50 protein-coding genes, 1 tRNA gene and 1 pseudogene (1 of these 52 only partly in view) are annotated in these 56,898 nt (G+C 67.8%); 29 read left to right on the forward strand and 23 right to left on the reverse strand.

What is annotated here, in order from left to right; genetic code table 11:
* Positions 1 to 24: 24 nt before the first annotated feature.
* Positions 25 to 1,860 (reverse strand): acyl-CoA dehydrogenase, encoded by a 1,836-nt coding sequence (locus tag NS4_RS14455; RefSeq protein WP_063060054.1) that lies wholly within the window; start codon positions 1,858 to 1,860, stop codon positions 25 to 27.
* A gap of 320 nt (positions 1,861 to 2,180) precedes the next feature.
* Here NS4_RS14455 and NS4_RS14460 point away from each other — a divergent pair, with 320 nt between their 5' ends.
* Positions 2,181 to 2,780 (forward strand): alpha/beta hydrolase family protein, encoded by a 600-nt coding sequence (locus NS4_RS14460; RefSeq protein WP_063060055.1) that lies wholly within the window; start codon positions 2,181 to 2,183, stop codon positions 2,778 to 2,780.
* Between the two features lie 45 nt (positions 2,781 to 2,825).
* On the opposite strand, the gene NS4_RS14465 is transcribed toward NS4_RS14460, so the two are convergent.
* From NS4_RS14465 to NS4_RS14475, 3 genes are all read right to left on the reverse strand, one after another.
* A complete protein-coding gene (locus NS4_RS14465) occupies positions 2,826 to 3,491 on the reverse strand; it encodes a class I SAM-dependent methyltransferase (RefSeq protein ID WP_063060056.1) in 666 nt (221 codons plus the stop codon).
* Between the two features lie 40 nt (positions 3,492 to 3,531).
* Positions 3,532 to 4,785: an erythromycin esterase family protein gene (locus tag NS4_RS14470; RefSeq protein WP_063060057.1), complete on the reverse strand. Its 1,254-nt coding sequence runs from the start codon at positions 4,783 to 4,785 to the stop codon at positions 3,532 to 3,534.
* A 90-nt stretch (positions 4,786 to 4,875) separates the two neighbouring features.
* Complete coding sequence (locus tag NS4_RS14475; protein WP_439955790.1) at positions 4,876 to 5,946, reverse strand: glycoside hydrolase family 183 protein; 1,071 nt, start codon at positions 5,944 to 5,946, stop codon at positions 4,876 to 4,878.
* Between the two features lie 336 nt (positions 5,947 to 6,282).
* Here NS4_RS14475 and NS4_RS14480 point away from each other — a divergent pair, with 336 nt between their 5' ends.
* On the forward strand, positions 6,283 to 7,803 hold the full coding sequence (locus NS4_RS14480) for a TLP1 C-terminal extension domain-containing protein (RefSeq protein ID WP_063060059.1): 1,521 nt from the start codon (positions 6,283 to 6,285) through the stop codon (positions 7,801 to 7,803).
* On the forward strand, positions 7,803 to 8,567 hold the full coding sequence (locus NS4_RS14485; RefSeq protein ID WP_063060060.1) for a crotonase/enoyl-CoA hydratase family protein: 765 nt from the start codon (positions 7,803 to 7,805) through the stop codon (positions 8,565 to 8,567). The genes NS4_RS14480 and NS4_RS14485 overlap by 1 nt, the downstream gene beginning before the upstream one ends.
* A 246-nt stretch (positions 8,568 to 8,813) precedes the next feature.
* Here NS4_RS14485 and NS4_RS14490 read toward each other — a convergent pair whose 3' ends face one another.
* The gene (locus tag NS4_RS14490) at positions 8,814 to 9,614 is read right to left on the reverse strand and encodes an alpha/beta fold hydrolase (protein WP_063060061.1); all 801 of its coding nucleotides are present in this window, start codon (positions 9,612 to 9,614) and stop codon (positions 8,814 to 8,816) included.
* Between the two features lie 279 nt (positions 9,615 to 9,893).
* On the opposite strand from NS4_RS14490, the gene NS4_RS14495 reads away from it, so the two are divergent.
* From NS4_RS14495 to NS4_RS14515, 5 genes are all read left to right on the forward strand, one after another.
* Positions 9,894 to 10,229, forward strand: coding sequence for a hypothetical protein (locus NS4_RS14495; protein ID WP_063060062.1), 336 nt, complete (start codon positions 9,894 to 9,896; stop codon positions 10,227 to 10,229).
* Between the two features lie 71 nt (positions 10,230 to 10,300).
* Positions 10,301 to 10,879: a hypothetical protein gene (locus NS4_RS14500; RefSeq protein ID WP_063060063.1), complete on the forward strand. Its 579-nt coding sequence runs from the start codon at positions 10,301 to 10,303 to the stop codon at positions 10,877 to 10,879.
* 52 nt (positions 10,880 to 10,931) lie between these two features.
* A complete protein-coding gene (locus NS4_RS14505) occupies positions 10,932 to 11,441 on the forward strand; it encodes an NADPH-dependent FMN reductase (RefSeq protein ID WP_063060064.1) in 510 nt (169 codons plus the stop codon).
* Positions 11,442 to 11,451: 10 nt separating this feature from the next.
* On the forward strand, positions 11,452 to 11,949 hold the full coding sequence (locus tag NS4_RS14510) for a flavin reductase family protein (protein ID WP_063040833.1): 498 nt from the start codon (positions 11,452 to 11,454) through the stop codon (positions 11,947 to 11,949).
* A gap of 222 nt (positions 11,950 to 12,171) precedes the next feature.
* Entirely contained in the window at positions 12,172 to 12,975 is an 804-nt protein-coding gene (locus NS4_RS14515) for an alpha/beta fold hydrolase (protein WP_063060065.1), read from the forward strand.
* 200 nt (positions 12,976 to 13,175) lie between these two features.
* On the opposite strand, the gene NS4_RS14520 is transcribed toward NS4_RS14515, so the two are convergent.
* Positions 13,176 to 13,991, reverse strand: coding sequence for a class I SAM-dependent methyltransferase (locus NS4_RS14520; protein ID WP_063060066.1), 816 nt, complete (start codon positions 13,989 to 13,991; stop codon positions 13,176 to 13,178).
* An 84-nt stretch (positions 13,992 to 14,075) separates the two neighbouring features.
* On the opposite strand from NS4_RS14520, the gene NS4_RS14525 reads away from it, so the two are divergent.
* Positions 14,076 to 14,558, forward strand: coding sequence for a GbsR/MarR family transcriptional regulator (locus NS4_RS14525; protein WP_084487270.1), 483 nt, complete (start codon positions 14,076 to 14,078; stop codon positions 14,556 to 14,558).
* Between the two features lie 174 nt (positions 14,559 to 14,732).
* Here the strand turns inward: NS4_RS14525 and NS4_RS14530 are convergent.
* Positions 14,733 to 14,806: transfer RNA gene (locus tag NS4_RS14530), tRNA-Gly, on the reverse strand.
* 93 nt (positions 14,807 to 14,899) lie between these two features.
* A complete protein-coding gene (locus NS4_RS14535) occupies positions 14,900 to 15,274 on the reverse strand; it encodes a VOC family protein (protein WP_063060068.1) in 375 nt (124 codons plus the stop codon).
* 145 nt (positions 15,275 to 15,419) lie between these two features.
* Here NS4_RS14535 and dcd point away from each other — a divergent pair, with 145 nt between their 5' ends.
* Complete coding sequence (gene dcd / locus NS4_RS14540; RefSeq protein WP_030524835.1) at positions 15,420 to 15,995, forward strand: dCTP deaminase; 576 nt, start codon at positions 15,420 to 15,422, stop codon at positions 15,993 to 15,995.
* A 27-nt stretch (positions 15,996 to 16,022) separates the two neighbouring features.
* Here the strand turns inward: dcd and NS4_RS14545 are convergent, their stop codons facing one another.
* Complete coding sequence (locus tag NS4_RS14545) at positions 16,023 to 16,592, reverse strand: TetR/AcrR family transcriptional regulator (RefSeq protein ID WP_063060069.1); 570 nt, start codon at positions 16,590 to 16,592, stop codon at positions 16,023 to 16,025.
* A 95-nt stretch (positions 16,593 to 16,687) separates the two neighbouring features.
* Here NS4_RS14545 and NS4_RS14550 point away from each other — a divergent pair, with 95 nt between their 5' ends.
* A complete protein-coding gene (locus tag NS4_RS14550; RefSeq protein WP_063060070.1) occupies positions 16,688 to 17,191 on the forward strand; it encodes a hypothetical protein in 504 nt (167 codons plus the stop codon).
* 137 nt (positions 17,192 to 17,328) lie between these two features.
* Here NS4_RS14550 and NS4_RS14555 read toward each other — a convergent pair whose 3' ends face one another.
* Positions 17,329 to 17,775, reverse strand: a complete 447-nt coding sequence (locus NS4_RS14555) for a hypothetical protein (protein ID WP_063060071.1) — start codon at positions 17,773 to 17,775, stop codon at positions 17,329 to 17,331.
* Positions 17,776 to 18,012: 237 nt separating this feature from the next.
* On the opposite strand from NS4_RS14555, the gene NS4_RS14560 reads away from it, so the two are divergent.
* The 3 genes and pseudogenes from NS4_RS14560 to NS4_RS14570 form a co-directional block, all read left to right on the forward strand.
* Complete coding sequence (locus NS4_RS14560; protein WP_063060072.1) at positions 18,013 to 19,389, forward strand: helix-turn-helix domain-containing protein; 1,377 nt, start codon at positions 18,013 to 18,015, stop codon at positions 19,387 to 19,389.
* A 118-nt stretch (positions 19,390 to 19,507) separates the two neighbouring features.
* Complete coding sequence (locus tag NS4_RS14565) at positions 19,508 to 20,761, forward strand: pyridoxal phosphate-dependent aminotransferase (RefSeq protein ID WP_063060073.1); 1,254 nt, start codon at positions 19,508 to 19,510, stop codon at positions 20,759 to 20,761.
* A gap of 424 nt (positions 20,762 to 21,185) precedes the next feature.
* Positions 21,186 to 22,352: pseudogene (locus tag NS4_RS14570) on the forward strand (YibE/F family protein); the annotation flags it as partial.
* Between the two features lie 401 nt (positions 22,353 to 22,753).
* Here NS4_RS14570 and NS4_RS14575 read toward each other — a convergent pair.
* Both NS4_RS14575 and NS4_RS14580 read right to left on the reverse strand, forming a co-directional pair.
* The gene (locus NS4_RS14575; protein WP_157106052.1) at positions 22,754 to 24,451 is read right to left on the reverse strand and encodes a DUF7159 family protein; all 1,698 of its coding nucleotides are present in this window, start codon (positions 24,449 to 24,451) and stop codon (positions 22,754 to 22,756) included.
* Between the two features lie 156 nt (positions 24,452 to 24,607).
* Positions 24,608 to 25,930 (reverse strand): UDP-glucose dehydrogenase family protein, encoded by a 1,323-nt coding sequence (locus tag NS4_RS14580; RefSeq protein ID WP_063060075.1) that lies wholly within the window; start codon positions 25,928 to 25,930, stop codon positions 24,608 to 24,610.
* Between the two features lie 329 nt (positions 25,931 to 26,259).
* On the opposite strand from NS4_RS14580, the gene NS4_RS14585 reads away from it, so the two are divergent.
* From NS4_RS14585 to NS4_RS14595, 3 genes are all read left to right on the forward strand, one after another.
* Positions 26,260 to 26,793, forward strand: coding sequence for a YdcF family protein (locus NS4_RS14585; protein ID WP_063060076.1), 534 nt, complete (start codon positions 26,260 to 26,262; stop codon positions 26,791 to 26,793).
* Between the two features lie 134 nt (positions 26,794 to 26,927).
* Positions 26,928 to 28,160 carry an acyl-CoA dehydrogenase family protein gene (locus NS4_RS14590; RefSeq protein WP_063060077.1) on the forward strand — a complete coding sequence of 411 codons (1,233 nt, stop codon included), beginning with the start codon at positions 26,928 to 26,930 and terminating at the stop codon, positions 28,158 to 28,160.
* On the forward strand, positions 28,160 to 29,305 hold the full coding sequence (locus tag NS4_RS14595; RefSeq protein ID WP_063060078.1) for an acyl-CoA dehydrogenase family protein: 1,146 nt from the start codon (positions 28,160 to 28,162) through the stop codon (positions 29,303 to 29,305). The genes NS4_RS14590 and NS4_RS14595 overlap by 1 nt, the downstream gene beginning before the upstream one ends.
* Before the next feature lie 102 nt (positions 29,306 to 29,407).
* On the opposite strand, the gene NS4_RS14600 is transcribed toward NS4_RS14595, so the two are convergent.
* Together NS4_RS14600 and NS4_RS14605 are read right to left on the reverse strand one after the other, a co-directional pair.
* Entirely contained in the window at positions 29,408 to 30,061 is a 654-nt protein-coding gene (locus NS4_RS14600) for a Uma2 family endonuclease (RefSeq protein WP_063060079.1), read from the reverse strand.
* A 54-nt stretch (positions 30,062 to 30,115) separates the two neighbouring features.
* Positions 30,116 to 30,901 (reverse strand): phytanoyl-CoA dioxygenase family protein, encoded by a 786-nt coding sequence (locus NS4_RS14605; protein ID WP_063060080.1) that lies wholly within the window; start codon positions 30,899 to 30,901, stop codon positions 30,116 to 30,118.
* A gap of 176 nt (positions 30,902 to 31,077) precedes the next feature.
* Here NS4_RS14605 and NS4_RS14610 point away from each other — a divergent pair, with 176 nt between their 5' ends.
* Positions 31,078 to 31,509 carry a PPOX class F420-dependent oxidoreductase gene (locus tag NS4_RS14610; RefSeq protein ID WP_063060260.1) on the forward strand — a complete coding sequence of 144 codons (432 nt, stop codon included), beginning with the start codon at positions 31,078 to 31,080 and terminating at the stop codon, positions 31,507 to 31,509.
* A gap of 241 nt (positions 31,510 to 31,750) precedes the next feature.
* Here NS4_RS14610 and NS4_RS14615 read toward each other — a convergent pair whose 3' ends face one another.
* Positions 31,751 to 32,347 (reverse strand): TetR family transcriptional regulator, encoded by a 597-nt coding sequence (locus NS4_RS14615; RefSeq protein ID WP_063060081.1) that lies wholly within the window; start codon positions 32,345 to 32,347, stop codon positions 31,751 to 31,753.
* A 93-nt stretch (positions 32,348 to 32,440) separates the two neighbouring features.
* Here NS4_RS14615 and NS4_RS14620 point away from each other — a divergent pair, with 93 nt between their 5' ends.
* A complete protein-coding gene (locus NS4_RS14620; protein WP_063060082.1) occupies positions 32,441 to 33,376 on the forward strand; it encodes a zinc-binding dehydrogenase in 936 nt (311 codons plus the stop codon).
* Between the two features lie 278 nt (positions 33,377 to 33,654).
* Here NS4_RS14620 and NS4_RS14630 read toward each other — a convergent pair whose 3' ends face one another.
* A complete protein-coding gene (locus NS4_RS14630) occupies positions 33,655 to 34,056 on the reverse strand; it encodes a MerR family transcriptional regulator (RefSeq protein WP_063060084.1) in 402 nt (133 codons plus the stop codon).
* 53 nt (positions 34,057 to 34,109) lie between these two features.
* Here NS4_RS14630 and NS4_RS14635 point away from each other — a divergent pair, with 53 nt between their 5' ends.
* The gene (locus tag NS4_RS14635; RefSeq protein ID WP_063060085.1) at positions 34,110 to 34,958 is read left to right on the forward strand and encodes an LLM class F420-dependent oxidoreductase; all 849 of its coding nucleotides are present in this window, start codon (positions 34,110 to 34,112) and stop codon (positions 34,956 to 34,958) included.
* A gap of 132 nt (positions 34,959 to 35,090) precedes the next feature.
* On the opposite strand, the gene NS4_RS14640 is transcribed toward NS4_RS14635, so the two are convergent.
* Positions 35,091 to 38,465, reverse strand: a complete 3,375-nt coding sequence (locus NS4_RS14640; protein WP_063060086.1) for a heterodisulfide reductase-related iron-sulfur binding cluster — start codon at positions 38,463 to 38,465, stop codon at positions 35,091 to 35,093.
* 468 nt (positions 38,466 to 38,933) lie between these two features.
* Between NS4_RS14640 and NS4_RS14645 the strand changes: the two genes are divergently transcribed.
* Complete coding sequence (locus tag NS4_RS14645) at positions 38,934 to 39,665, forward strand: DUF8020 domain-containing protein (protein WP_245665413.1); 732 nt, start codon at positions 38,934 to 38,936, stop codon at positions 39,663 to 39,665.
* Positions 39,666 to 40,135: 470 nt separating this feature from the next.
* Here NS4_RS14645 and NS4_RS14650 read toward each other — a convergent pair whose 3' ends face one another.
* From NS4_RS14650 to NS4_RS14660, 3 genes are all read right to left on the reverse strand, one after another.
* Positions 40,136 to 41,401 carry a S1 family peptidase gene (locus tag NS4_RS14650; protein WP_063060087.1) on the reverse strand — a complete coding sequence of 422 codons (1,266 nt, stop codon included), beginning with the start codon at positions 41,399 to 41,401 and terminating at the stop codon, positions 40,136 to 40,138.
* Positions 41,402 to 41,470: 69 nt separating this feature from the next.
* Entirely contained in the window at positions 41,471 to 42,826 is a 1,356-nt protein-coding gene (locus NS4_RS14655; RefSeq protein ID WP_063060088.1) for a S1 family peptidase, read from the reverse strand.
* Between the two features lie 146 nt (positions 42,827 to 42,972).
* Positions 42,973 to 44,307: a hypothetical protein gene (locus tag NS4_RS14660; RefSeq protein WP_174552095.1), complete on the reverse strand. Its 1,335-nt coding sequence runs from the start codon at positions 44,305 to 44,307 to the stop codon at positions 42,973 to 42,975.
* Positions 44,308 to 44,795: 488 nt separating this feature from the next.
* On the opposite strand from NS4_RS14660, the gene dnaK reads away from it, so the two are divergent.
* The 4 genes from dnaK to NS4_RS14680 all read left to right on the forward strand — a co-directional run bounded on the left by dnaK (position 44,796) and on the right by NS4_RS14680 (position 49,173).
* The gene (dnaK, locus tag NS4_RS14665; RefSeq protein WP_063060090.1) at positions 44,796 to 46,646 is read left to right on the forward strand and encodes a molecular chaperone DnaK; all 1,851 of its coding nucleotides are present in this window, start codon (positions 44,796 to 44,798) and stop codon (positions 46,644 to 46,646) included.
* Complete coding sequence (gene grpE / locus NS4_RS14670) at positions 46,643 to 47,350, forward strand: nucleotide exchange factor GrpE (protein WP_063060091.1); 708 nt, start codon at positions 46,643 to 46,645, stop codon at positions 47,348 to 47,350. The genes dnaK and grpE overlap by 4 nt, the downstream gene beginning before the upstream one ends.
* A gap of 168 nt (positions 47,351 to 47,518) precedes the next feature.
* Positions 47,519 to 48,688 (forward strand): molecular chaperone DnaJ, encoded by a 1,170-nt coding sequence (gene dnaJ, locus NS4_RS14675; protein WP_063060092.1) that lies wholly within the window; start codon positions 47,519 to 47,521, stop codon positions 48,686 to 48,688.
* A gap of 53 nt (positions 48,689 to 48,741) precedes the next feature.
* Positions 48,742 to 49,173 carry a heat shock protein transcriptional repressor HspR gene (locus NS4_RS14680; RefSeq protein WP_063060093.1) on the forward strand — a complete coding sequence of 144 codons (432 nt, stop codon included), beginning with the start codon at positions 48,742 to 48,744 and terminating at the stop codon, positions 49,171 to 49,173.
* An 18-nt stretch (positions 49,174 to 49,191) separates the two neighbouring features.
* Here NS4_RS14680 and NS4_RS14685 read toward each other — a convergent pair whose 3' ends face one another.
* The gene (locus NS4_RS14685; RefSeq protein WP_218020349.1) at positions 49,192 to 49,869 is read right to left on the reverse strand and encodes a helix-turn-helix domain-containing protein; all 678 of its coding nucleotides are present in this window, start codon (positions 49,867 to 49,869) and stop codon (positions 49,192 to 49,194) included.
* Between the two features lie 81 nt (positions 49,870 to 49,950).
* Here NS4_RS14685 and NS4_RS14690 point away from each other — a divergent pair, with 81 nt between their 5' ends.
* Complete coding sequence (locus tag NS4_RS14690; RefSeq protein WP_063060095.1) at positions 49,951 to 50,487, forward strand: hypothetical protein; 537 nt, start codon at positions 49,951 to 49,953, stop codon at positions 50,485 to 50,487.
* Positions 50,488 to 50,546: 59 nt separating this feature from the next.
* On the opposite strand, the gene NS4_RS14695 is transcribed toward NS4_RS14690, so the two are convergent.
* Positions 50,547 to 51,329, reverse strand: coding sequence for an FAD-binding oxidoreductase (locus NS4_RS14695; protein WP_063060096.1), 783 nt, complete (start codon positions 51,327 to 51,329; stop codon positions 50,547 to 50,549).
* Positions 51,330 to 51,394: 65 nt separating this feature from the next.
* Positions 51,395 to 52,552, reverse strand: a complete 1,158-nt coding sequence (locus NS4_RS14700) for a globin domain-containing protein (protein ID WP_063060097.1) — start codon at positions 52,550 to 52,552, stop codon at positions 51,395 to 51,397.
* Positions 52,553 to 52,886: 334 nt separating this feature from the next.
* On the opposite strand from NS4_RS14700, the gene clpB reads away from it, so the two are divergent.
* The 3 genes from clpB to NS4_RS14715 all read left to right on the forward strand — a co-directional run.
* Entirely contained in the window at positions 52,887 to 55,478 is a 2,592-nt protein-coding gene (clpB, locus tag NS4_RS14705) for an ATP-dependent chaperone ClpB (protein ID WP_063060098.1), read from the forward strand.
* A 180-nt stretch (positions 55,479 to 55,658) separates the two neighbouring features.
* A complete protein-coding gene (locus tag NS4_RS14710; protein ID WP_063060099.1) occupies positions 55,659 to 56,435 on the forward strand; it encodes a DUF5666 domain-containing protein in 777 nt (258 codons plus the stop codon).
* 76 nt (positions 56,436 to 56,511) lie between these two features.
* A protein-coding gene (locus tag NS4_RS14715; RefSeq protein ID WP_063060100.1) for a TtfA family protein crosses the window boundary here: on the forward strand, positions 56,512 to 56,898 show its start. It continues 624 nt past the right edge of the window; only the first 387 of its 1,011 coding nucleotides appear in the window; it begins with the start codon at positions 56,512 to 56,514; its stop codon lies beyond the right edge, outside the window.

Here is a 56,898-nt window from a genome sequence, read left to right on the forward strand (position 1 = left end):
GACGCCAGAGGCGGCGCCAAAAACTCAGAACGCGGCTTCGTCGAGCTCCATGATGTCGTTGTCGAGGTTCGACAGGATGGTGCGGGTGGCGGTCAGTTCCGGCAGGATGTTGCGGGCGAAGAACTGTGCCACGGCGACCTTGCCCTGGTAGAAGCTCTTGTCCGCGCCTTCGGCGCCCGCGTCGAGGGCCGCGCCCGCGACCTCGGCGTGGCGTAGCAGCTGCCACCCGATGAGCAGGTCGCCGACCGAGAGCAGGAAGCGGACCGAGCCGAGGCCCACCTTGTACAGCTCTTCGGGCTGTTCCTGGGCGCCCATCAGGTGGCCGGTGAGAGTGGCGGCCATGGCCTGCACATCCTCGAGCGCGGTTGCGAGCAGTTTCCGCTCACCCTTGAGGCGGCCGTTGCCCGCCTCGGCGTCGATGAACTTCTGGATCTGGCCGGCCACGTGGGCCAGAGCCACACCGCGATCGCGGGCGATCTTGCGGAAGAAGAAGTCCTGGGCCTGGATGGCGGTGGTGCCCTCGTACAGCGAGTCGATCTTGGCGTCGCGGATGTACTGCTCGATCGGGTAGTCCTGCAGGAATCCGGAACCGCCCAGGGTCTGCAGGGATTCGGTGAGGTACTGGTAGGCGCGCTCGGAGCCGACGCCCTTGACGATCGGCAGCAGCAGATCGTTGACACGGGCGGCAGTGTCGGCGTCCGCGCCGGAGACGGCGGCCGCGACATCGGCGTCCTGGTGGGCGGCGGTGTAGAGGTACACCGCGCGCAGGCCTTCCGCGTAGGCCTTCTGGGTGGCCAGGCTGCGGCGCACATCCGGGTGGTGGGTGATGCTGACGCGCGGCGCGGTCTTGTCGGTCATCTGGGTGAGGTCGGCGCCCTGGACGCGCTGCTTGGCGTAGTCCAGTGCGTTCAGGTAACCGGTGGACAGAGTGGCGATCGCCTTGGTGCCGACCATCATTCGCGCGTGTTCGATGACCTCGAACATCTGCGCGATGCCCTGGTGGACCTCGCCGACGAGCCAGCCCTTGGCCGGCACACCGTGGCCGCCGAAGGTGACCTCACAGGTGGCCGATACCTTCAGGCCCATCTTGTGCTCGACATTGGTGACGAAGACACCGTTGCGCTCGCCCAGTTCGCCGGTCTCGTGGTCGAAGTGGAACTTCGGTACGAAGAACAGCGACAGTCCCTTGGTGCCCGGGCCGGCGCCTTCGGGGCGGGCCAGCACCAGGTGCATGATGTTCGGGAACAGGTCGTCGGAGTCGGCCGAGGTGATGAAGCGCTTCACGCCCTCGATATGCCAGGAGCCGTCCTCCTGCTGTACCGCCTTGGTGCGGCCGGCGCCGACATCGGAGCCGGCGTCGGGCTCGGTGAGCACCATGGTGGCGCCCCAGCCCTGCTCGACGGCGATCTTGGCCCACTTCTTCTGCTCTTCGGTGGCGTTGTTGTAGAAGATGTTGGCGAAGCCGGGGCCGGCGGCGTACATGAAGGCCGCGGGCTGGGCGCCCAGCACCAGTTCGGCGATGGCCCAGTAGGCGGCGCGGGGGAAGTCGATACCGCCGAGCTCGGGATCGACGGCGTAGGAGTCCCAGCCGCCTTCCTGCAGGGTGCGGTAGCTCTTCTTGAACGATTCGGGGATGGAGACGGTATGAGTTTCGGGGTCGAAGACCGGGGGGTTGCGGTCGGCGTCGGCGAAGGATTCGCCGAGTGGTCCCTCGGCCAGTCGGCGCACCTCGTTCAGCATCTCCTTGACGGTGTCGGCGTCGAGATCGCCGTAGGCGCCGGAGTCCAGGATGCTGCCCAGGCCGAGTACCTCGAAGAGGTTGAACGCCAGGTCGCGGACGTTGCTCTTGTAATGACCCATTGTGATACTCACTCTCCGTTGAGTCGGGTGCGGTCGGTGTTCATACCGTTCCCGCCCGTCGGTTGCCGTCGGGTAGCTGTCGCATAACGGCAGGCTACTCACGGGTAACTTATTCATTATATTACCGGCGAGTAAGGCGGTCGGCAACGGACTCGTGCCGCAATGTGACGCGCGGAACAGGCGCGACGTCCTCACCAGCGGTTTCGGTCCGATCTCGGGCGGTGGCCCGCCGGGTTCGCCAACATAACGGCCTGGTCGGCTTTACTTCCACCCGCGTGCGGTGCGCCGATCGCGGCGGGCTCCGCCCGTTAGGGTGGGGCGTGCGGATCGAAACGGACTCAGGGCCCGCCGAGGCCGAGATCGATTACCCGGATGTCCCCGCGTTTCTGCTGGTCTTCACCCACGGCGCCGGCGGCGGTGTGGACTCCGCGGATATCTCGGCAGTGCGTGATAGCGCGCTGGCCGCCGGTGGGGTGGTGGCCCGGGTGCTGCAGCCGTACCGGGTGGCCGGGCGCCGCGCGCCCGGCAAGCCCGAGCCCCAGGATCGGGCGTGGGTGGAACTCGTCGGCGCGCTGCGTGCGCAACTCGGGCCACAGTTGCCACTGGTACAGGGTGGGCGCAGCAACGGAGCCCGGGTGGCGTGCCGGACCGCGGTCGAAGTCGGCGCGCGCGGGGTGGTCGCCGTATCGTTTCCGCTGCACCCGCCCGGAAAGCCGGAGAAATCCCGCCGCGACGAACTACTGGCCGCCGGCGCCGCCGAGGTGGTGGTGATCAACGGCGGCAGCGACCCGTTCGGTATCCCGGATGCCGCCGATGCCGCCGAGGTGCGGGTGATACCGGGCCAGCCGCATTCCTTCCGGAAGGGTTTCGACACCATCGCCGAAACCCTTGTGCCGTGGTTCCGGCATTGGAGTTCTTGACGCCATAGTCCGCCGTAGACGCCGGGTAACCGGCTCGACCCCCGGCTACTGCTCGGGCAGGGGTTTGCGCGCCACGACCAAGGCGTCGATCGCGTCCCCGCCCTCGGTCGGGCGCAGAACCTCCCGGGCCGTGTCGATATCGAGCCCGGAATCGGCGCCCAGATCGGCCACGATGTCCTCCGGCGTGAACAGGATCGCCGGATCCTGCGGACCCCCGTATCCCCGGGCCGGGTTCTCGCTGTGGTGACCGAGCACCAGCAGCATTGCTCCGGGGGCGAGCGCGGCGGCGGCCCGCCGGAGCAGTCGCCGGCGTTCGGGAGCCGGGAGGTGCAGGAAGACCAGCAGGATCAACTCCCATGGGCCGCCGAGGTCGAGGCCGGGATCGGTGAGGTCGGCGCACTGCCAGGTGATCCGTTCCCGGATCGACCGGGCGAGCCGGGTCGCCACGGTTCGGCCCTTGTCGATGCCGACCTGTGAGAAGTCGATGCCGTGCACCCGCCAGCCGTGCGTGGCCAGCCACAGTGCGTTCCGACCCTCGCCGCAGGCCAGATCGAGCGCACGGGGAAGTTCCGGTATCTCCCCATCGGGACCGGGCAGACGTGGTACGCGCCGGTCCAGACCGTGGACGAACTCCACCACGGTGTTGTTCGGGGGCACGCCCCACACCAGTTCGCTCTGTACATAGCGCGCATCCCATTCGGCCGCCTTCATACGGCCAAGTGTATGGAGGCGGCCGGGGATCGCGGATCGGTCAGGCCGCACCGGTCTCGGGCAGCCATCGCACCGGGCTGGTTTCGCGGATATGGATCAGCGCGTCGAAGGCCTCGCGCAGTGATTCCACCCGGAATCGGGCTTCCTCGTCGCGAGCCGGGTCGTACACGCCGCTGATCACCCGCAACAGGGCGGGTGCGGCGGCCCAGGACCGGACCGCCGCGGGCGCGTCGCCGCCGAGATCGACGAACCAGGCGGGCAGATCCACGGTGCCGAGGGTGGTATCGAGCAGACCGGGCAGCGGATCCGGCGCCTGGACCAGGCCGAGGTCGCCGTGATGGAAACCGATCGCCACCGATCGGTAGGCGGTACCGAAATAGGCGCGCAGCCCGGCGCCCTCGGTGTACATCGGCTGCGCGGCCGTGGCATTCGGAGTGGTCGCCGCGATATGCGCTGTCCCGTCCCAGTACACGATCCGCGCGCCGGTGCGTACGTGATGATCGATCAACCTCCGGGCGGGGTCCGGGTCGCCACCGCCGAAGCCGCCCCGGCCGGCCACACTGCGCTCGTGGAAATCCATGATCGAGCGCAGGAGTTCGGTGACGGTGCCGAATTCGGCCGCCGCGTCGGTATCGGCCGGGCGGGGCAGCGATTGCACCAGGTCGAACGCGGCCCGGGCGTCTTCGGCGAACGGGCGCCCGGGGTGGATGCCCTGATGGCGTTGCACGTGCTCGTCGATTCGGTGCGCGGTGCGAATCGGCGCCAGATGCGATTCCAGTTCCGCCAGCCGGCCGGGCGCCCAGCGGCGCACCCAGGCGAGCACTTCGTCGTAGTCGGCCGGTTCGGCAGCCGGTGGCTGCACGCCGAGGATGCCGACCGGATCGCCGGGGTGTTCGGCGTTGTAGGCGCGGATCCATTCGAGGGTCGCGACGGATTCGCTCGTGCGCAGCGGTCGCCACGCGCCGGCGAGCGCCCGGTGGGGATCGCCCGCACCGGTGCGGACGTAGGCATCGAGCCGCGCGCCGGACCGGGCATTGTCCTGGATGGCCAGCGTCCGGAAACCGTGTTCGCTGACAAGCACGCGGAAGATCCGATCCCGCACACCGTAGGTCTGCCGGGAGAACCGGGTGGATTCGCCGATTCCGACCACTGTGGCCGCGGCCAGGCGGTCGGTCAATCCGCGCAGGTCCGATCCGGTGTCGGCGGCGTCGGTGCCGAGTATGGGCTGCGCTGCGCCGCGCAGCCACTCGTGCACCGCTTCGGTGGCGCCGGTCGGGTTCGAGGTGGTGGTCACGAGAGCTCCTGAGGTGTCGATGGAGTGTCGCGAACCAGCCTTGTACCTCAACTATTGTTCAGGTCAAATTGGTGAGTCGCACCGGGACTCTCACAGTTGGGTGCGCATCAGGACCACGTTGTACTGATTGTGCAAAGTGGTGAGGAAGTAGAGATCATCTCCGGTTTGGTAGGGAAAAATCGATGGCGCGTATGCCGTGGGCAATTCACGGGTATCGATCAATACCCGCGGTTCGCTCCACGGCCCGGCCGGTGACGGCGCGGAACGCATCACCACCGAGTTGAAGGGGTCGGTGGTAAGTGAGACGAATCGGCCGAGGTAGTCGTTCCACATCACCGACAGTTCCCCCACGCCGTGCATGATGGGCCGGGCGGCATTCACATCGCGTTTCCAGGCACCGCCGTCCCAGTATTCGTAGGCGGCCAGATTCTGTATATCCGGCTCCCGGACCCGGGATATATAGGCGGCGTTGTCGCGACCCGATGCCGTGCCGTAGACATAAACGAAGCCGCCGTCCTTCAGGAAGGCGTTCATCTGGAAATTCCGGTTCGCGCCCTCGTTGGGCCGTCGGGTGAAGGCGAGATCCGCCCAGGTTTCACCGTTGTCCGCCGAGGCCGCCAGTCCGGAGTAGTTGGTTGTCCATTCTCCGGGGGTGTCCCAGGTTTTCACCGACATCAGGCTCATGTACTGCACGCCCCCCACCGAGATTCCGGCGGTAGGAATGCGGCTGATCTCCAGCAGCGGGATCTTCGGGCTGGGGATGAGGTCTCTGGCCTGGCCGAACACATCTCGGACGACACTGTCGAAGAAGATTCCCTGACGTGGGTCCTGAGTATGACTGCGCACGAGCACATTGCTGCGCCAGGACCACATACTGCCCGCCAGCAGGTTGGGGAAACCGACCCCGGCGGTATCGCCGAAAGCGGTCAGCATTTCTCCCTGCCCGTTGTCCCACATGATGCCCAGGTCGGTCCCGATCATGTTGTAGTTGTGGGTATTGTTCGGGCTCGCCATACCGGTTACCTGGAAAACGGCCCGAGTGGCTCCGTGTAACTGGGGGAGACCGTTGGTGCCGTTGAGAACGGGAATCGGATTGATGGCGTTGGGATTCGCCGCGGCCGGTGCGGTGACTGCGATCAGGGCAGCCGATGCGCCCGCCAGCACAGAAATAAGTATCGAGCGGGTTCTCTTCAACTCCGTCGGACCTCCGGGTCATGTCAAAGACACCGCGGGGGTATTCGCGGCGCCTCGATGGATACACGGAACATTTCGACTGGCAGACAGAACGCGGCCATGTTATCAGCGCATCGAGCCTGATCAGACGCATTGTCGGCGGTTCTGTGCGGGTGTCATTCGCGGCCGCGACAGCGACGTTGCCCTGCTTCGGCGGTACGGTCGCGGGGCCTCGGCCCCCGGGCGACATAGATCACTCCATGGTCTAATCGGAAGTTAACCGCGTATTTCAGCGGGAGACTTCAGCGAGGAAGCGGAGGACGCATGCTGCCAGCCGGAATGGACCCGCGCACACCGGTGCTCGTCGGCGTCGGACAGGTTGTGCACCGATCCGGTGAACCGGGCCTGCCGGGACCTGTGGAGCTGGCGACCGAATCGCTGCGCCGGGCCGGCGCGGACAGCGGGACCGGGGACGCGCTGCTGCGCTCCGCGGATGCGATCGCCTCGGTGGCCCCGGTGAGCCGCCAGTACGCCGACCTGGGTGCCCTCGTCGCCGCCGACCTGGGGATCTCGCCGAAGCGGACACTGCAATCGGCACCTTATGGCGGGGATGCCCCGCAGCGGCTGCTCAACCTACTGGCCCGCGAAATCGCCGAGGGCCGATCGGATATCGCGTTGCTCTGCGGGGCGGAATCGGTCGCCTCGTGGAACGCGGCCAAGCGGTCCGGGACCGACCCGGCCTGGCCGGAGCAGGACCAGAGCGCCCGGCCCGACCAGATCGTCGGCTCCGACGCCGCCCCCAACACCGAGATGGAGCACGCGGCGGGACTGTGGGGCCCGATCTATGTGTACGCGCTGATGGAATCCGCCATGCGCAATCGGCTCGGCCTCGACGAACAGGCCCATCAGGCCCGGATCGGCGGGCTGTGGTCACGCTTCTCCGCCGTGGCGGCGCGCAACCCGTACGCGTGGTTGCCCCGGGAGCGCAGTGTGAGCGAGTTGATCACCCCCGGATCCGACAACCGGATGGTCTCCACCCCGTATCCGAAGCTGCTGATGGCCAATCTGACGGTCGACCAGGGCGCGGCGCTGATCCTGTGCAGCGCCGCGGCGGCGGACGCGGCCGGGGTGCCGCGGGAGCTGTGGGTCTTCCCGCACGGTGGCGCCACCGCCACCGATACCTGGTTCGTCTCCGAACGCACGGATATGGCCGCGTCCCCGGCCATCGCCGCGGCCGGGCGGGCGGCGCTGGGCGGGGCGGGTATCGGCATCGACGATATCGCCCATATCGATCTGTACTCGTGCTTCCCGGTGGCCGTACAGGTGGGCGCGGCGGCACTGGGGCTGTGCATCGACGATCCGGCGCGGCCCCTGACGGTGACCGGCGGCCTGACCTTCGGCGGCGGCCCGGGTAACAACTACAGCACCCACGGCATCGCCACCATGGCCGAGATCCTGCGGCGCAACCCGGGCGACTACGGCCTGACCACCGCGCTCGGCTGGTACATCACCAAACACGGGGTAGGGGTCTACTCGGCGAAACCCCCCGCCGAGCTGTTCCGGCCGGTGGAGGCCGAGGTGCCGGTCGCGCGGCGGGACACCGCCCCCGGCTACACCGGTCCGGCGGTCGTCGAGGCCTACACGGTTCCGTATCGCAAGGGCAGCGCGGGTGACGAACCCGAAGCCGTTGTGGTGAGTGCGCTCAACCCCGCCGGTGCCCGCATACTTGTCCGGGCGACGGACAGTGAGACGATCGCGGCGGTCACCGCGGGCGACCGATTGGGCGCCGCCATCGAGATCACCGCCGCCGACCGTTTCATGCTGCGTAGCGAGAGGACCGCCTGATGACCGAGACCGTGCTCCTGGACCGGTGCGATGCGATAACCGTGCTCACGGTGAACCGGCCCGCGGCGCGCAATGCCATCGATCTGGCCACCGCGAAGGCGATCGAGGCGGCGATCGACGAGTTCGAGGCCGACGATTCGGCCCGGGTCCTCGTGCTCACCGGCGCTGAGGGGACCTTCAGCGCCGGAATGGATCTGATCGCCATGACGCGCGGTGAGGTGCCGGTGACCGAGCGGCGCGGCCCGCTCGGCATCACCTCGAATCCGCCGGCCAAACCGATGATCGCCGCGGTCGAGGGGTTCGCTCTTGCCGGCGGTTTCGAACTGGCGCTCTCCGGCGACCTGATCGTGGCCGCCCGGGACGCGAAATTCGGCCTCCCCGAGGTGAAACGCGGTCTGGTCGCGGCGGCCGGCGGCGTGATGCGGCTGACCCAGCGGTTGCCGCGCAGTATCGCCGCCGAACTGGCGCTCACCGGCGGGCGGATCAGCGCCGAACGTCTCTACCAGCTGGGCCTGGTCAATCGGGTGACCGAACCGGGTGAGGCGCTCGAGGTCGCGCTGGAACTGGCCGGTGAGATCGCGGCCGCCGCCCCGCTGGCGGTGGCCGCCAGTAAACGGATCATCGACGAGACCCCCGACTGGACAGCGGCGGAGGGTTTCGCCAAACAGGGTGAAATCGCGCTGCCCGCGCTGGTTTCCAAGGATGCGGCCGAAGGCGCGCTGGCTTTCGCGGAGAAACGCGATCCGGTGTGGCAGGGCCGCTGAGGTCGGTGGCCGGAGTAGGCCGGGTCGCAGTCGGCGCCCGGCAACTCGCGTCTGCGGACCCGGGTTCTCTCAGGTGCCTGCCGGAGCGGTGATCCGGCTCCGCGAGGCCGGAAGTTCCACGAGAGCCGCTTACGCCGGCCCGGTGGGCGTGGTGTCCGGGGAGGTCGGCCGGGTGATCGGTGGTCGACCGCCGGCACCTGTCGGCCGAGCACCCCACAGCGATCCGGGCACGTCCTCGGACCCTGGTCAGGGGGCGTCGTCACGCAGGGTGGGCAGCCAGTCCAGGAGTACGCGGGCGCAGCCCTCGGGGTCGTCGTAGAAGGGTGTGTGGCCGCTACCCGCGAGTGTGACGTGCCGCGCTTGGGGGAGCACCTCCCGGGCCCGCCTGCTCTGGGTGGCGTAGGTGAGCAGGATGTCGCGGTTACCCCAGGCAATCGTCACCGGTACCTCGGCGAGTGCGGCGGGGTCGTGCAGCCGGGCGTCGGTGAACGAGTCCAGGGCCGGGGAGAAACCCAGAGAGTCGATGGCGCCGCGGGCGGTGTCCAACGCGACCTGGGCGTCGACGGCCCACGGTTTGCCGAAGACCAGGCCCAGGAAGGCGGTCCGGCCGGCCGGGGTGGCGAGCACCCTGGGCATGGCCGGACCGAGAATTCGGCCGAGTTTCTTCGACCGGCCCAGCGCCTGCTGGCACCACACCCGGCCGGCGGTGTCCCAGAAGAAGATCGGGGAGAAGGCGGTGACCGAGCGGGCCAGGCCGCGGGCGCCCAGGTTCAGCGAGATACCGCCGCCCATCGAATTGCCCGCCAGATGGGGTCGTTCGATGCCCTGGTCGGCCAGGAAATCGGCGAGCGCGTCGGTGAGCGTGTCCACGGTGGTGCGCGGTAGCGGAGCGGAGCCGCCGAAACCGGGAAGATCCACCGCGATCACCTCGTAGTGGGCGGCCAGTGCGCCGATGACCGGCTCCCAGACCTGCCACCTGCTGCCGACGCCGTGAACCAGCACCAGCGGTTCACCGCGGCCTTCGCGATGGTGCTCGAGGATCGTCATGTTCGCCGCTCTCCGATCGGGACGCGATTCCGGGGTTCCCACACTAACAGCAGGCAGCAGCCCTCAGTTTGCTTCGCGTGCGGCATCGGAGCCGGGCGGGCGTGCTCGGCGTCGGCCGTGCGGGGCGCGCCGGCTGTGAGCCACGTCGGAATTTCCGGCCCCGGGTTGCACGCCGTATGTGACTACGACTACACACATGCGTGGACGTCGGCGGGTGGCCGCGGGTGCTGTTCCCCGGTCGACGCGGCGTTCGTGCGATACATCTGAGAGAGGAACCCGGTGCGGAAGACACTGATTACCGCGACCTTCGTCATTCTGCCGCTGTTCGCGGCGGCCTGCGGTAGCGATACCGACTCCGCGCCGGCGCTGACCGAAGCGGACCTGTCCAAATCCCTGCAGGAAAAGGGACTCCAGGACCCCGCCTTCGCGGACTGCGCCGCGAAACTGTACATCGGCGAAGGTATTTCGCAAGACGGCCTGCGGACCATGGTCAGTGACGAATTCGATACCCGGATGGCGGATCCGGAAACCCTGGGTATGAGCCAGGAGGACGCCGACAAAGCCCGGGCGGCGACCAACAAGATCGTCACCGAATGTCTCGGTAAGTCGCAGTAGTCCTCATGCGGAAATGATTCTCGCTGAGCGCAATACTGCTTTCGGGAATCACCTCCTAGCAGCATGCCTGCATGACACCACAGAAGCCGCCCTTCGCCGCGGCCCGTACGGCCGCGGTGATAGGCGCCGACCCGGCGGGCGTCACCGCCGCGCTGGGGTTGCTCGACGCGGGGTTCGACGTCGCCCTCTACAGCGATCGTGACCAGAACGCGTTGCGCGATCGCACCCGGCCGGGTGTCCGGGCCGTCGCGGTGGCTCCGCGGCCGACGGGGCCGGCCGGGAGCGGCCGCCGCCCGGGTCGTACGCCGCGGCCGCCCGGCCGTATCGCCTTCGACGGGTATGTCGGTGTCACGGTCGACAGTTCGTTCGAGACCTCGGGACCGATCGCCGCTTTCGTGGAGCGCGGCGGTGCCTTCCTGGTGGAATCGGTGACGCCGGAATCGCTGGGCGCGATCGCCGCGTCCACCGATCTCACCCTGGTCGCCGCCGGTCGCGGCCGCCTGGCCGGATACTTTCCGGCCGTCGCGGGCCGGCCCGTGCACCGGGGCTCGCCCCGGTCCCTGCGGGGGCTCTACGTGCTCACCCGGACCACCGGTTCCGATCGCGTCGAGCCGAACCCTCCCGCCGCGGGGCCGAGAATGGTGCACTGAGAAGCACAGCACCAGTCGAGTCCGGCCCGCGCCGGAGACAGGAGGCGCCGGCGTGTCCGTGGCAGTTGTGGTCGGCAACCCGAAACCGGCATCTCGAACTCTCTCCGCGGCCGTCGCCCTCGCCACGGCGCTGCGGCCGGATGCCGAGCCGGTGGTCATCGATCTGGTCGAATTCGGGCCTGGTCTGCTGGGCTGGGGCGACCCCGCGGTCGCCGAGGCCGCCCGCACCGTCGCGGCCGCCGAGCTGGTCGTCTTCGCCAGCCCCACGTTCAAGGCCACCTACACCGGTCTGCTGAAACTTTTCCTGGAGCAGTTCGACGGCGGTACCGGCCTGGCCGGAGTACTGGCCGTGCCCCTGATGCTGGGTGCCGGTCCCGCGCACGCGCTCGCCCCCGATCTGCTGCTCAAACCGGTCCTGGTGGAACTGGGCGCGACCACCGCCCTGCCCGGGCTGTATCTGTCCGACCGGACCTTCGCCGAGGACGGCGTACTGGACGCCTACGCGCAGCGGTGGCGTCCGGTGGCGCAGGCGCTGGCGGCCACGGCAACCCATTCGAAGTGAAGGGCTGATCATGAACGATGTCTTCGAAACCCCCGCCGACGGAACCGGCCTGCGTCGCGCCTTCGCCAACTTCCCGAGCGGGGTCGTCGCGGTCTGCGCAGAGGTCGACGGGAAACCGGTCGGCCTGGCGGTCAGCACTTTCGTCCCGGTCTCCCTGGATCCCCCGCTGGTGTCGTTCTGTATCCAGAACAGCTCTTCGACCTGGCCCAAGCTGGTCGACGCGGGCTATCTCGGCCTGAGTCTGCTCGGCACCGACCAGCAGGAGGCCGCACGCTCGCTCAGCTCCCGCACCGGAGACCGTTTCCGTGATCTGGAGCTGCACGAGGGCACCGGCGAAGCGGTGTTCATCCAGGGTGCCTCGGTATGGATCGAGGGGTCGCCCGAAGCGCATGTACCGGCCGGTGATCACACCGTGGTGATCCTGCGGATCAATCGGCTGGCCATCCACCCCGACCGCGAACCCCTCGTCTTCCACGGCTCGCGGTTCCGCCTACTGCACGCCAGCTGACCGGCGGGGCGGCACGGTATCGCCCCGGATGCCGCCGGCCGGGTTCGCTGGGCGAGGGGGTCGCCCACCCGCCGATGCCGTCGAGCCACGCCGGTGCGCTGCGGAGCGTCCCCGCACGGTTGTGAGCCGCCGGCCGGCCGGCATGCCGGGCATCCAGGAGAAGTCGGCGAAACCGGCGGCAATTCGCTGGAGGAGTGCGCCCGGCTTTGCGAGAGTAGCGGCATGTCACAGTTCACCAGCGAGCCGCCGGCGTCCTTCGATTCCTTCGACGGAACGCGTATCTATTACCGGCGGGTGGGGTCCGGCTCACCGGTGATCATGATCCACGGGTCCGGCGGGGGCCTGCATTCGTGGCAGCCGGTGGCCGAATACCTGGCGGACCGGTTCGAGTTGTGGCTGCCGGCCCGGCGCGGCTACGCACCGAGCGGCCCCGGCCACGCTCCCAAGCACTACGCCGACGAAGTGAGCGATCTCGGCGTGATCATCGATATGATCGGCCGGCCCGCGCATCTGGTGGGTATGTCCTACGGCGCCACAGTCGCCCTGCACGCCGCGGCGGCCGGACTCCCGATCCGTTCGCTGGCACTGTGGGAGCCGCCGCTGTACGCGGCCGGCGCGGAACTGGCGCCGGTGCTGACCAGGTTCGAAGAACTCATCGCCGAGGGCGAACGCGGACGGGCGGTCCGCCTGCTGGCGGAGAAGGTATCCCGTGTTCCGGCGGCGCTGCTGGAGACCGCGGAGGATATCGAACCGGACGCGAACGAACCCGACGACTCCTACGGCTGGAGCCGTGATCTCGAGTCGATGATCGCCGATACGACCTATCTCGACCGCTGGTCGAGTGTGACCACCCCGACGCTGCTCATGCGCGGCTCCGATACCTGGCAGCCGATACCCGAGACGGTCGAGCGGCTGGCGACCGGAATGCCGCACGCGCGGCTCGAGACGTTTCCCGGGCAGTCGCATTTCGCGCCGTCGACGAGTCCGGAAACCGTGGCGAGGACTCTCGCGGAGTTCATCTACTAGGCCTCGAGAACCGGCACCGGCTCCCGGCCCAGCACGTCCACGCTCGTCCCGATACCCGGCCCTCCCACATTCCGGGCGTGAAATCCACGCCGGCGGGCGGTGATCTCGCCATTCGTCCGTGGGGTCCGCGCAGTGTTCGGCGCATCCGCGTGTCGACGCTCCGGCGTGATGGGACACCGCTTCCAGAACGGGTGCGCTGTTCAGAACCGGAACCGCACGATGCGGGTGGACCGTTTCATGCCCGGCAGCAGATTCAAGAGGCGGAATACGCGGCGTGCGTTCGCGGGCGCCTTGGCCATCAGCAGTGGTGAGTCGTTCATCGGCGCCTCGTCGATGTACTCGAGTCGCGGGTGCCAGTCGGCCAGTGCGGCCGGATCGTCGAAGCCGCAGTGGAACCGGGTGTCGTACTTGCGCAGCGTGGGGTCCCATCGCGAGGTGCGCCACGCCCAAACCGCCACCGTGTCGATCTGGATCTGCCCGGTGGGGAATGCGTCGACAACGCTGGTCAGGAGGCGCCGGGCGTCGGTCTCGGTCAGGTAGGGCACCAGTCCCTCGGCGATCACCAGCACCGGGCGGCCGCGGGGGATGCGGTCCAGCCAGGTCGGATCGGTGACGTTGGATTCGATCAAGGCGTAGTGATCGCGCGGCGGCAAGAACTGTCTGCGCACGTCGATCATGGCGGGGTAGTCCAGGTCGTACCAGTCGACGGTGGCGGGCGGATCGATCCGGTAGACCCGGGCGTCGAGGCCGCAGCCCAGGTGCAGCACCACCGCGTCGGGGTGATCGGCGAGGAAACTTCGAGCCCAGTCGTCGTGGGCCTTGGCGCGCACAACGGCGACGAGGCCCAGTTGGCCGGTGCCGAATCTGCGGTCGTCGTAGCCGGGGTCGAGGCGGCGCATCACCTGCTCGGCGTACTCGTCACCGAGTATCGGGTCCGGCAGCCGGTTGTCCAGCGCTTTGGCCGCGAGGACGGGACGGGCGGTCTTCTGCACTCCAACGAGTCCGCTGTCTTCCATGCTCGCATATACTACTGATATTTCACGAATTTCGTGAAGTATGTGATGTATAGCTGCGGAAGATACGACGAGGAGACCATTTCAGTGACGCGAGCGGATGAGAACGCCATAGCCGCCTTCCAGGAGCGGTTCGCGCAAACCATGATCGAATCCGGCATGCCGCGGATGGCCTCGCGTGTGTTCGCCGCACTGCTTGTCACCGACTCCGGCAAGCTATCGGCCGCCGAACTCGCGGAGCGGTTGGGTGTCGGTGCTCCGGCCATCTCGGGGGCGGTCAAATACCTGGTGCAGGTACGGCTTGTCGAACGCGGCCGCGAACCCGGTAGCCGGCGTGACTTCTGCCGGGTCCACGAGCACACCTGGAGCCACTACATCAGCCAGTCCGACCCGGTCCTGGTCCAGGTGCAGGTCGGCGCCGCCGAGGGTGCCGCTCTGCTGGATCCCGCCTCCCCCGCCGGGCGGCGACTGGACGAGACCCGCCGGTTCTTCGAGTTCCTGCGCGCAGAGATCGAACAGTCGATGGTCGAGTGGCGGCGGCTGCAGGCCGCCGAACGCGAGCCCGGCTGATGTCGGTGGCCGAGCGCCGAACTCGGAAGAAGTTGTCCAGGTATGACTTTCGCCGGTCGGGTGGCAGTCGTCGCCGGATCCGTGCAGCCGCTGCGTTCCCTGGGCGGCACGCAACAGCTCGGGGTCGGTGGCGCAGAGAGAAGTAGGACGAACGGTATTCGACCGAAGTGAGGGTGGAGCCGGTGACGGGAATCGAACCCGCGCCATCTGCTTGGGAAGCAGAGATTCTGCCATTGAACTACACCGGCCTGCGCCCACGGGCGCGATGGGCAGCTTAGCAGAGGGCGGGCCGGAGCTCTAAATCTTTCGGTTCACGCTCCGGCCATCCGTGCCGCCTGAGGTCAGCGTTCGGACCAGACTCCGAGCTGGTTGCCGCTCGGGTCGGTGAAGTGGAAGCGGCGGCCGCCCGGGAAGTCGAAGGGGCCTTCGGTGACCGTGCCGCCGGCCGCTCCGACGCTGCGGAGAGTGGTGTCGAGATCATCGGAATACAGCAGGACCAGGGGGCCGCCGCCGGTCGGGACCTCGTCGGTGGGGGCCAGCCCGCCCGCTTCACCCGCGGAGCCGTCGAAGCGGCGGATACCGGCGTAGGCGGGCCCGTAGTCGTTGAACTCCCAGCCGAACGCCGAGCGATAGAAGGTTTTGGCGGCGTCGAGGTCGGTGACGGCGAGTTCGATGTAGTCGATGCCGTGATGGGTGTGGGCGCTCGTCTCGGACACGGGCTTACCTCCTGATTCGCTGCGGGCTCGCGTGGGCTGCGGATGGCTTCGCCCAACGGCAGGAGTATGCCCGGGGACTGTGACAGGAAACCGCACCGCGCGGACCGGGGGCTCCCCCCTGCGGGACGGTCGCTACGCTCGTGGCGTGCTGCTTTCCGATCGTGACATCCGGGCGGAGTTCGCCGCCGGACGGCTCGGGCTCGAACCGTTCGAGGACAACCTGGTACAGCCGTCCAGTATCGATGTGCGGCTGGACCGGATGTTCCGGGTCTTCAACAACACTCGCTACACCCATATCGACCCGGCCCAGCGCCAGGACGAGCTGACGAGCCTGGTGGAGCCCGCCGAGGGCGAGCCGTTCGTACTGCATCCGGGTGAGTTCGTGCTCGGGTCCACCCTGGAGGTGTGCACCCTGCCCGACGACCTGGCCGGGCGGCTGGAGGGTAAGTCGAGTCTGGGGCGGTTGGGGCTGCTCACGCATTCCACCGCCGGGTTCATCGACCCCGGGTTCAGCGGGCACATCACACTGGAACTGTCGAATGTGGCGAATCTGCCGATCACATTGTGGCCGGGTATGAAGATCGGGCAGCTGTGCCTGTTCCGGTTGACCAGTCCGGCCGAGAATCCGTACGGCAGCGCGGGTGCCGGATCGAAATACCAGGGGCAGCGCGGACCGACGCCGTCGCGGGCGTACCTGAATTTCCCGGCGCCCAGCCGGTGACCGCGTCCCGGAGCTGAGCGGACGTCGCTACAGGTCGTCCGTGGCACGCGGGCCGAGCACGAGGTCGTTGGCCCGGGCCAGCACCGCCGCGCGGTCGGCGCCGTCGAGCGGGTCGGCGGCCAGGAAATGCATACCGATGCGCGCGCAGAAGGCGAGCAGGCTGCGCGCCTCGACTTCCACGGGATCGTCGAAGTAGGTGCCGATCATCTCGCGTAGCAACGCCATGCGCTGGTTGTCCACCCGGCGCAGGCGGGCCGCGACTTCATCGTCGCGGCGGGCCCAGTCGCGCACGGCGAGGTCGATGGGCAGCAGTTCGGGGGATAGGGTCAGTGCCCCGGCCCGCTGGATCTTGGTCCGGGCGTCGCCGCCTTCACGCGTGACGCTTTCCAGTACGTCGTCGATGCTGTGCCGTTCCCAGGTGTCCAGCATCGCCTCGAGCAGTGCGTTGCGGTCGGCGAAGTACCCGTAGAAACCGCCCTTGGTCACGCCGAGCGCTTTTGCGAGCGCTTCGACGCGGACGGCGTCGGGGCCGCCGCGGGCCAGGGCGCGTAGCCCTTCGTCGATCCAGCCGGCACTCGTCGTCCGTACCGCGCCCATGTGTCTCCCTTCACGATCTCAGGATCTATACGCCACCGTATATTCCCGCTAGCGTCTTATATACGGCAGCGTATAACAGGAAGTGGGTGCCGAAGATGAGCGAGAATTTCGAGCTTTCCCCGGCCGTCGGGCCGGCCGCCCGTCAACAACACGAGATCGACGAATCGATCCGGGCGCACAGCGGGATGGTGGTATACGACTACGCCGACCAGTTCACGATCGACACGTCGCACGCAGCATCGGCGACACCGGAAGAGTGGGCGCGCACTGTCCTCGGCGAAGTGGCCGGCGCGCGGGGGCAGTTCGTCTGGCGGGTCGTGCTGGGCCTGCGGCTGCGGCGCCGATCGGCTGCCGGGCAGGTGGCCGGATGGCCGATCGTCGAACGCGGTGCCACCTGGATCACCCTGGAGGCCCGGTCATGGCTGCTCAGCGGCCGTCTGGTGGTCGAGGTAGCCGACGGCACCGCTTCGGTGGGCACTTTCATCCACTACGAGCGTCCGATGGGCGGGCGGGTCTGGGGCGCCGTATCACCTGGGCATCGACGTTTTGTGCCGGTGCTGCTGACCGAGGCGTCACGGATCCTGCCGACCCGAACGTGACCGACCCTTCGGTACATCGGTTCGGCGGCCGGACGGCCCCTGGGCCGGGGAGCCGGGGTAGGCCGGCCGGACACGCCGTAGCGGCCGGGCGGGCTACGTCCGGCGGGCCCGGCCGCCGGACGTAGCCCCATCCCCGGTCATTGCGCGGCACCACCGGCCAGCAACGCGGCGTTGATCACCGTGGACAGCGGGGGGAGCAGGCCGTCGCGTTCCGGTGGTACGACCCAGTTGCATCCCTCGCGGTTCCAGCGGCCCAGTCCGGTGGGCAGCATGACGGCGCTGCCCACCCCCGGAATGTCGATATCGATACGCTGCAGCATTTCGACCACTTCCGGATCCGGCCGGCGATCCGGGTAGGCCAGGAAACTCCAGCGAATCTGGCGGGCGAGCATGGGCACTCGAATCTCCCGTGAATCCAGCAGGTCGCGTACGGCTTTCGCGCGCTCGGTCGGTAGGTGGACGATGCAGGCCCGGCTGGTGATCGGCAGCATGACGAAACCGCCGCGTTCGGTGACCGGTAACCCGAATTCGTGGCGATAGTAAGCGGCCCAGTCATCGACCGTTCTGAGCTTTTCCACGTTCACGGTGAATCCCCTTGCCTCCTGCTGCCGAGCCTCCCTGGCGTGCCGAGTCACGGCCTGTGCCGGACTCGCCGACCTGTCCTTCCAGGATCGCGTCCGCACCGGCGCGTCGGAACCGCCTACACGCTCCCGTTCCACTGCCCTTGCACTGCCATTGCCGGTAGTGGCGGATTTCCTTGTGGTTGCAGTCACATTCGGCTCGTACCCTGGAGACGGAAATCGTTCGGAAAGGGTGACAACGTGGTCGGCCAGTGGTCTGGAAGGGAGGCCCGGGCGCTTCGCGAGGCCAAGCGAATGAGTATCCGGGAGTTCGCGGCACATCTGGGTGTGCACGAACGACTGGTGTCCAAATGGGAGGCCGGGGGCGACCGGGTGCATCCGCGTCCGGTCAACCAGGCTGCCCTGGATACCTGTCTCGCCCGATCCGACGATGTCGAACGGACCCGGTTCGCGGCGTTGACCGTCCCCGAACCTGTTCCCGGTCCGCTTCTGTACGCCGGCCGCTACGCCACGCCCGGCGGATATTCCAATGACGCCGAACTCCTGGCCCTCATCGACAACGGTGCGGCCCGCGGGGAAGGGCTGGCGGCGATTTCGGAGAGGGACCTGATCATGGCGGCAGCGCACGAGGCGAGCGAACACGCGGGCCGGGCCGAGAGTACGAATATCGGTCCGAGCACGCTGGACCAACTCGACGCCGATGTCACGCGGATCGCCAACGACTACGTGCACACTCCGCCGATGCCGATGATGGTGGAGATGCTGCGGGTGCGGCGCCGGGTGTACCGGCTGCTCGAGGGCCATCAGCGGCCCTCGGATACCGGCCACCTGTATCTACTGGCGGGCTCGCTGTCGGGACTGCTCGCCAACGCGAGTACCGATCTCGGCTACCTGGACGCCGCCGGGGAACAGATCCGGGCCGCCTGGGCGTACGGGGAACTGTGTGGCCACAACGGATTACGGGCCTGGGCCCGCGGGATGCACGCGCTGATCGAATACTGGTCCGAACGGCCGCACCGGGCGTTGCAACTGGCGCAGCACGGGCAGGAGTACGCGGATTCGGCCACCGCCGCGGTGCGCTTGCACAATATCGAGGCCCGGATCTGGTCGAAGATCGGCAGTACCGCCGATACCGAGCGGTGTATACGCGCCGCCGCCGACGCGAGTGCCGGGGCCGGGACCGACAGTCTGCACGACGAGGTGGGCGGGGTGTTCGGCTTCTCCGACGCCAAGGCCAGTTATTACGCGGGCGCGACATATATCCATCTCGGTCTGGCCGAACCCGCGCTGGCGGCCACCGCGCGCACGATCGAGCTCTACCGGACCGGTCCCGCGCGGCAGCGCTCTTACGGCGCCGAATCCCTGGCGCGCGTGGATTCGGCCGCCGCCCATCTGATCAACGGCAGCATCGACGGCGCCGCGGCGGCGCTGCTGCCGGTCCTGGCGCTCGACGAGGACAAGCGGATCGCCCAGCTGGAGGAACGCCTCACGGGCCTGCGGCGGCGGATCTGCGCGCCGGCTTTCCGCGGGGTCGCCGAGGCGCGGGCCCTCGATGAGCGGATCGAGGAATTCTGCGGATCGACCGTCGCCCGCAGCCTGCCCCCGGGCAGCGGATAGCCCCGGACCGCCTGGCGGGACGAGCGGGCCGTCGGGCCGCCGTTCACCCCTCCCGTCAGCGGTAACCGTACCGCGCCGGGCGGGGCGGGCAGGATATCCGCTTGCCCCTGGTGGCACCATGGATCGGGTGAGTACTGGCCATTCGCACCCCGCGCCCCGGATTCTGGAGCAGTCCAAGAAGCTGCAGAATGTCGTCTACGAGATCCGTGGACCGGTACACGCACACGCGGCACGGCTCGAAGCCGAGGGTCACCGCATCCTGAAGCTCAATATCGGTAACCCCGCGCCGTTCGGGTTCGAGGCCCCCGATGTGATCATGCGGGATATGATCGCCGCCCTGCCGACCGCGCAGGGCTACTCCGAGTCCAAGGGCATACTGCCCGCTCGCCGGGCGATCGTGACCCGCTACGAGCTGGTCCCCGGTTTCCCCGAACTCGATGTCGACGATGTCTACCTCGGCAACGGGGTCTCCGAGTTGATCACCATCACCATGCAGGCGCTGCTGGACAACGGCGACGAAGTGCTGATCCCGGCCCCCGACTATCCGCTCTGGACGGCGATGACCAGCCTGGCCGGTGGTACTCCGGTGCACTACCTGTGCGACGAGGCCAGTGGCTGGCAGCCCGATGTCGCCGATATCGAATCGAAGATCACCGATCGCACCAAGGCGCTGCTGGTGATCAATCCCAATAACCCGACCGGTGCGGTGTACTCGGCGGAGGTGCTACAGCAACTCGTCGACCTGGCACGTAAGCACCGGCTGCTGCTGCTGGCGGACGAGATCTACGACAAGATCCTCTACGACGACGCCAAGCACATCTCCCTCGCGTCACTGGCGCCCGATCTGCTGTGCCTCACCTTCAACGGTCTGTCGAAGGCATACCGGGTGGCCGGTTACCGGTCCGGCTGGTTGGCCATCACCGGGCCCAAGGAGCACGCGGCCGGATTCCTGGAGGGGGTGGATCTGCTCGCGTCCTCGCGGCTGTGCCCGAATGTTCCTGCGCAACACGCCATTCAGGTCGCGCTCGGTGGCTATCAGAGCATCGAGGATCTGATCCTGCCGGGTGGCCGGTTGCTGGAGCAGCGGGATGTGGCCTGGGAGCGGCTGAACGCGATTCCCGGCGTGTCGTGCGTGAAACCCAAAGGCGCGCTGTACGCGTTTCCTAGGCTGGACCCCGAGGTACACGAGATCCACGATGACGAGAAGCTGGTGCAGGACCTACTGCTGCAGGAGAAGATCCTGATGGTGCAGGGCACCGGCTTCAACTGGCCGCACCATGATCATCTGCGCATTGTGACCCTGCCCTGGGCTCGCGATCTCGCCGTTGCCATAGAGCGTTTCGGCAATTTCCTCACGAGCTATCGCCAGTAGCGGGCCGGGTAACCATGGTCAAAACAGACTCGCCATCCGGATTAAACCGAATTTTCTGAACTTACTGGCACAAGAGCGGATCCTGTGTGTACAGTGGTCCTCGGCACTTCAAAGTGCCCGGCCAGGTTGTCTACCCCCCCTGGGCAACCTGGTCCTCGGGTTAGGCCGCCTACCCCCCTGGGCCGCCTGCCCGCGGGCGGCGGAGACATCCCCCTGCTCTCCGCCGCCCCTTCCCGAGGTCCCCGGAAATCCAGCGAAATCGCAGCGTAGGCCGCATCTGCCGATAACGTCGGCCGTCTGCGAATCCTCTAGGCTGACCGGGGTGAGCGACCACCATCACCATCACGACCACTCTCGGCCGATCGCCATCGGCGCGACCGCCGCCCGCGTCGTGGTCGGTCTCCTGGTCGCCATCGGAATCATTGTGGTCGTCGCCACGATCGCCCTGTGGCCCGACCGGCAACAGGTCGAGATCCCGCTGCCCATGCAGAACGCCGATGGGACCGCGGTTGTCACCGAGGCGGGGAAGGTGATCCGGCAGGATATCGGGGCCTGCGGCAGTCCGTCCATCGGCCGGGTCTTCGACGGTGAACCCCAGCCGCCCGCCATGCAGGTCTACGACTGTCAGCGCAGTCTTATCGCCATCGAATCCGGTCCGCACGAGGGCAAGCACACGCTGCTGGAAATCGCTCCGGGCCCCGGGCAACCCGATCTGGCCGCCGGCGACGATCTGCGGATCGTGCGGCAGACCGGTCCGGACGGGACTCCGCTGTACTCGTTCGACGATTACGCGCGGGGTATGCCACTGAGCCTGATCGTGCTGGCCTTTGTCGTGGTGATCGTGGTGGTCGCCCGCTGGCGCGGGGTACGGGCGCTGCTCGGCCTGGTATTCGCGTTCGCGGTGCTGGTGGTCTTCCTGCTCCCCGCACTGCTCGACGGTAAGCCCGCGATACCGGTGGCGCTGGTCGCCGGCTCGCTGATCCTGTACGCGGTCCTTTATCTGGCGCACGGTGTGAATCTGCGCACCAGCTCCGCGCTGCTGGGCACCCTCACCTCCATGGTGGTGGCGGCGGTGCTGTCCTGGCTGACCATCGAGGCGACCACGCTGACCGGTCTGTCCGAAGAGCAGAACACCAATGTCGCCACCTATATCGAGCACGTCAGCATCACCGGTCTGCTGCTGGCCGGGTTCATCATCGGTTCGCTCGGTGTGCTCAACGATGTGACCATCACCCAGGCGTCCGCGGCATTCGAACTCGCGGAATTGGACAAGAAGGCGAGCCGGCGCGAAGTGTTCGCCGCGGCCATGCGGGTGGGCCGCGATCATATCGCCAGCACCGTCTACACCCTGGTCCTGGCCTATGCCGGTGGGGCGCTCCCGCTGCTGCTGCTGTTCAGTGTGGCGGGTCGGCCGATCCGGGATGTGCTGGTGGGCGACGCGGTGGCCATCGAGATCGCGCGGTCGGCCGTCGGCGGTATCTGCCTGGCGCTGTCGGTGCCCTTGACGACCGGTATCGCGGTCATGCTGGCCCGGCCCTTCGGCAGCAAACCCGCCGGCGGCCCGGCCCCCTCGGCCCGGCGGGCCGCGGCGGCCCGGCGCTCCGATACCGGTACGCACCGCAAGGTCGCCCGCCCGGGCGGTTCCGAAGGCGGTGCGCCGCGCAACCGGTCCGGCCGTGGTTATCAGCCGTGGCCGACGACCGGGGAACAGCCGCGGGTACCGCGCGGCGGCTCCGGCGATCCGCGACCGGGCCCGCGAACCGGTGAGACGCCGACCCCGCGGGGCGGGCGGTACGGGCCGCCGCGGTCCGCGCAGCGATATCCCGGACGACCGGAGCCGGGGGACCGGCAACCCGGGCCGCCGCGTCCGGACAACCAATGGCCGTACAGCAGTGAGCAAGGTGAGAGCCGCCGGCGTCCGGGCCGGCCGGGGCCGGGGTACGGCGAGGGCTGAGCTGCCGGCGCGGCCCGCAGCTCAGCCGGGTCGGGCGGTCAGGGGCTCGGCGGCGGCGGGAACAGCGGGGGAATGGTCGGGACGATGATCGGCGGCAGACCCGGCACCTGGAAGGTGTTCGGGCCGGCGGTGGTTGTGGGTGTCTCGGTCTCCCGAGGCGCGGCCACCGGAGGCGGTTCGGCCAGCGATTCGTGCTCCGGCGCGGTGGTCAGTGACGCTCCCGCCATGCCGGGCCGCGCCGTGGGCGAGGTCGCGGAGGTCGCCGGCGGCGGGGTCGTACCTTCGACGGTGGTCGATTCCTGGCGGAACATGTGCTGGCCGTAGCCGAGACCGATACCGATCGCGGCCACTACCACCAGTGCGCTCACGGCCACCGCGGCGACGCCGAGCTCACGGCGCGGCCGTTGCGGGGGTTCCCGGAACGACCGCTTGGGCATCAATTTCTGCGGAATCCGCAGCGCGACGGTCGGCGGATCCTCTTCGGGGGTCAGTTGCGGACTCGTGGACGGGACCGGGCGCGCCGCTACGGTCTGCGGCGCCGCCGCGGCGCCGCTGGGATAGCGCTCGGGGGCACGGCGCTCCGGGGCGGGAGCGGTGTGGGCAACGGAGTCGGCCGGCAGGTCGTCCACGCTACCGGCGGGCGGGCCGAAGATTCCGGGTTGCGGCATAGGCGCATTCGCGCGTGCGACAGTCGGCACGGCAACGGTCGCTTTGATGGCCGCGTCATCCGGTGCCATCGGCGGGGTTGCGAGTTCGGCTCCGAAAATTCCGACCTGTGGTGCGAGCGGCGGTGCCGGGGTATCGGTCGCCCGCGCCGCGGCGGTCGCAGGTGGCGGCACCGAACTGTCCGAGCGGGGCAGGCCGGCGGCCGGACGTGACTCCGGCGCCCGCTGTGCCAGCAGGGCGGCGCCGCGCGCCGTCGCCGCCTCCGGTTCCGGCGGCACCAGCACCGGCATCTCCAGTATTTCCCGGAGTGTGCGGCTGACCAGGGGGATACGGACGCCACCGCCCACCGCGAGCACAGCCTGTACCGGTCGTCCCGAACGGCCGATTACCTCGCGGGTGGAGTGGACCGAAGTTTCGACGGCCCGAGCGATGAGGGCGGTGAAATTCTCCTGGGTGAGCAGTACTGGTCCGTAATCGCTGGGCAGTGCCACCGCGGAGGTCCCCGAGAGCTTTTCCTTCGCCGAGCGGCACAGCGCATCCAGGCGGGCCAGACCGTCCGGGCCGGGTGGATGGGCGATCCGGCCGGAGTTGATCTGCTGCTCCCGGATCAGCGAATCGAAGTATTCGCCGCTGATATCGCCCGTGCGTTCGGTGTGCACGATCTGCCCGCCGGCGACCTCTACAACGGTGACCGACAGACCCGATGCGCCCAGGTCGTAGACGCCGAGCGTGCTCACCCCGGCCAGTGCGCCGGAGGCGGTGGCGAATTCGAGCGTGGCCTCGATATCGGGCACGATGTCGTAGTCGTCGAGTCCGTGTTCGGCCATTGCCACCTGCATGGCCTCCGCCTGCAGTTCGTCGCGACAGGCCAGGACGGTCCGGGCTATCCCGGGGTCGGAGTTCAGCGCGGCGGCCACCGAGAGCGCGGCCCGCTCGGCACTCTGGGTCTCGACCGGGACGACGAAGGTCCGCAGCTCGAACGACAGCGGGTCGGACGTCGGGCCACCCGCCGGTGGGCGCGCCAAGCGGATCGCGCCGGTTCCCACCGACACTCCCAGTGCTGAACTCATCGGCAGCCCATCCGTACTTCCCGCTTCACGATCTGCGAGCGTCGCCCGGTCGATGGTGACGGCTCATCCCCCGAACCACTCGTGTCGACAGTACCGCCCGGTCCCGTCGCCGCGGGAGGCAGCAGCCACCGGCGTGCGCCGACCGGCCTCACGATGCTACGGGGTGCCCAGCCCCGCGTACACCCATCCGGCCGAGCGCCACACGGCCCGATCGAGACAATTGCGGCCGTCGATGATCGAGCGTGTCCGGACCACGACGTCCAGATCGTGCGGGTGCAGCTGCGCGAATTCATTCCATTCGGTGAGTACCAACACCACATCGGCGCGTTCACAGGCTTCCACCGCCGAGGTCGCGTAGTTCAGTGTGGGGAATACGCGACGAGAGTTCTCCAGGGCCTTCGGGTCGTAGACGGTGACAACCGCACCATGCAGCTGGATCATGCCGGCCACGTTGAGCGCGGGAGAGTCGCGCACATCGTCGGATTCGGGTTTGAATGCAGCCCCGAGTACCGCCACGTTCGCGCCGAGCAGTGACCCGCCGCAGGCCCGCGCCGCCATATCCACCATCTTGGTGCGGCGCCGCATATTGATGTTGTCGACCTCGCGCAGGAAGGCCAGCGCGTGGTCCGCGCCGAGTTCCCCGGCCCGGGCCATGAAAGCGCGAATGTCCTTGGGCAGGCAGCCGCCGCCGAAGCCGACCCCGGCATTGAGGAAGCGGCGCCCGATGCGGGCGTCGTAACCGAGGGCGTCGGCGAGGACCTTGACATCGGCGCCGGTGGCCTCACACACCTCCGATACGGCGTTGATGAAGGAGATCTTGGTCGCCAGGAATGCGTTGGCGGACACCTTGACCAGTTCCGCGGTGGCCAGATCGGTGACCAGGAAAGGGATCTCGGCGGCCAGTAGCTCCGCGTACAGTTCCTCGACCACCTCCCGGACCCAGGCCGACCGCTCCCGCCGCTCGTCCACGCCGAGCACCAGCCGGTCCGGCCGCAGGGTGTCCCGCACCGCGAAACCTTCCCGCAGGAATTCGGGATTCCACGCGACCTCCACATCCACCGAGGCGAGGGCGCGGGCGCGGCGACCGAGTTCTCCGGCGGTCCCCACCGGGACGGTGGACTTGCCGATGATCGCCGACGGGCGGGTGATCAGCGGTGCGAGTGTATCCACGACCGCGTGCACACAGCTGAGGTCGGCGGCGTACTCGCCTTTCTTCTGCGGAGTGCCGACCCCGAGGAAATGGACATCGGCGTGTTCGGCCGCCTCGGCATAGGAGGTGGTGAACCTGAGCCGGCCCGAATCGAGATTGCGGCGCAGCACCGCCTCGAGGCCGGGTTCGTAGAAGGGAGTGACACCGTCGGACAGTTTCGCGACCTTGCCCGGGTCGATATCGACCCCGATCACATCGTGTCCGAGCTCGGCCATACACGCTGCGTGCGTGGCCCCCAGGTACCCGGTTCCGAAGACTGTGCATCGCATGATCGATTGGTAATCCCCGCCGGTGCACACACCAGAAAACCGAGGCGAGGTGCCGGGCAACAGCAGATGTACACCGGGCGACGCGGCTCGTCGAACGGCGCTGACCAGGGCGTACCTCTGTGTTGGCCTGCGGTCGCGGGTTTTGTGCGCTCCTCTGCTCTTGCTTCGGTCATGGGCTTTGCGCGTACCTCTGCGTCGGCTCCGGCCGGGGCGCCGTGCGTACCTGAGGGTTCTCTCCGGCCGCGTGCGGTCCGCATGCCGAGCTCGCGCCCGGGCATACGCGTCCTGTGGATCTCTGTGGATGGACCGTGCCCGTTAGGATCGCTGCGGTGCGCCGCCGACTCGTCCTCGCCGCGGGGGTGGTCGCTGTCGTCGTGCTGGTCTGCGGATTGTGGCCGGTCTATGTGAGCCCGCAGCGTGAGCAGCCCGCGCCCGCCGATGCGATCCTGGTGCTCGGCGGTGCCCACGACGGACGGGAAGAGCTGGGGCTCGGGCTGGCCCGCGCGGGATACGCGCCGCGGGTGCTGATCTCCAACCCCTACGAGGACAGTCCGCTGGTGAACCGGATCTGCCACGGCGGGTACAGCTTCGAGGTGGTCTGCTTCGATCCGTCGCCACGTACGACTCGGGGAGAGGGACGCTATCTCGCCGATCAGGCGCGCGAGCACGGTTGGGAGCGGGTCATCGTGGTCACCTTCACCCCGCACATATCCCGGGCGAGGTTCGTTGTCGGGAAGTGCTGGGACGGACAGTTGCTGTTCGTGGACACCCGCCCGCGGCTGTCGGTGCCGCGCTGGGCCTATGACTACGTCTATCAATCAGTGGGATATGCGAAGGCGATTTTCGAGGACTGCGGGGATTAGGCCGGAGTATTTCCCGAAGCTGTGATGGCATATGCCTTCAGTTTGACGCGGTGTCGGTGACCTGGCTACATTCGCACCAGCACCGGTAGTCGCCGGATCTGCTGCGACGACGCATGAAGCCTTCGGGAGCGTGTATGGATTACGACTGGTCGGAGGCCGAGCGGGCCTTCCGAGACGAGGTACGGGCGTTCCTGGCCGAGAAGCTGACACCCGAGCTGAGTACCGCGGGCCGGCTGATGACCAGTGTCTACTCCGATCACGAGGCGAGCCTGGAATGGCAGCGCATCCTGCACGAGCGGGGCTGGGCGGCGCCACACTGGCCGGTCGAGTACGGCGGCTGCGATTGGTCGCTCACCCAGCACTACATCTTCAGCCGGGAACTCACCCTGGCCGGCGCCCCCGCGCTGTCGCCGATGGGTATCCGGATGGTCGCCCCCGCCCTTGTCGCGTTCGGCACCGACGAGCAGAAGAACTACTTCCTGCCCCGCATCCTCACCGGTGAGGTCTTCTTCTGCCAGGGTTACTCCGAGCCCGAAGCCGGGTCCGACCTCGCCGCGCTGAATATGTCCGCCGTCTCCGACGGCGAGGACTTCCTCATCTCCGGCAGCAAGATCTGGACCACCCACGCCACCGAGGCGAACTGGATCTTCGCGCTGGTCCGCACCTCTCGCGCAGGCAAGAAACAGCAGGGCATCACCTTCCTGCTGATGGATATGACCGCGCCCGGTATCGAGATCCGGCCGCTGGTGATGAGCTCGGGTGAGCAGGTCCAGAACCAGATCTTCTTCGACAATGTGCGGGTGCCCAAGAGCAATGTGCTCGGGCGGATCGACGACGGCTGGACCGTCGCCAAATATCTTCTGGTCCACGAGCGCGGCGGCGGTGCCATGGCCCCGGCGCTGCAGGCGATGGCCCAGAACATCGCCACCGCCGCGGCCGGGCAGCCCGGACGCGACGGCAACCCGCTCAGCGAGGACCCGCATTTCGCGGCGCAGCTGGCCGACGCGCGGATCCGCACCGAGGTACTGGAGGTACTGGAGTTCCGGACCCTGGCCGCCATGGCCCAGGGCAAGGATCTCGGTACCTCCTCGTCCATGCTGAAGATCCTGTCCACCGAACTCAGCCAGCAGCTCACCGAGCTCGCGCTCACCGCCGCCGGTCCGCGCGGCCGGGTCTACCAGCCGCACGCCACCGCGCCCGGCGGCCCGATCGCCGAATACACCCCGCCCGCCGACGGCTACCTCAGCGGCGCCGACTGGCAGGCCGTCGCGCCGCTGCGCTATTTCAACGATCGCGCCGGTTCGATCTACGCGGGTAGTAACGAAATTCAGCGAAATATCCTCGCCAAGGCAGCATTGGGGCTCTGATGGACTTCACCTTCACCGACGAACAGCAGATGCTGCGCGATGCGGTATCCGGTTTTCTCGCCGCCCGATACGACCTGGTGAAAAGCCGTACCGCCGTCAAATCCGGCCCCGGCTGGCAGCCCGAGATCTGGCGCGGGCTGGCCGAACTGGATGTTTTGGGCCTGACCCTGCCGGAGGAATTCGGGGGTTCGGGCGGCGGCCCGATCGAAGGCATGATCATCGCCGAGGAGCTGGGCCGCGCCCTGGTCGTCGAACCCTATGTCGACACCGTGGTGGTCGGGGGTGGTCTGTTGCGCCGTTCGGGTGGCGAGCGGGCCGGGGAGCTGCTGCGGGGTATCGCACGCGGTGATGTCCGGCCGGCCTTCGCCGCGCTCGAACCGCAGTCCGGCGAAGTGCGTCACGATGTGTCGACGACAGCCCGCCGCGACGGCGACGACTGGGTGATCGACGGATCGAAAATCGTGGTCACCGGCGTGCCCGTCGCGACGCATCTGATCCTCTCCGCGCGGACCTCCGGGCAGCGTCGCGATCAGGACGGGATCTCGTTGTTGCTGGTCGAATTCGATCCGGCGTCGCCGCCTGCCGGAATCGAGGTGCACCAGTACCGCACCATCGACGACCGCGTCGCCGCCGACCTCACCTTCAGCGAGTTCCGGGTGCCCGCGAGCGCGTTGCTGGGCGACGAGGGGCAGGCGTGGCCCGCCATCGACGCCACCATCGACGAGGCGATCGCCGCGGTCGCCTCCGAAGCCGTCGGACTGATGCGCAAGGTCCTCGACGATACCGTCGAATACACCAAGCAGCGGCAGCAGTTCGGAGTCCCGATCAGCAGTTTCCAGGCGCTACAGCACCGGATGGTCGATATGCTGATCGAACTCGAACAGAGTATCGCCGCCGCCTATCTGGCCGCCTACGCCGTGGAAGCCGAACCCGCCGAACGGGCCCGCGCGGTATCGGCCGCCAAGGTGACGATCGGCCGGGCGACCCGTTTCATCGGCCAGAATTCGGTCCAGCTGCACGGCGCGATGGGTATGACCGAGGAATTGGCCATCGGTCACTATTTCAAGCGCCTCACCGCAATCGAATACGAATTCGGTTCCAGCTCCGATCATCTCGCGCGCTATATCGCGGCGACGAAACCCTGATCGGACCGCACCGCGCTCAACTGTGCGCCCGGGCGCGGTGCGGAAGGTCCGGTCGCGTGGTGGTTCGTCCAGAGGGGGATCACCGCGCGACCGGGGCCGAAATCAATACTCGAGTTCCGTCCACGGAATCGTTATGGGGAAAGGGAATTCGATGCGTATGCCGTCCGGGTCCCCTGGGCTCCATTCGCCGGCCAGGAGATAGTTGGCCGACCGAAGCGGGCGCACGCCTCCGGGCAGCCGCCCGGGTCCGGTCTCCAGCCCGTAGGCGCGAACCGTTGCTATCGCGCTCACTTCCCGGGCCAAGGTGACCTCCCAATACCAGGGGATGCCTGCGCTGGCGTACCGGCCTTTTTTCGCCTCCATGTCGGTTTGAGTATTCGACGGTGAGAGAACCTCGCCGACCAGCAGCGTTGTATTTGCGCGAATATCCTCGAACGGCGTCTCCGGACACCGGCACACCAGAAAGTCGGGGGTCAAAAAGTCGGACTTGCCGTGACTGCCCAGGAATACGTTGGTCTCGGATTCTACCCGCCAGCAATGTTGCGGGTCTGCTGCCATCGTCTTCCGGGCGCAGCTTTCGAGAGCATTCGTCAGGCGGCGGCTGAAAGCTTGGTGCTCCATGGGCCCCCGGCGTAGCCATACCACGCGCCCGTCCCACAGCTCGATCTGTTCGGCGATCTCTTCGGGTAGCTGCTCGAGCTCCTCCCAGGTCATGTACTCCGGAAGCTCGGGCCGTTCGGTGGGCGGCAGGGACATGGCACCAGCGTATGCCTGGTCAGGCCCGTATTCGCCGCATCGATCGGAACCCGGTCACCCTATCGCGGCCCGGATCGCCGTCTCGACCGCCGAGAACGGCCCGGGCCCGGTGATACACAACGGTTGGGCCGGCTCGAGGTTGGGCTGGGCCAGGAACCGGGGGTGGGATCCGCGGTTCGGCTGTCCCGCGTGGACCAGGAACGGGTGGCAGAGGTAGACGTCGCCGGCGCGGCCGGTGGCGTGGGCCGTCGGTAGGTCGGCGGTGGCCGGGTCGGCCCGGGCGGCGAGCTCGCGGGCGTCGAGACCGGCGTCCCCCTCCGGTTCGAGTATCCGGGCCACCGCTTTGTGCGAGCCTACCCGCAGCCGGGTGGGCGCCTCCCGCTCGCCGGTATCGGAGAACAGGAACAGCATCAGTAGCGCTCGATTCCTCGAATGGATATTGATGCGCCAGCTCAGATAATCGGTGGGCGACGAATCGGGGCCGGGGAAACTCGCGTCGACATGCCAGCCGTCGAGGACGGCCGTCTCCTGACCTGGAAAGCGGATCACGAAACCGCCGAGACTACGGCGCGGCGCCCAGCGCCCGGGACCGACGAGCGCGTCGTAGGCCGAGCGCAGCCGCGGGGTGGACGCGGCGGAGACAAAGGGCGCGCTCGGGTAATCCGGCCGGAAGGCCGCCGGGGTGGGCCAGCTATCGGGATCGTCGGGGGAAGCGTCGAGGTCCCGCCAGATGATCTCGCGGCACTCCTCGGCGAGTGCGCGCGGAAACGCGTCGGGGATGTGGACATATCCGTTGTCGATGAAGGAGGCCACCTGTACGTCGTCGAGCACGGGCCCCATTGCAACCGGTGCCGATGCCCCGCGCCAGTGATTTTCCCGCACGCCGGGGTTACACGCCCGGCGTGACGGCGCCCGCTGCGTCTCGTCCACCCGAACGCCCGAGCCGATCTGTGCGGCCGGCCCTTGTTTCCATCGGTTCCGGAATACCGTTTCGTCCCGCCGACTTGGACCCGGATATGACGAATACGCAGTTCGATCCGCGCACCCTGCTCAGCGAGAGCCGGCTCGGCGTCCTGGCCACCATCAAATCCAACGGTCTGCCGCAGTTGTCCCCGGTGACCCCGTACTACGACCGTGCGGCCGAGATAATTTATGTCTCGATGACCGAGGGCCGGGCCAAAACCGTGAATCTGCGCCGTGATCCGCGGGCCGCGCTGGAGGTCACCCGGGCCGACGGCTGGGCTTGGGCGACCGCGGAGGGCACGGTCACCCTCACCGGCCCGGGTACCGACCCGCACGGCCCGGAGGTGGAGGCCCTGGTCGACTACTACCGCAAGGCGGCGGGCGAACATCCTGACTGGGACGAGTACCGGACGGTCATGGTCTCCGACCGCCGGGTCCTGATGGAACTCGCGGTGGAGAACGTGTACGGCGCGGCGTTGCGCTGAACCGCACCCCGTCTCGATCTCGTACGGCGGTCGTATCGCTTGCCTGCGGGACCGCTGGGACGGGATCCGCTCCCTGAATGTTCGGCGGTGACGTGGCGGATCCGCCACGATCCCGAGGTCGCGGGTCGGGTCGCCGCATCTCGGTCTTCTTGCTTGGTCGTGGAGTCGGGTCTGGTCGTGATCGATGTGAATCCACAGGCTCGCAAGAGGTTCCGACCACTGTGTTGCCGTTCGGTGATGCTTACGCCTCTAGGCGCATGCCGTCGTCCATGGTGGCGAACGCGCGCCGCACGCAGTCGGGCAACTCGCCCGGGGTGCAGGCGGGGAGCCAGTCATCGAGCGCGCAGCGCCAGGTAGCCACGCAGAACTCGATGAGTAGTCGCAGTTCGAGGCGGCGCGGGTCGCCGAGTCGGTGCGCTATCTCCTCCTGGATCTCTGCGCAATGCCGTAGGGAATGCCCGTCGAGCGAGGGCGACTGCTCGATCAACCTGAGTGTGGCCGGAAAGCGCCGGTACCAGTCCTCGTCCATGCGATCGAGGGTGGCCAGGATCGCGTCGCGGAAGACCTCGACCAGCGGCCCGGACTTCTCGGCTTCGTCCAGCACATCGAGGTAGGTGCTCCAGAGTTGTTTGACGGCGGTGAGCGCGACATCTTCCTTCGAACGGAAGTTGCGGAAGAAGGTCCGCCTCGACACCTCCACCGTATCGAGCAGCGCGTCGAGCGGCGTGGCGTCGAAACCGCGCTCACTGAACATCGAGATCGCAGTTTCCGCCAGAGCCTGGCGAGTGCGCAGCTTCTTGCGTTCTCGCAGTGTGGCGGGCTGTCCGGTGGGCGTCATCGACGACAGTCTAGCGGCTATGCCCCCATTGAGCATGTGCTCTAATGGAGCAAACGCCACAATGTGGCAGATTGATCCGAAGGAGATCCGACTGTGCGTGCACTCGTTGTCGACCACACCGCGACGGCACACCTCTCGCCGGCAGAGGTGGCCGAACCGGTGCCCGCGCCCGGCGAGGCGCTGGTCCGAGTCGAAGCGGTTTCGCTGAATGCCGGCGAAGTGAAGGGCGCCACCGATCCGCATACGCCTGGGGGCGCCGTGATCGGGTGGGACGCGGCGGGCGTGGTCGTCCAGTCGGCGGCGAACGGATCGGGTCCCGCCGTGGGAACCCCGGTGGTCACTCTGGGCGAGGGCGGTGGCTGGGCCGAACTGCGCGCTGTCCCGGCCGGCAAGCTCGGTGTGGTGCCTGGCGACGCCGACCTCGGTGCGGTCAGCACGATTCCGGTCGCCGGCCTGAGCGCACTGCATGTGCTGCGCCGCATGGGGCAGCTTCTCGGTCGGCGGGTGATGATCACCGGCGCCTCCGGTGGTGTCGGTCGCTATGCGGTGCAGCTCGCCGCCCGTGCGGGCGCGGAGGTCGTGGCGATCAGCGGGAGTCCCGCCCAGGCGGACGGCCTGCGGGCGTTGGGCGCGCACGAGGTATTCTCCGACCCGGCCGAGGTGGACCGCCCCGTGTTCGCGGTGCTGGACAACGTCGGCGGCGGGCAGTTGGTGGACGCCTTCGCCGCTCTGCAAGCCGGTGGCGTGTTGGTGAATGTGGGCCGGTCATCCGAGGCGGACGCAGTCTTCCCGCCCGAGGCGTTGCTGGCAACCCAAGGGCGGCACGACCGGTCGATCCGCACGTTCTTCCTGATCGCCGACCCCAGTACCGACTTCTCCGCAGATCTGACCTGGCTGGCCGCCGAGGTGGCCGCCGGCCGCCTCGACCCCGGAATCAGCTGGCGCGGCCCGTGGACCCGCTACGACGAGGCTGCCCAGGCCCTGCTCGGCCGCCGCCTGCACGGTAAGGCGGTACTGGACATCGATTGAGCTCGTCTCTCCTGGAGTCGTGAGCGTTCAGCCCTGGTGCATCACGTTCACGAGGGCAACGCGAGTTCGCGACAACGCGAGCGGTTCACCACACCGGCATCGGCGGAATCGGTCCAGCCGGGGTACGGGGCCGGCCCAAGCGACGCGACGACCGACCTCACGCGGAAGAAATGCCACGACACCGAAACCGAAACCGAAACCGGAAGCGGTGGCGGCGGCGCGAGACCGGCCACCGAGCCCCAGTTCGGAGTATCGCAAGGTACCACAAACGTTGAGACCTACACCGACTGTGGCGGCGCCTGCACGTGCCGCCGCCCGGCCGCGGGCTGCGGCACGCCCGAGTCGAGCAGGATCGAAGCGAGTAGGTCCCGGGAACGGGCCAGATCCGAGGCCAAGGCGTCCATTCGGGCGATCTCGGTCTGCAGGACCGCGACGACTTCCGCGCACGGCTCGATCCTTCCGATCGCGTCGAGGGTGCACGGCAGTACCCGGCGGATCACCTCGGTGGTGAGTCCCGCCGAAAGCAGCGCCCGGATACGGAGCACGGTACCGACCGCGGACTCGTCGAAGCTGCGATAGCCGTTGCCGCCGCGCACTGCCGTCAGCAGGCCCTGTCGTTCGTAATACCGCAAGGCCCGCGTACTGCTGCCGGTGCGTTGTGCCAGCTCGCCGATCCGCATGCCGCTCACCTCGACTTGACCTTGACGCTTATGTCAATGTTTATCGTAGCCGGATGCAGATCGGAATCTTCACCGGCGTGACCGACGAAAGTATCGGTCCGGCCGACCTCGCCCGGGCTGTCGAGGACCGTGGCTTCGAATCGCTTTTCGTGGCCGAGCACACGCATATCCCGGTCACCGTCGACACGCCGTATCCCGGCGGAGGCGATATCCCGCGGGACTACTACCGGAATTTCGATCCGTTCATCTCGCTGGCCTTCGCCGCCGCAGCGACCCAGCGGCTGCGGATAGGTACTGCTGTCGCACTGCTCGTCCAGCGTGATCCGATCACCACGGCCAAAGAGGTGGCGAGCCTGGACGCGGCGTCGGGTGGGCGGTTCGAACTGGGCGTGGGTGCCGGGTGGCTGCGTGAGGAGATGCGCAATCACGGGACCGATCCGCGCACCCGGCTCGCTCTGCAACGGGAACGGCTGCTCGCCATGACGGCCATCTGGACCCGGGAGGAAGCCGAATTCCACGGTGACCACGTGGATTTCGATCCGCTGTACTCCTGGCCGAAACCGGTGCAGCGGCCACGCCCGCCGGTCTGGCTGGGCGGCTGGGGACCGTCCACGCACGAGCGGATTCTCGACCATGCCGACGGCTGGCTGGCTCCGGTGGGCATCCCCTTCGCCGAACTGGAACGGGGGGTTCACGAACTGCGGGCGCTCGCCGATCGCCGCGGCCGGGCACCGGTTCCGGTGATCGCCACTGTCTTCGAGCCCCGCCGCGACGAGCTGGAACGTCTGGCGGAACTGGGCATTTACCGGACATTGCTCGGTATCGTCCCGGTGCTGTCCCACGATGCGGCGCTGCGTCGATTGGACGACTTCGCCGACGTGGTGGGCGAGTTGCGCGGCTGAAGCCGGACGGGTCCTACCGGAGGATGTGCGTCTTCTCCATTGCCTGGCGTTCGGGGCGACGGGCCGGGACCTGCAAATTGGACAGGGCCCGGCGGAACTCCGCCGGGCCCTGCTGTGCGTTTTCTGCTTCGGTCAGCCCTTACGGCCCGGCGCCTTGGCTCCGGACTTGAAGCCGAGCGCACCTGGCTTGGCCTGCGGCGGGGTCGCCCCCGAACCGTTGCCCGCGTTGCCGTTACCGGAGGCCCCGCCGGTCTCGGTCGCGGCCTCCGGTGCCGTTTCGCCCGTGCTCGCCGGCGCCGCTTCTGCCGCGGTTTCCGAAGACGAATCCGCAGTGGCCTTCGAGCCCGATCCCGCAGCGACCTCGGCGGCCGGTTCGGCGGTGGCCTCGTCCGGAGCAGGCCCGGATTCCGCGGTGGGCTCCGACTCCGGTGCGGGAGCCGGCGCCGTGGTGCCAGGTGCCTTGGCACCCGGACGCTTGAATCCGGACTTAATCGCCAGACCCTTGGCCGGTTTCGACGGCTTGCTCTCGGCGGGAGCCGTCGTGGTGGCCGGCTCGGCGTTCGCCGCATCCGATTCCGCGGCCGGGACCTCCGTCGAAGCCGACTCGGCCTTCGGTGCCGCCGCCGGGGCCTTCGCACCGGGGGCTTTGGCGCCGGGGCGTTTGAATCCGGACTTCATCGCCAGGCCCTTGGCCGCGACCGTGGGTTTTGTTTCGGTCGGAGCCGAACTCGCGGTGGCTTCCACGGGCGCCTCGGTGGCCGGTTCGGCGGCCGGGGCGGAGGCCTCGGCGGGTGCCTTCGCGCCCGGGGCTTTCGCACCGGGTGCCTTGGCCGCGCCCTTCATGGCCAGGCCCTTGCCGCCGGGTGCCTTTGCGGCGCCCTTCATACCCAGGCCTTTCACCGGAGGCGTGGCGGGAGTCTCGGTGGTCTCCGCCACCTCCGCCGGAGCGGATTCGGCCTTGGCGCCGGGCGCTTTGGCCGCGCCCTTCATGGCCAGGCCCTTGCCGCCGGGTGCCTTTGCCGCGCCCTTCATACCGAGGCCCTTCGCGGCCGGTGCCGCCTTCTCCTCGGTCTCGGCCGCGGGAGCGGCAGCTTTGGCGCCGGGGGCCTTGGCGGCACCCTTCATGCCGAGACCCTTACCGGGTGCCTTGGCCGGGCCCTTCATGGCGAGTCCGCCACCCTTGGGTGCCGCCTTCTCGGCCGCGGGGGCGGCTTCGGTCTCGGCGGCGACAGGTTCGGGCTCGGGTTCGGGTTCCGGCTCGGGTTCGGCCTTGGGTTCCTGGACCACGGTCAGATTGGCGGTCAACCGCTCCGGCTGCTGCCGCTCGATCGACTCGAGCATCAGCTGCGCGACGTCCACGACCTCCACGCCCTCACCCTGACCCGACTCCTGCCGGGCGGTCACACCGTCGGTGAGCATGACCCGACAGAACGGGCAGCCGGTGGCGATCTTGGCCGGCGAGGTGGTCAGCGCCTCGTCCACGCGGTCGATATTGATCCGCTTGCCCAGCTGCTCTTCCATCCACATGCGGGCGCCGCCGGCACCACAGCACATGGACCGTTCACCGTGCCGGGGCATTTCCACCAGGGTGGACCCGGAGGCGGCCATCAGCTCGCGCGGGGCGTTGTAGACCTTGTTGTGCCGGCCGAGGTAGCACGGGTCGTGGTAGGTGACGTTCTGCGATATCGGCGCCACCGGCACCAGCTGCTTACCGCGCACCAGCCGGTTCAGCAGCTGGGTGTGGTGCACCACCTCGTAGGTGCCACCCACCTGCGGGTATTCGTTGTTGAGCGCGTTGAAGCAGTGCGCGCAGGTGACGACGATCTTCTTCTTTTTCTGCTCGACACCCTCGAACACCGAGTTCAGCAGTTCGATGTTCTGCATCGCCAGCTGCTGGAACAGGAATTCGTTGCCCGCGCGCCGGGCGGAATCGCCGGTGCAGGTCTCCTCCTGGCCGAGGACCATGAATTTCACTCCAGCGGTCGCCAGCAGTTCGGCGACGGCCTTGGTGGTCTTCTTGGCGCGGTCCTCGTAGGCGCCGGCGCAGCCGACCCAGAAAAGGTATTCGTAGCCGTCGAAGCTGTCGGCGTCCTGGCCGAAGACCGGGATATCGAAGTCCAGCTCGTTGATCCAGTTGAGCCGGTCCTTGGCGTTCTGGCCCCAGGGGTTGCCCTTGTTCTCCAAATTCTTGAACAGACCCGCGAGTTCGGACGGGAAATCCGATTCGATGAGCACCTGGTAGCGGCGCATATCGATGATGTGGTCGACGTGTTCGATATCGACCGGGCACTGCTCCACGCAGGCACCGCAGGTGGTGCAGCTCCACAGCACCTCCGGGTCGATGATGCCGTTCACCTCGTGATCGCCGACGAGCGGGCGTTCGGCCTCGGCGCGCGCGGCCTCGGAAATCCGGGCCAGCTTCTTCTCGTCCGGGTTGCCCTCGGCGTCGACCAGGCCGACCTCGTCGCCGCCCATGTCCTTGCTGCCGCCGGCCAGCAGATACGGCGCCTTGGCGCGACCGTGGTCGCGCAGCGACATGATGAGCAGTTTGGGCGAGAGCGGCTTACCGGTATTCCACGCCGGGCACTGCGACTGGCAGCGACCGCATTCGGTGCAGGTGGTGAAGTCCAGCCAACCCTTCCACGAGAAATCCTCGACCCGGCCGGCGCCGAGAGTATCGGTGTCCGGGTCAACGTTCTCCATGTCCAGGGCGCGGCCTTTGGACATCATCGGCTTGGCCGCACCGAGGGCGACATCACCGTCGTCCTCACGCTTGAAATAGATGTTGAAGAAGGCCGAGAACCGGTGCCAGGCCACGCCCCAGGTGATGTTGCGGCCGACGAAGTACAGGAAGGCCATACCGGACATCAGCTTCACGAAGGCGAAGAGCGACACCATGGTCGGGCTCGCCGGCAGCAGCTTGGCCACCTGCATGGTGAAGAAGTCGGTACCGGCATGGGCGTGCCCGTAGGTGGCGAGCTTGCCCGCCTTCACGAAGATCATGCCCAGGCCCTCGAGCAGGACGATGGCCTCGATCACGTAGGCGGGGCCGAACGCGGAGCCGCTGAACCGGGAGAGCCGCTCGGGCACCCGCGGATGGTTCAACTGGCGGATGACGATCAGTGCCACGATGCCGACGACAGTGCCGATGCCGAGAATCTCGTCCCACAGGTGATAGATCGCGGTATTGCCGATCAGCGGCCAGTGGAAGGACGGGTCGAAGGTCTGCCCGTAGGCCTCGAACCACAGGATCGCGCCGCCCAGGAAGCCGATCATGACGAGCCAGTGCGCCCAGCCCACCGTCCGGAACTTGTTCATCCGGGTGTGTGCCAGGAACTCCACCAGCATCTGCTTGAAACGCGGGAAGAACGGCCGCCAGCGGTCGGGGGCGGGCTGGCCCAGCATGATGGCGCGGACGATATCCCGGACGCCGCCGAAGAACGACGCCCAACACAGCAGGCTGAGCGCCGCTCCGAGGGTGCCCAGCGTCACTGTCAGGGCATTCATGTCGCGACCTTTCTTTCGAAGCAACACGAGGTACGAGGAACTGAGCAGTACCCCGTCCGGCTCGTATCGTAACCGCCAGTAAGTTACCCACCAGTAACTAACGGTGTCCACTGTACGATCTGCGTCGGCCCGCGGGCGCGTCTGCCTGGGCTTATCCACGTGGATCGCGGCGTGATCAATATCACTCTTTTCAGTTGACTACCCAAAGCGCATAAGGGCTGATTAACACCGTAAAGGGCCAGCTGCCGCGGGCGGTGATAAGGCCAGGCTTACCCGCGCGATTCTTACGCTTGGGAAACGAATGTCGCCTTTTGTCAGTGCATTCGACTACGCTCAGCCCGATCTATCAGGAAGCGTGACATCTCATAACGCTCGGGGCGGATTCCGGGTTCGGTCACATGACCACCTCGCGTTGAGATGGGACGCACCACACCCGATTGGAAATGGATGACAATCCCGAGATCCACTGTGATCGCCGCACTGGTCACCGGCTCGCTCGCTATGGGATTCGGCACAGCTCATGCCGAACCGGCGGCGCCGGCACCGAAAGAGACGGTCAACTACGCCGTGCAACTCGTCGAGAAGACGGTTGTCGCCACCTTGGGTGGCGGAACCTTCTCCATCGTCGAGAAGGAGCAGGAGCCCGTAGCGCAGGACGGGGCCGTCCCGGAGGCCGAGCCGGTTGCGGAAGCGGCCAAGACTCAGGTGCTCGAGATCAAGGACAAGGCCGGCGACCTTGTCGCTTCGATGCCGCTCGAGTTCACCGCCAACGGTGTGGCAATTCCGGTGAAATCAGAGGTCAAGAAGGAAGGCGCCGTCCTCGAGATCACTCCGGAGAAGCCGGCCGGCCTGGTTACGAACCAGCCCTTGGCCGTGAAGCCCATTGCCTCGTTGAAGGAAAACCAGCAGGCCCAGAATGAGTTCGCCAGCAACTTCGGCATTGCGACGGCGATCGGCGGTTTTGTCGGTACCGCTATCGGTGCCGTTATCGGCTGTGTCGTGACGATCGTGGCCGGCTGCGTACCCGGACTGATTACCGGCGCGGGTGTCGGTGGAATCCTGGGCACCATCGCTGTCGGTGGTCCGACGCTGGTTGCTGCGGGTATCGAGCTGATCAACACGCTGCAGGCCCCGGCGGGCACTACCAAGTGGGCGAACGATGGGAATCCAGTAGTAGAGGGCGCTGACGCGCCGAAGTAAGTCGACGCGCCTGTTCTGATCGGTCCGTCCCTTCCGGGGGCGGGCCGATCTGCGTCTCGGGGGTCCCCGGATCAGACAGAAGGAGCCGACAGCCCGTGAGTTGTCGGCCCTCTCGTCTACTGCCTACCGGGGATGTGCGGTCGGCTGGCATTGCTGGTGTCCTCCCGTCGGCATGAGCCGCAGCCGGGCGTGTTCGTCCCTGGCGTGGTGTCCCGTGGACCGCGCCATCGCGTGGCGCACGCTCGGGCCCCGGCAGGGTGTCCCTGAAACCACCCGGGAAAGGGGTCCGACCCGCGCGGGATAACGGCAGCACCGAAGGTCGGGCAGGACAGGCGAGAGGGCCGGCAGCGTAACGCTGCCGGCCCTCTCGTTGCTCGATGCTCGGTGCGAGTCGCACCCGCGGGTGCGGTGCCGATATCTCACTCTCCGCTCCGGCCCGTGTGCGGCCGGAGCGGAGACCAGGACGACCTCTAGCTCGTGCGGATGCGCAGGCCCGGGTTGTCGGAGAGCACGACGCTCACCGGCTGCGCGAACAGCTGCGGGGCATTGCCGGTGAGCACGCCCAGGATGTTGGGGATCTCGCAGATGGGGTAATCGGCGACCGAGGAGGCGCTGGAGATGCCCAGAGCCTGGCGTCCCGTCACGATGGGCCCGCCGCTGTCGCCGGGGAGGGCGCAGATATTGGCGGAGAAGCTCTGAGTGAGCTGCCGGTCACCGACCTGGACGGTCTGGTCCACGGCGTTCACCACACCGCAGCTGAAGCCGGTGCGGGAACCGGATTTGCAGACCGGGGCGCCGACCACCGGGGTGGCCACACCGTCGACCGCGATCGGGGCCGCGCCGGGCACCTTGACCTGATTGTTCTGGAAGCGGCCCGCGGCACCGTCGGCGATACTCATGATCGAGTAGTCCTGGGCGCCGAGCACCGACTTCTGGTAGGTGGCGATCTGCGGGCCCACCTTGTTGCCACCGAGGGACTCGTGCACGGTGGCGGCACCGATATCGTCGAGGTTCGGATTGCAGTGGCCGGCGGTGATGTTGACGGTGTTGCCGGCCGGGCCGATCCCGTTGAAACCGAAGGAGCAGCGCAGCGAGCTGTCACCGGCGATGGCGGCGAAGCCGTCGCCGCCGCCGACCGCGGCGTCGCCCGCCTCGGCGACCGCGGCCGCCTGGGGCAGCGTTTCGGCCGCGACAGGCGGGGCCATGACGATGACGCGGGCCGGGTCGATGAAGTTCGGCATGGGCAGGCCGACCTTGTCGACCCGCACCGCGATGCTGTTGTTCACGGTATCGATGACGACACCGCGCACCAGGGCGGACACTGCTTCGGGCTGGTCGTCGAGCCAGCGTTCGAAGGCGCTCTTCTCACCGCGCAGCGTCGTTTCGCTCTTGGCGACATTGCGGACCACGAAACCGCTCGATTCGGCCGCGCCGCGGGCTTCGTCACCGCCGGGACCGTTGGCCAGCGCCACCACCCCGCGGCCCTGCTCGTCGAGCCAGGCGCCGCCGAACACCTGCGGGTACTGACGCTGGGCGGTCGTGGCGAAGGCCGCCACCTGCTGCGCGGTATCGGCGCGCGCCAAGTACTCCTCGGCGGAGATGTGCAGATCTCGGTTCAGTGCCGCCACCAGGTCGGCGGGCAGGCCGATGCCCGGGTCGGGGGCGGCCGAGGAGACCGCGGCGGTCGGGCCGAACAGCAGGACGGCCGCCGAGGCGGCGACCGCGACACGTTGCATGCGTTTTCTGGTCGGCGCCGACCTTCGTTTACCTATGCGTGGCATGAGCATGCAGAGACTATATCGGGCTCACCCGGCATTCGGCCTGGTTCGTACGGTGATACCGCTACCGATGCCGCCGCCGGCCGCCGCGTCGGCGTGCGAGAGGATGCCGCGGATGGGAATGCCCAGCGTAGCGGTGCCGCCGTACTGGGCGAGGGCGATATTGGCCTTCTCGCAATCGGGCGCGTCGGCGGCGTTGGAGCCGCTGGTGATACCCAGTGCCAGGGTGCCGGTGACGATGGCGCCGCCGCTGTCACCGCCCAGGGTGCAGGCCGAGCTGGCGAAACCGCGGATGATCTTCGAGTCGCCTTCGGTGGTGAACAGCTGGGTCTCGACGCGGTCGGCCACCACGAAACCGCAGGTGAAGGTGGAGGACTGTCCGGATTTGCAGACCGGGGCGCCGATCACCGGATCGGCGGTGCCGGTAATGGTGATGGTGGTGCCGTTGGCGCCGCGCACCGAGGGCTGGTCCATACCCGCGCCCACCGCGCGCTCATTCAACTGGATCACCGAATAGTCCAGCGTGCTGGGGCCGCCCAGTTCCGACTGGACGAAGGTGCCCAGCTGCGGACTCGCCGGAATATTGCGGATATTCGGCCCGTAGACCGCGGCCCGTTCGTCGCCTTTGTCGATATTCGGATTGCAGTGTCCGGCACTGATATTCAGTGCGTTACCGGCCGAATCGACGCTGTTGAAGCCGAACGAGCAGACGTCGACGCTTTTGAGCTCCGTATCGTCGAGCGGGCCGGGGGCGCTGATATAGGTGTCGCCGCCCATCGGGTGGCGCTCCACCGGGCCGCCGCCGTCCGGGGAAAGGACGACCTTGATGTTGGCGATGAGGGTCGGCAGGTTGAGCATATGTGCCAGTGGCGTATTGGCGACATTGACGACCAGTTGACTGTTGAGGAAGTCGATGGCGATGGAATTGATCAACTGCGAGATATCCCGGGGCTGTGCGGCGACCCATTGATTCATCTGCGTGAGCGAGGTCTCCAACGCGGCCGCCGAGACCGGGGCCAGGCGAGTGGAATAGCCGTCCTCGCTGGCCACCTTGGCGGCGTCCGGCGAGGTCACGGCGACGGTGGGCTTACCCTCCGGGGTCATCCACGCGCCGGCGAAGACATCCGGACGTTCGGCGCGGAATTCGGCGGCGTAGGTCTGCAACTGCTGGGCACGCGCGGCGCGGTCCAGATATTCGGTCGGGGTCATATTCAGATCGCGGGACAGCGCTTGGACCAGTTCGGCCGGCAGGTCCTCGGCTCTGAGTTGTTCCGGTTCGGGTGCGGCGATCGCCGCTGTCGCGCCGAACAGGGGAGCCAGGAGAACGGTCGAGCCGATAACGGCAGCTTTGACCGCGGCGCGACGCGCCACCGACTTGCGCATGGAATCCCTTCGTCGGCACTGTGTGCCGGATAATCCGTGGCCATGAGATCGAATCCGTTGGCGCACAAGTTTGCTCGAGCTTCGACCGAGTTGCCGGGGTGGCCGGAGATAACACCGGTCAGCGGATCACTCTAGGGCACAAATCGCTATCTGGCCTCTTCTTGGCGACCTTCCTTGGATCCGGTGTCGGGAAGGTCCATATCCGGGTCCTCGGTACGGAACGGAACGGGGAACGGGAAGATCCTCGGCCGGGCCCGGGTGGTCGTGGTCTCGGTCTCGGTGGTCGGCTCGGTGAGGGTCGGGCCGCTGGGCTCTGGGGTGGTCGTCGAGGGGACCGCGGTGGGCGCCGGGGTGGTCTCGGTGACGGTAACCGGAGGTGGAGCGGGCAGCGGTTCCTCGGTGTAGGTCGGTTCCGGCTCGTAGGTCGGCTCAGGTGTGTAGGAGGGGATCTCGGGGGCCGGGGCGATCGGCTGCGGTTGAACCGGTGGCGGAGCGGGCGGGGCCTCGGTCGTCGAGGTGGTGACCGGATCGCCCGGCTCCGCCGCGCCGGGCCGCAGGATCGCGGTGACCCCGAGAGCGCCGATCAACAGGCCGCCGAATGCCGCCGCCGCAACCAGGGCGGCGGTACGCCGGGGGCCGCGATCGCCGCTCCGGTCGGTCTTCGCCGCTTCGGTAGTGGGCTTCGCCGGGGTGGCAGTGGAAACCGCCGCCGCGGTGCCGGTCGCAGGCCGCAGGCCCGCCGCGGGTCCCGATCCGGTGGCCGGACCCGATCCCGTAGCGGGGGCCAGCCCGGCGGCGATGGCCGCCAGACTCGGTCCGCCGTAGGTGGCTTCGGGATCCAGGGCCGGAACCAGCGCGGAGTATGCCTTGGCCGGGGTGTCGCCTTCGCGCAGTTTCGGCATGACGACGGTGTCCAGCGCAGAGTTCTGGGCAGTGGAGGGGTCGGGGGGAGTGGCACCGGCCGGGGTGTCGAGCACGACCGCGAGTGCCGCCCGGCCCGCGCTCTCGGCGAAATGCCGGCCCGTATCCGCGGGGGTGAGATGGGCGGGCCCCGAGGGTAGTTCGTCCTCGCCGACCAGGGCCACCGATTTCAGGCCCAGATAGTCGAGTGCGCCGCGTAGCGCCAGCACCTGTCCGGCGTCCCATCCGGCCGGATGGGCGGCGTAGAACTCGGCGGGGCCGTTGAGGTGTTCGGCAGTGAGGTTGATCAGGCAGAACAGGGCGGTGGCGAGCAGGTCTTCGCCGCGATAGGCCTCGCCGTCGTCCACGACGACGCCCGCCGGATCACCCACGGCCGCGACGAAACCGGTGATCGTATGGTTGTGGCCGGGCGGGGCGACGGCGCCGCCGAGGACCGCGTCGCCTTCCTCGGACATGTGCAGCACCGGCTCACGGAGGATGAAGTGCGGATCTCCGTCGTCGTCGACGACCGCCGCGGTGCACGCGTACTCGGCGATGTGCAGGCCCACCCCAGTGGCCATTCTCGGATCCTCGCTTCGACTTCCTCATCCAAAAATCACGGTACGGGTTCACCCGCACGTCGCCGTCCCGCGACGTGGGGCGCCGCGGTCACCATGGGCGGAGCTTCGACAATAGCGCCGATGAGCGGGTCGTGGGGATCGGGGCGCGGGCGCGGTGGGTGCCGGCGCTTACAGCTGGGTCACGATGGCGCGTCGAGGCGGTTCACGGCGGCAGGGGCGGGGAAGGGTGGAGCGGGGTGCGCGGGGGCGGGAATAGATCGCCGGGGCCGGGGGTTGAGCAGATCGACAATGTTGAGTGACATCGGCTCAAGTTTGACTTGACGGCCTCCCGTGGCCGGGGCAGGATTGAGCCGACCCCGCTCAGTATTGCCGGGACCGTGCTCTATGTTCTGCCTGGGGCTGGTCCACGCGGTGGGTCCCATGGGCCCGCGGCGCAATGGGCACAGTGCCCGGACAGACACAAGCAGTCGAAAATGAGGAGGAAACAAATGGCTCGTGCGGTCGGAATCGACCTCGGGACCACGAACTCGGTCGTCGCCGTTCTCGAAGGTGGTGAGCCGGTCGTCGTCGCCAACTCCGAGGGTTCGCGCACCACGCCCTCTGTCGTCGCGTTCGCGAAGAACGGTGAAGTGCTGGTCGGTCAGCCGGCCAAGAACCAGGCCGTGACCAACGTCGACCGCACGATCCGCTCGGTGAAACGGCATATCGGCACCGACTGGACCGTGGAGATCGACAGCAAGAAGTACACCTCGCAGGAGATCAGCGCGCGCACGCTGATGAAGCTGAAGCGTGACGCCGAGGCCTACCTGGGTGAGGAGATCACCGACGCGGTGATCACCGTGCCCGCCTACTTCGAGGACGCCCAGCGCCAGGCCACCAAGGAAGCCGGTCAGATCGCCGGCCTCAATGTGCTGCGCATCGTCAACGAACCCACCGCCGCCGCCCTGGCCTACGGCCTGGACAAGGGCGACAAGGAGCAGACCATCCTGGTCTTCGACCTCGGTGGCGGTACCTTCGACGTCTCGCTGCTCGAAATCGGTGAAGGTGTCGTGGAGGTCCGTGCCACCTCCGGTGACAACCACCTCGGTGGTGACGACTGGGACGAGCGGGTCGTGAAGTGGCTGGTCGACAAGTTCAAGTCCAGCTCGGGCATCGACCTGACCAAGGACAAGATGGCCATGCAGCGGCTGCGTGAGGCCGCCGAGAAGGCCAAGATCGAGCTGAGCTCCTCGCAGAGCACCTCGATCAACCTGCCCTACATCACCGTCGACGCGGACAAGAACCCGCTGTTCCTCGACGAACAGCTGACCCGCGCCGAGTTCCAGAAGATCACCTCGGACCTGCTCGACCGCACTCGCGCGCCGTTCCAGTCCGTGGTCAAGGACGCCGGGATCAAGGTCTCCGATATCGACCATGTCGTGCTCGTCGGTGGCTCCACCCGCATGCCCGCGGTCTCCGAACTGGTCAAGGAGCTGACCGGTGGCAAGGAGCCCAACAAGGGCGTGAACCCGGACGAGGTCGTCGCCGTCGGCGCCGCCCTGCAGGCCGGCGTGCTCAAGGGTGAGGTCAAGGACGTCCTGCTGCTCGATGTGACCCCGCTGTCGCTGGGTATCGAGACCAAGGGCGGCGTGATGACCAACCTCATCGAGCGCAACACCACCATCCCGACCAAGCGTTCGGAAACCTTCACCACGGCCAACGACAACCAGCCGTCGGTGCAGATCCAGGTGTTCCAGGGCGAGCGCGAGATCGCCGCGCACAACAAGCTGCTCGGCTCCTTCGAGCTGACCGGTATCCCGCCGGCCCCGCGCGGGGTGCCGCAGATCGAGGTCACCTTCGATATCGACGCCAACGGCATCGTGCACGTGACCGCGAAGGACAAGGGCACCGGTAAAGAGAACACGATCAAGATCCAGGACGGCTCCGGTCTGTCCAAGGAAGAGATCGACCGGATGATCAAGGACGCCGAGGCGCACGCCGCCGAGGACAAGGCGCGCCGGGAGGAAGCCGAGACCCGCAACCAGGCCGAATCGCTGGTACACCAGACCGAGAAGTTCATCTCCGACAACGAGGACAAGGTTCCCGCGGATGTGAAGTCCAAGGTCGAGTCCGCGATCAACGAGGCCAAGGAGGCGCTGAAGGGCACCGACACCGCCGCGGTGAAGGCCGCGGTGGAGAAGCTGGCCACCGAATCGCAGGCACTGGGTCAGGCGATCTACGAGTCCCAGGCCGCCGAGGGCGCGGCCTCCGGTAACGGCGCCGCGGGTGCGGGCGCCGGCGACGACCAGGTGGTCGACGCCGAGGTTGTGGACGAGCCGGTCGACACGGAGAAGAAGTGACGAATTCGGGAAATACAGGCAAATCCGAGGAGCCGGTCAGCTTCGTCGACAAGCGCAAGATCGATCCGGAGACCGGTGAGGTCCGCGAACAGGCCGGGGCGGCCAACGGCGCCGCCCCGGCCGGGGCCGAGGAGGGCGTAGCCCCCCAGGCCCCCCAGGCCGGCCTCGACGGTGACGGCGTCGAGGCGGCGCCCACCGAGGCCCCGGCTTCGGACGAACTCGCCGAGCGCACCGCCGATCTGCAGCGGCTGACGGCCGAGTACACCAACTACCGGCGCCGGGTCGAGCGCGATCGCAAGACCGCGGTCGATTCCGCGAAGGCCGCCGTGGTCACCGAACTGCTCGGTGTCCTCGACGATCTGGACCGCGCCAAGGCGCACGGCGACCTGGAATCCGGGCCGCTGCGCTCGGTGGCCGACAAGCTGACCGAGGCCTTGCGCAAACAGGGGCTCGAGGAGTTCGGGGCCGAGGGCGAACCTTTCGACCCGAATCTGCACGAGGCGGTCCAGCACGAGGGTTCCGGACACGATCCGGTGATCGGTGTGGTGATGCGCAAGGGGTACCGCTTCGGTGAGCGGGTGCTGCGGCACGCGCTGGTCGGCGTCACCGACGGTGTCGGCGATCTCGGGGCGGACCAGGGTGTCGCGGATACCGCGGAACCCGCTCGGGAGGCATCGGATGCTGATGCCGGCTCGGACAAGTAACGACTCCGCGGCGAAAGCCACGGACCGGGTGGCGCGGCGTGCGTACGGATCGATCCGCGCGCGTCGCGCCCCCGTCACGCCGCGCGCGACGGACCCGGAGGCGGTAGGAAAGTACGAACACGGGCCCCGCGCGGGCCGCGGAACAGTATCGAGAGGAGGAGATGCCCGGTGAGCCAGCGGGAGTGGATCGAGAAGGACTTCTATAAGGAGCTGGGTGTCTCCGCGGGCGCCTCCACCGAGGAGATCAAGAAGGCCTACCGCAAATTGGCCCGTGATCTGCATCCGGACGCCAACCCCGGCGACGCCGCGGCCGAGGAACGATTCAAGGCGGTCAGTGAGGCGCACACCGTCCTGTCCGATCCCGCCAAACGCGCGGAGTACGACGAGACCCGCCGTCTGTTCTCCGGCGCCGGATACGGGCGGGGCGGCGGTTTCACCCCGGGTGCCGGTGGCGGGTTCTCCCAGAGTTTCGATCTGGGCGATATCTTCGGCCAGGCCGCTGGTGGCGCCGACGGCGGGCTCGGTGATCTGTTCGGCGGCCTGTTCAACCGGGGCGGCGGTGCCACCCGCACCGGCGGACGGCCCCGCCGGGGCGCCGATGTGGAAGCCGAGACGACCCTCGGGTTCCGCGAGGCGGCCAAGGGGGTCACGGTGCCGCTGCACCTGACCAGCCCGTCGCCCTGCACCACCTGTCACGGCAGCGGGGCCAAGCCGGGCACCAGCCCGCGCGTGTGCCCTATCTGCAACGGCAGCGGCGTGGTGAGCCGCAATCAGGGCGCGTTCGGCTTCAGCGAACCGTGTGACGAGTGCCGCGGCTCCGGGTCGATCATCGACGACCCGTGTGTGGACTGCCACGGCAGCGGTATCCAGAACCGTACCCGCACCATCAACGTCCGTATTCCCCCGGGTATCGCCGACGGCCAGCGGATCCGGCTCGCCGGACAGGGCGAGGCGGGCCTGCGGGGCGCGCCCTCGGGTGACCTGTTCGTCACGGTCCACGTGAGCCAGGACAAGGTCTTCGGCCGGGCCGGCGACGACCTGACCCTGGCACTGCCGGTCAGCTACAGTGAATTGGTGCTCGGTACGACCGTATCGGTGCCCACTCTGGAGGGCCGGGTCGGCGTGAAGGTGCCGCCGGGTACCGCGGACGGGCGCATTTTGCGCGTGCGTGGCCGCGGAGTACCCAAACGTGGTGGCGGAGCCGGTGATCTGCTGGTCACCGTGAAGGTCGCCGTGCCGCCGAAGCTGGACGACGATGCCGTTGCGGCGCTGCGCGCGTTGCAGGAGGCGGAGAAGGCCAGCGGCTTCGATCCGAGAGCGGGATGGGCAGGTGCGTGATGGAGCCGAAACGAGGACCGGAGGCGAAATCGGCGCGTCCTGCGGCCCGAGCGATGGGCCCGGAGGCGGCAGCGCAGCGTAATCACCTGGGGGCCAGGGAGGGGCGGCAATCGAGCACCGAATATTTCGTGATCTCGGTGGCCGCCCAACTGGCCGGTATGCATGCGCAGACCCTGCGCACTTACGACCGGCTGGGTCTGGTGACACCGCAGCGCACGTCGGGCGGCGGCCGGCGCTATTCGGAGCGGGATGTGGAGCTGCTACGTGAGGTTCAGCGGCTTTCCCAGGACGAGGGCGTCAATCTCGCCGGTATCAAACGGATCATCGAACTCACCAATCAGGTGACCGAACTCCAGCAGCGGGTGGTCGAACTGACCGCGGCACTGGAACGAGAGCGGGCCCGGCCGGACTACCGACCGGAACTGATTCCCCCGCAGCGCAATACCGCCCTGGTGGTGTGGCAGCCGCGGAACCGGCGGCACTAGTGTCTCGCAAACTCCGGATCAGTGCGACGACCGAGTGCTCCTGTTCGGCCATGTCGGCGATTTCCCATTCGTGTCGATGAGTGACGTGACCGACTGGATGGCAGAGCGCTTTTCGCGTGCGATGGCGCCCCAGCCGCGGACCAGCCCACCTGCCGGGCGCAAGCCGGTCCACGAGCCGATCATGTGCGAACCGTCGGGGTGTAGCGCGAAGTAGAGCGTCCCGATGTGGCGAACATGCCCACCCGAGGTCCGATACCACCCCATGAGCACTTCTTCGTCCCATATTCGTAGCTCCCCACGCCACGCATATGAGCCATCACCGACCGGATGGGCGCGATCTCCATCCGCCAGTTGGAGTATCTCCGCGTCCTGCGCCACGGCCATCAGGTGTGTGCTCACGTTTTCGACGTCGTTCTGCCAATTCTGCCACGCTACCCACCACTCACCGGACAAATCGGTGCCGGCCGGCTCCGCGCCGGCCAGTTGCGCCAGTGATACCTGTAGTGCGTCGGCCAGCCGGACGCTGACCGCGAGGCTGGGTGACTGTTCGCCGGACTCGTAGCGACCGATCTGGCGTTGTGTCACGCCGACGAGCTCGGCGAGTCGATCCTGCGATAGACGAAGTTGACTACGCCGTACGCGGATCACATCAGCTGTCTTGCTCATGGCCTCATCTTCTCCATCGACCGAAAACAACTCAAAGTGGACTAACTAGTCCTATCATCAGTCTTGTTTGGGATGGTTTAGGACTAGTTAGTCTTCCTCAGGGAGAAGGTCATGGAGAAAGCGCCCGCCATCGCCTACTTGCGCACCGACTTGTCGGGAGCCTGGCAGCACTGGGACGAATGCCGCATGCGTCGCCTGGCCGCACGACTCGGCTACGAGCTCCGCGCGATCCTCGTGTTATCCGCCGCCTCCGACCGCCGGATAGACCGCGTGCTCGAGTGGATCGAGATCGAAAGCGCGGAGGCGGTCTTCGTGCCACATCTGGACCATCTGGACGGCGAGTACCTGCGCGTAGTGGACCGAGCTGACGTAATAGTGGACGCCCGAGAGGTCTACGCTCGCTGGCCTTCCCTCACTTCCTCGAACAGCACGGCGGGCCGGCTCCCGCACGAGTGCGCCGATCATCGCCTCCGGGTTCGTGGTTCGAACAGCCGAGATCTGCGGTCACGATTGTGCGAATCGCCGAGATCGCCGAAAGCCCGGCAGGATAAGGCCTTCCGGCATCTGCGAGTCCTGCCGCCGCCGAATGCGAGCCCCCCGCACCGGCCCGGAGCCGGCGAAGCCGGTCGCTGGCTCTTCGACCAGTAAGCGCGCCTGGGCCGTGCAAGGCCGCGCCCTCGGCAACCGCATCGCACCGGCGACGTGGTTCAGGCGCCCTCGAACTGGATTCGCTCGGCTGGGGTGCCGGAGTCGAGGAGGCGTTCCACGGTGGAGCGGGTCATCGCAGGAGAACCGCACACCAGGACCTGGTGCCGATCGAACGACCCGTAAGATCCGACGACCTCTGCGAGGGTGCCCTGTAGCAGGTCGTCCTCGTCGAAACCGATATCGACCCGGTGACTTTCGTACCACTTGTCGGGCCAGGACGGATCCTCGAGCCGTTCCACCACCGGCACCACCGTGAGCCAGGGCAGATCGGCGGCGAGCAGGACGAGCATATCGGCGGCGTACAGGTCGCGCGGGGTGGAACCGCCGAAGAACAGATAGGTGGTGGGCGGGTCCTGCTGCCGGGCCAGTTCCAGGATCTGGGCGCGCAGCGGGGCCAGACCAGTGCCACCGGCGATCATCACCACCTCGTCGCCGTCGGGGTCGACGGTGAACAGCCCCTCGGGGGCGGACAATTTCCACCGGTCCCCGACCGCGGTGTCGGCGACGATGCCACCGCTGCACCAGCCGCCCGCCACGGTCTTCACATGGAATTCCAGCTTGCCGTCCAGCGACGGCGGCAGCGCCGGGGAGAACCGGCGGCGCATGCCCGGGAACTGCGGGACCTCGACCTGCACCGACTGCCCCGCGTGGAACGGTACGTATTCACCGATCAAGCGGACGACCGCCATATCGTGGCGCAACCGGTGGTGTTCGACGACATCGGCCAGCCAGTACGACCGCTGGGACGAATGGGCGGGGGACGCGCTGGGGTCGTTCGTCATACCTCACTCCGCTGACAGGCCGGGCCGGACGGGATACCGCCGGGTGCTCGATGTGCCGATACCGATCAGACCGGATCGGTACTGATGATCTCCTCCGGGGTGCCGACCGCGAGCAGCGCGCGCCGGGTGTCGGCGATCATCTTCGCCGAACCGGCGATCTGGATCTGCCGATCCTCCCATGCACCGAAACTGGCCACCACGGCGCCGAGGTTGCCGACCAGCCGCCGATGCATTCCGTAGGGCGCGTCCTCGGTGGGATGCGGGTACCACCACGGGTTGGTCTTGTGCTCGCAGACCGGGACGACGGTGAGCCATGGATTGCTCTGCGAGAGCTGCCACATGTTGTCCACGTCGTACAGGTCGCAGGGGTAGACCCCGCCGATGAAGAAGTGCACGCGGGGGTTGATACCGCGCCGGCCCATCTCGATCAGCTGGGCGCGCAGCGGCGCGACACCGGTGCCCGATCCGATCATCAGCACATCGCGGCCGCTGTCCTGATCGACCTGCAGGCCGCCGAGCGGTCCGCCGATGAGCCAGCGGTCGCCGACCTTGGTCTCGTTGACGATGGAGGGGCTCACCCACCCGCCGCGGACCTTGCGGACGTGGAATTCGATCTCGCCGTAGGGGTTCGAGGGGATGGCGGGTGAGAGGTAGCGCCACATACGTGGCCGCTGTGGGACCGAGACCGGAACGTACTGCCCGGCCAGGTAGGGGATCGGGTCGTCGGACTGCAACCGGACGATGGCGAGGTCGTCGAGGACGTGCCGGTGGCCGACCACAGTGGCCTCCCAGTAAGGCGGCGAATCATCGGAGTTGGCCCCGATGGCCATGGCGGCGGAGATGAGCAGGCAGACATCGCGCCAGCCCTCGGCGAGCTCTCTGGTCCAGTACGGGCCGTTGTAGGTCTGGAAGGCGGCGTAGAGCGCGGGGCCGGCCTGGTCGTAGTGCGCGGCCTCGACGCCGTACTTGCGGTGATCGCGGGCCAGCTGTTCGAGGAACTTCTGGGCGCGATCCCAATCCTCGAGGTGATCGAGCATGTACTGGACCGCGGTGACGATTCTCTTCGCCTGCATATCCATGGCGGGCGGGAACAGTTCCCGCAGCCGCGGGTTCTCCGCGAACAGGTGACCGTAAAACGCGCTGACCAACCGCTCGGGACCACTCGGCGCATCGATCACCGACTGGAAATTGGCGCGGACCAGCGCTGCCGAACGCGCATCCACGGCGTGGAGCTTCCTTTCCCTGGATTCCGACCCGGAGGGACGTAACCGTTACCGGCGGTCCTTCACCCGACCAGTATCCCCGAAAAAAGAGATGATGGTGGGTGTGAAATACGGTTACCGGGTTTGGCTGATCTTGTTCGCGGGTAACGACGCGTCGTTATGAGCCGTGACCCAGCACTTTTCTGGCAACCCGGCGGCCGGCGTCAGTCGTGGAAAAAACTGAAGTTGAGCGGAACAGACTCAATCTTTCGGACGTTGAATCGGGCAGGACGGCACGAGGCACCGGGACCGGTGCGGATGCCGGATGAGATATCGACTAGCAGGAAGGTGCTTCGTGGACTCGTTCAATCCCACCACCAAGACCCAGGCCGCGCTGACCGCCGCGCTGCAGGCGGCCTCGACCGCCGGTAACCCGGAGATCCGGCCGGCTCATCTGCTGGTGGCACTGCTGGACCAGACCGACGGCATCGCCGCGCCCCTGCTGAAAGCGGTGGGCACCGACCCCGCCACAGTGCGGCGCGAGGCCCAGGACATCGTCGACCGGCTCCCGCGTGCCACCGGCGCCACCACGGCTCCGCAACTGGGCCGCGAAGCGCTGGCCGCGATCACCGCCGCCCAGCATCTGGCCACCGAACTCGGCGACGAGTACGTCTCGACCGAACATGTGATGGTCGGCCTGGCCTCCGGTGACTCCGATGTCACCATGCTGCTGGACAAGTACGGCGCCACCGCCACGGCACTGCGCGAGGCGTTCACCACCGTGCGCGGTAACACCCGTGTGAGCAGCCCGGATCCGGAAGGCAGCTACCAGGCGCTGGAAAAGTACTCCACCGATCTCACCGCCGCCGCGCGCGCCGGCAAACTGGACCCCGTCATCGGCCGCGATACCGAGATCCGCCGGGTTGTGCAGGTGCTGTCCCGCCGCACCAAGAACAATCCTGTGCTCATCGGCGAGCCGGGTGTCGGTAAAACCGCGATCGTGGAGGGGTTGGCTCAGCGCATCGTGGCCGGCGACGTCCCGGAATCGCTGCGCGGTAAGACCGTCATCTCGCTCGATCTGGGTGCGATGGTCGCGGGCGCGAAGTACCGCGGCGAGTTCGAGGAACGGCTCAAGGCCGTCCTCGAGGAGATCAAATCCAGTGCCGGCCAGATCATCACCTTCATCGACGAACTGCACACCATCGTCGGCGCCGGCGCGACCGGCGAATCGGCGATGGACGCCGGCAACATGATCAAGCCGATGCTGGCCCGTGGCGAACTGCGGCTCGTCGGCGCGACCACACTCGACGAGTACCGGCAGCACATCGAGAAGGACGCCGCGCTCGAGCGTCGCTTCCAGCAGGTGATCGTCGGCGAACCCTCCGTGGAGGACACCGTCGGCATCCTGCGCGGAATCAAGGAACGCTACGAGGTGCACCACGGTGTGCGGATCACCGACTCCGCCCTGGTGTCGGCGGCCGCGCTGTCGGATCGCTACATCACCTCCCGGTTCCTGCCCGACAAGGCGATCGACCTGGTGGACGAGGCCGCGTCGCGGCTGCGGATGGAGATCGACTCCCGTCCGGTGGAGATCGACGAGGTCGAACGCGCGGTGCGGCGGCTCGAGATCGAAGAGGTGGCGCTGACGAAGGAGACCGACGAGGCGTCCAAGCAGCGGCTGGAGCGGCTGCGCGCCGAACTCGCCGACGATCGCGAAAAGCTCAACCAGCTCACCACCCGCTGGCAGAACGAGAAAACCGCGATCGACCAGGTCCGCGTGCTCAAAGAGCAGCTCGAGAGTTTGCGTGGCGAATCCGAGCGCGCCGAACGCGACGGTGACCTGGGCAAGGCCGCCGAACTGCGGTACGGCCGGATCCCGACGCTGGAGAAGGAACTCGCCGAGGCCGAGAAGACATCCGGTGCGGCGGCCGACGGTGAGGTCATGCTCAAGGAAGAGGTCGGGCCCGACGATATCGCCGAGGTGATATCGGCGTGGACCGGAATTCCGGTGGGCCGACTGCTCGAGGGGGAGACCGAGAAGCTGCTGCGGATGGAATCCGAACTCGGCCGCCGCGTGGTCGGGCAGCACGACGCGGTGCGCGCGGTCTCGGACGCGGTGCGGCGGGCGCGGGCCGGTGTCGCCGACCCCAACCGGCCGACCGGCTCATTCCTGTTCGTCGGTCCCACCGGTGTCGGTAAAACGGAGCTGGCCAAGGCCCTGGCGGACTTCCTGTTCGACGACGAACGCGCGATGGTCCGCATCGATATGAGCGAGTACAGCGAGAAGCACGCGGTCGCCCGCCTGGTCGGTGCCCCGCCCGGATATGTCGGGTACGACCAGGGCGGTCAGCTCACCGAAGCGGTGCGCCGGCGGCCGTACACGGTCGTGCTGTTCGACGAGATCGAGAAAGCGCATCCGGATGTCTTCGACATCCTGCTCGCCGTACTCGACGAGGGCCGGCTCACCGACGGCCAGGGCCGGACGGTGGACTTCCGCAACACCATCCTGATCCTGACCTCCAACCTGGGCGCCGGAGCCGACGCGGAATTCGTGATGAACGCGGTACGCGCCGCGTTCAAACCGGAGTTCCTGAACCGGCTAGACGATGTGGTCATGTTCCAGGCTCTCGACGAGGACCAGCTCGCCCATGTCGTGGATATCCAGCTCGATCAGTTGCAGCGGCGGCTGGCGCAGCGGCGGCTGACCCTGGAGGTGAGCGATTCGGCGCGGTTCTGGCTGGCGGTGCGCGGATACGACCCGGTCTACGGCGCCCGCCCGCTGCGGCGCCTGATCCAGCAGTCCATCGGTGACACCCTGGCCAAGGAACTGCTGGCCGGGAAGGTCACCGACGGCGATACGGTCGACGTGGGCGTCGGTCCGGGTGGGGACGGGCTCGTCGTCGGGCCGCGTGATCGCGACCCCGCCGCGGTCACCACGGGCCCGTAACTCCACCGACCGTGCGGCGCCGGCCCACCGTCGGCGCCGCAGACCGGCATCGGTCCCGGCCGACCGCGTTCGCCCGAAACCGGTTCGGCCGCGGGTCGAGCGGCCGGTGCCGGTGCGGATCGTCCGCATGTCGGCGCGCAGGGCCGGAGCGGAAGCGGAGGTGCGCTTAGTCTGGTTGGCATGACCAACCCGAACGATCCCTGGGCGAGGCGGCCGGACGACGATCCGACCCAGCACCTGGGTCAGGCGGGGGAATCGGCGACCGAGAAGCTGTCCATGGGCTACGGCCCGGCGGGTTACGGGGAGTCGACCACGGCCTATCCGGGCGACGATCCCTACGGCGGCTGGGGGGCGGGCCCGAACCCGACCCGGGAGATGCCGCTCTATCCGGGCGAGCCCTACCAGAACCAGTGGGGCGGGTACGGGCCGCCGGGCCAGCTACCGCCGGGGCAGATGCCGCCCGAACCGCCGCGGCCGCCGAAGAAGAGCGGGGTGTGGGTCGGTATCGCGCTCGCGGTCATCGTGTTGATCGGGCTCGCCGGTATCGCCGCCGGGATGCTCTTCGGCGGTGACTCCGGCACCACGGCGAGCGACACCACGACCAGCGCTCGTCCGACGGCCCGGGGACTACCGGCCGACCCGGGTGATTCCGGTCCCGTGCTCCCCAGTCTGCCCGGTCTACCGGATATGCCCGATACCGGCGATCCCGAGACCGGTGGCACCACCATGGGCACCATCAGTGCCAATTCCGGCGGTACGCTCACGATCAGTACACTCACCGGCGCCGAGGTCACGGTGCACACCAGCCCGTCCACTCAGGTGATCTCGCTGGCCGGGGCCACCGTGGACGCGCTGCCGACCGGCGACCTGGTGATCGTGCAGGGTCAGAAGAGTCCGGATGGATCAATTCAGGCCGATGTCATCATCAGCACCGCCCTCGAAGGGGGCGGACGATGAGAGAAAACCGCGGCGCGCAGTGTGGGTGCCCGGCATTACGCCGGGCGGGTCGATAGGCTAGGCGACGATGACGGCAATGTGGTTCGGGCTGGCGGCAATCACCCTCGCGGGTGCGATAGTGCTGCTCTACTTCGACCGGCGCCAGCGACAGCGGACCGGTCACGCGCGCCAGGTGTGGGCGAAAGCCCAGGGATACACCTATGTGTCGGTGGAACCGGCGCTCGCTTCGACGTGGCGGCGCGGTGCGCTGGCCAAGCTCGGGTATCTGACCGCGGTGGACGTGGTGACCGGTATCCGCAAGGGCGAGAAATTCGTGCTGCTGGATCTCGAGGACTCCGCGACACTGGTCGCGGTCCGCCGGCAGATAGGTTCGGATATCGATGTCGATATGCGGCTGAAGACGATGAACCCGCCCAAGGACGCCGACCTCGAACTCCTCGGCGCCATCGGCGACCGCGTCGTT

This window comes from Nocardia sienata NBRC 100364 (assembly GCF_001613205.1).
GTDB lineage: Bacteria > Actinomycetota > Actinomycetes > Mycobacteriales > Mycobacteriaceae > Nocardia > Nocardia sienata.

What these genes read in the sequence shown, in the direction of transcription:
- NS4_RS14580 (WP_063060075.1), bottom strand. Translation starts at nt 25,930, where the DNA reads ATGCGATGCACAGTCTTCGGAACCGGGTACCTGGGGGCCACGCACGCA.
- NS4_RS14710 (WP_063060099.1), top strand. Translation starts at nt 55,659, where the DNA reads ATGACCAACCCGAACGATCCCTGGGCGAGGCGGCCGGACGACGATCCG.
- NS4_RS14695 (WP_063060096.1), bottom strand. Translation starts at nt 51,329, where the DNA reads ATGACGAACGACCCCAGCGCGTCCCCCGCCCATTCGTCCCAGCGGTCG.
- NS4_RS14500 (WP_063060063.1), top strand. Translation starts at nt 10,301, where the DNA reads ATGACACCACAGAAGCCGCCCTTCGCCGCGGCCCGTACGGCCGCGGTG.
- NS4_RS14465 (WP_063060056.1), bottom strand. Translation starts at nt 3,491, where the DNA reads ATGAAGGCGGCCGAATGGGATGCGCGCTATGTACAGAGCGAACTGGTG.
- NS4_RS14480 (WP_063060059.1), top strand. Translation starts at nt 6,283, where the DNA reads ATGCTGCCAGCCGGAATGGACCCGCGCACACCGGTGCTCGTCGGCGTC.
- NS4_RS14610 (WP_063060260.1), top strand. Translation starts at nt 31,078, where the DNA reads ATGACGAATACGCAGTTCGATCCGCGCACCCTGCTCAGCGAGAGCCGG.
- NS4_RS14565 (WP_063060073.1), top strand. Translation starts at nt 19,508, where the DNA reads ATGGATCGGGTGAGTACTGGCCATTCGCACCCCGCGCCCCGGATTCTG.
- NS4_RS14515 (WP_063060065.1), top strand. Translation starts at nt 12,172, where the DNA reads ATGTCACAGTTCACCAGCGAGCCGCCGGCGTCCTTCGATTCCTTCGAC.
- NS4_RS14485 (WP_063060060.1), top strand. Translation starts at nt 7,803, where the DNA reads ATGACCGAGACCGTGCTCCTGGACCGGTGCGATGCGATAACCGTGCTC.
- dnaK (WP_063060090.1), top strand. Translation starts at nt 44,796, where the DNA reads ATGGCTCGTGCGGTCGGAATCGACCTCGGGACCACGAACTCGGTCGTC.
- NS4_RS14650 (WP_063060087.1), bottom strand. Translation starts at nt 41,401, where the DNA reads ATGCAACGTGTCGCGGTCGCCGCCTCGGCGGCCGTCCTGCTGTTCGGC.
- NS4_RS14615 (WP_063060081.1), bottom strand. Translation starts at nt 32,347, where the DNA reads ATGACGCCCACCGGACAGCCCGCCACACTGCGAGAACGCAAGAAGCTG.
- NS4_RS14490 (WP_063060061.1), bottom strand. Translation starts at nt 9,614, where the DNA reads ATGACGATCCTCGAGCACCATCGCGAAGGCCGCGGTGAACCGCTGGTG.
- NS4_RS14640 (WP_063060086.1), bottom strand. Translation starts at nt 38,465, where the DNA reads ATGAATGCCCTGACAGTGACGCTGGGCACCCTCGGAGCGGCGCTCAGC.
- NS4_RS14655 (WP_063060088.1), bottom strand. Translation starts at nt 42,826, where the DNA reads ATGCGCAAGTCGGTGGCGCGTCGCGCCGCGGTCAAAGCTGCCGTTATC.
- NS4_RS14595 (WP_063060078.1), top strand. Translation starts at nt 28,160, where the DNA reads ATGGACTTCACCTTCACCGACGAACAGCAGATGCTGCGCGATGCGGTA.
- NS4_RS14550 (WP_063060070.1), top strand. Translation starts at nt 16,688, where the DNA reads ATGAGCGAGAATTTCGAGCTTTCCCCGGCCGTCGGGCCGGCCGCCCGT.
- NS4_RS14575 (WP_157106052.1), bottom strand. Translation starts at nt 24,451, where the DNA reads ATGAGTTCAGCACTGGGAGTGTCGGTGGGAACCGGCGCGATCCGCTTG.
- NS4_RS14590 (WP_063060077.1), top strand. Translation starts at nt 26,928, where the DNA reads ATGGATTACGACTGGTCGGAGGCCGAGCGGGCCTTCCGAGACGAGGTA.
- NS4_RS14680 (WP_063060093.1), top strand. Translation starts at nt 48,742, where the DNA reads ATGGGCCCGGAGGCGGCAGCGCAGCGTAATCACCTGGGGGCCAGGGAG.
- NS4_RS14635 (WP_063060085.1), top strand. Translation starts at nt 34,110, where the DNA reads ATGCAGATCGGAATCTTCACCGGCGTGACCGACGAAAGTATCGGTCCG.
- NS4_RS14605 (WP_063060080.1), bottom strand. Translation starts at nt 30,901, where the DNA reads ATGGGGCCCGTGCTCGACGACGTACAGGTGGCCTCCTTCATCGACAAC.
- NS4_RS14630 (WP_063060084.1), bottom strand. Translation starts at nt 34,056, where the DNA reads ATGCGGATCGGCGAGCTGGCACAACGCACCGGCAGCAGTACGCGGGCC.
- NS4_RS14600 (WP_063060079.1), bottom strand. Translation starts at nt 30,061, where the DNA reads ATGTCCCTGCCGCCCACCGAACGGCCCGAGCTTCCGGAGTACATGACC.
- NS4_RS14455 (WP_063060054.1), bottom strand. Translation starts at nt 1,860, where the DNA reads ATGGGTCATTACAAGAGCAACGTCCGCGACCTGGCGTTCAACCTCTTC.
- NS4_RS14545 (WP_063060069.1), bottom strand. Translation starts at nt 16,592, where the DNA reads ATGGGCGCGGTACGGACGACGAGTGCCGGCTGGATCGACGAAGGGCTA.
- NS4_RS14660 (WP_174552095.1), bottom strand. Translation starts at nt 44,307, where the DNA reads ATGGCCACTGGGGTGGGCCTGCACATCGCCGAGTACGCGTGCACCGCG.
- NS4_RS14520 (WP_063060066.1), bottom strand. Translation starts at nt 13,991, where the DNA reads ATGGAAGACAGCGGACTCGTTGGAGTGCAGAAGACCGCCCGTCCCGTC.
- NS4_RS14510 (WP_063040833.1), top strand. Translation starts at nt 11,452, where the DNA reads ATGAACGATGTCTTCGAAACCCCCGCCGACGGAACCGGCCTGCGTCGC.
- NS4_RS14690 (WP_063060095.1), top strand. Translation starts at nt 49,951, where the DNA reads ATGGAGAAAGCGCCCGCCATCGCCTACTTGCGCACCGACTTGTCGGGA.